Here is a 57671-nt window from a genome sequence, read left to right on the forward strand (position 1 = left end):
ACGACACGACCGAACAGTGGCTGGGACTACAAGACAAGGTTGTGCTCATCACCGGAGCGGGCCGCGGCCGAGGTGCCGCACACGCCCACCGATTCTCGATGCCCGGCGCCCGGGTCGTACCGGGCGACACCGGACAGGAGCAGCAGTAATGGCCCGCGCATCGGACAACGGCGGACTCGCGGCCTCGGACTACAAGGCGGTGCTGGGCCATTTCTGCAGCGGGGTCACCGTGATCACAGCGATCTCCGCCGGCGAACCCGTCGGATTTACTTGCCAGTCGTTTTCGTCACTGTCCCTGGATCCGCCGCTGATCTGTTTCTGCCCGGCCCGCACCTCCTCGACCTGGCCACATATTCGGGAATCCGGACAGTTCTGTGTGAACATCCTCGCTGCCGATCAGCAAGGGTTGTGCCGGCAGTTCGCGATGAGCGGCGCCGACAAATTCGCCGGAATCACCTGGCATCCCGCGGCGAACGGCGCCCCCAGGCTGGAGGGAGCGATCGCGTCACTGACCTGCGCGCTGGAGCGTGAGGTCGACGGGGGTGATCACACCATCGTGATCGGGCGGGTGATCGAAGCGGACGTGCAGCATGCGGGCCCTCCGCTGCTGTTTCATCGCTCCGCATTCAAACAGCTGGCCCCCGAACCCGATCCACGGTCCAGCACATGGATGCCACTGGACACCTGGCGGTGGGGGTGAGGCATCGGGTTCAGGTATCCATCACCTCGGATTCGCGGTCGACGACCTCCGCCGAACTGGACCGTCGCGGTGCGGTGCTCTGGATGGCCGGTTGGCACGACGGTTACGCCCCCGCCGGATGTGTATACCGCCGTGACCCGGTTGGGCAGATGATCGAACTATTGGATCGCGGTGTGGCACAACACCTGTCGGCCCGCCGCGCGGCTGGTGCGCACGGTGCCCAGGTCGAGGGGCGGCACTCGATGGATGAGGGTGAACCGTCAATGGACACGATGCCGATCGCGGTGAGCGGCACCCGAGGGGCAATCGTCGTGACCCGGAACCTGCGACGGCAGCATGGACAGCCGAGTCGTCGCCACTTGCGATCTGCCCTGCGGATGGTCGGGGCCCGCCGAGGGCCGGCTGATGACCGGAACGAATGCGGTGCTGGCCTAGGAATCCGGAGCGCTTCGCCTACTCGATGGCCCCGGACGAGGACAACAGCGTCGCGGGGATGGATACGCCCGCGCTGATACCGCCGTACTCGGATTCGGTCAGCCGCACCGACAGTCCGTGCTGTCCGGCGAGTGCGGCCACCACGAACAGGCCTAGGCGGAAATCGCCGGTCAGTGCGGCGATGCCGAAATCCGGTGCCGCCGAGAGAAGCTCGTTGCGCCGCCCCAATTCTGCGGGCTCCATGCCGAGCCCTTGGTCGCACACCACCAAGCGCACATCGCCGCCGATCACGCGGCCGTCGACGCGCACCCGTGACTGTGGCGGGGAGAACGCGGTGGCGTTGTCCATCAGTTCCGCCAGCAGGTGAACGACGTCGGCGACCACATGGCCGGCGATTCGCACATCGGGCAGTCGGGTGATGTCCACGCGCTGGTAGTCGGTGGTTTCGGCCGCAGCGCTGCGCACGATGTCGAACAGCGACACCGGATTGCGCCAGCGCCGGGCGGGGCGTTCCCCACCGAGGATGATCAGGTTTTCGGCATTGCGTCTGGCGCGGGTCGCCAGGTGGTCCAGTGCGAACAGGGTCTGCAGATAGTTCGGATCATCGGCGTCACGTTCTGCCTGGTCGAGCACCTCGAGTTGCCGGTGAACCACGAGCTGGCTCCGATGGGCGATGTTGACGAAGACAGCCCGGACGCCGTTACGGGTCGCAGCCTCCGAAGCGGCAGCCGATATCGCCGCGAACTGTGCCTGGTTGAAGGCGGCGGCCACATCCCCGATCTCGTCGGCGCCCGGATCGAGTCGGACGACTTCATTGTCGATCTGCACCTGCTCTCCACGGCGTAAACGGCTCATGATGGCGGGCAGGCGTCGCTCGGCCAGGTCGGTGGTGTCGGTGCGCAGGCGCACCAGCCGGCGAGCCAGCCGGTCCGCGGCGACGAGCGCGGCCGCGACCGCGATCACCGCGATGGCAACCGCCACGAAAGCGGCGAGCATCGAGCGGTGCGAGATCCGGTCACCGGCCGCTTGCGCCGACGCCCCGGCGGCGGCATTCTGCGCGCGCCAGAGTTCGAGTAGTCCGGATGTTGCGTGCGCGGCTGCTTCCGATGCGGCGTCGCCGACGATGCCGGCTCCGGGCGCGGCAGCGATCAGCGCATCTTCGGCGGCGATGGTCGCGCGCCAGTCGCTGCTGTCGGACAACGCGCGCAGCCGATCTCGCTGCGGACCGGAAAGCTGCGCTGCCAAGTGGTCCAGCGCGATCCGGTAGTAGCCGACCTCACGGGTGAAACGGGGCAGCTGTTCGGCGGTGAATCCGCGGGGGGTGGCCGCTGCGGCCAGCGCATGAGCCCGGGACATCGCCTCTACCGCGCGAAACATGGACAGCCCGGTACTCAATTCCCGCGCGGTGGCCGAATCGGGCGCGCGCTGCGCCGCGACGGCCGATCCGGTGGTGATGACCTCGACTGCTCGATTGTAGTAATCGTAGGCATCGTCGGCGTTCAGCGTGCCGGCATCGATGCCCGAGCGGGTGGCGGGCAGCTTCGCGAGTACCGTCACGGAGTTGCCGAGGACGTCGCGGAATCCGGTGGGATCGATAGCGGCCAGCGCCTCGCCCATAGGAGTGAGGTCGGCAAGCGCGTGGTCGACGTGCGCGCGTGCCGATGCAAGAGTCGGGACCGGCTGTGCCCGCTGGGCGGCCACCATGGTCAGCTGCCGTTCCTGTTGCATCGCTTCGACCATGGTGACCACCGGCTCGAGTGCGCGACGGTTCTGGGCCGCCCAATCACGGGCGTGCTGGCCGGTTTGCAGGAAGTGACCTGCGGCGCCTACGGCGACGAGCAACAACGACATGCAGGGAATGGCCGCCACCGCGACGACGCGGGTGCGGATGCCGATCCGGGGCCTGAACACGGCCGAACGCTAAGGTGGCCACGTCGGCTCCCGGAGCCGGAATCCCGTTGAGCGGAAGTATTTTCGAAATCGCTTCCGGAATTGGTTCCGACCGCCTGTCACATGTGTGAGCCGCCGTCGATGCGGAGTTCGGCGCCGGTGACGAAGTATGCGTCGGCGGAGGCGAGCATCGCGACCACCGCGGCCACCGCGTCCGGCTGGGCGAAAATGGCGCCGTCGGGAAGCGGCAGCATCGGCGCGGTCTTGCCGAACAGGGCGAAGTCGGCGTCGGCGGGTAGGCCAGGGCCCACGCTCTGCTTGGCTTCGCCGGTGCCATCGGTCATACCCGACGAGATCGAGCCCGGCTGAACGGAATTGAAGCGGATGCCCTGCTTGCTGAACTCCATGGCCAGTGCGTGGGTCATCGCCTGGACACCGCCCTTCGAGGCCGCGTAGGCCGACATATATGGATGAGCGAACTGCGCCGAGGTGGAGCTGAAGTTCACTACCGCCGGACCGGTACCCTCGCGCAGCGCCGGCAGAGTTTCCCGGATCACCAGGAAGGTGCCGATGAGATTGATTCGGATCACCTGTTCGAAGTCGGCCACGGTGGTCTGCTCGAAGTGTGCCGAGCGCAGAATCCCTGCCGCGTTCACCAGCGCGTCGAGGCCGCCGAGCTCCCGGACCGCTTCGGCTACACCGGTTTTCACCGATTCCTCGGCACCGATGTCCATGACGACGGTGGTCAGGCGCTCTGCGTCGTCGCCCGCTTTGGCGTGCGTATCCTTCAGGCCGTCGGCGCTGATGTCCGCGGCCGCGACCCGGCCGCCCTCGGACAGGATGCGCAGAACCGTCGCCTGTCCGATTCCCGATCCGGCCCCCGTCACCAGGACTCGGCGGTCGGCGTAGCGCTGCAGCGTAGTCATTGTGGTGGTACTCCTTTGTTCGTCACCGATGCGCTCAGCATGCTCAGGCGCAGCGATTGTTCAATAGGGTGATTTCACTGGCCGGGATACTGGTTGCGATGCGCCGCGATCCAGTCGGTGATTGTGCGTATCGTCGCAGCGAAGGCGGGATGGTCCGGCCGGTGTACTCGGTATTGCCGATGCTGTAAGCGATCGAAAGCGTTGAGCTGCGGAGAGGGTCGTCGTCCCGGTCGTAGGCGTATGACTTCCTGCCCCGGAGGACTTGCAGGTCGATAATGGTGACCACTCTTCCGCTGAGCGGGAAATTCGCTCAGCGCCTTCGTATCACGCCGGTAACGTCCGCCGGGCGAACAGATTCGGGAGGTCGCGAAACGCCGCACCCTGTCCGAGAGAAGCGCAGTGGAGCCGGCCGAAGGCCGCGCGGACACCTTGCGGGCCCGACATGTGATTCGCCCTGCCGCGCCGGGCGATGCGCAGCGACAGATGGAAGGAACTCCGATGGGCACGTCGACACAGCAGCACCCCATGGAGACCGTTTTCGACATGCTGTTTGCCGATCTGCGTACCCGTGGGATCGCCTGCAGCGAACCGACGGACCCGATCACCGACCCGGCATTCATCGCGCTGCTCACCGAAATCTATGCGATGTCGCCCCACGAGTATCCGGCCGAAGCGCCGCTCGACGTCCCCGCCTCCCAGCCGTGATCGCATAACCGCCGGATGCCGCCGAAACTGCGCTGCTGCCGACCTTCCGGATTGGCGTTGCCGAGAGTCCGCTCTTCTCGCCTGACACTCACACCGGACGGAGTCGGACTCCGCTCGCGCAACTGCTGCGCCAGCCGAGAGACTTGCGGGCTGGATCTCGCTGTGCCTGAACGTGTTATGAACGAAGGAGATTGCCGACGAGTATCGTTCAGAAGATTTCCGCCCCCGCAACGGCACCGGAAAATCCGGATGCGGGACCGTTGGTGGTCGACGGCCTGGAAGGTCTGCGTGGTGCAGTCGGCGCTGTGCTCGGGCCTACGAATTGGGTCCTGATCGACCAGCAACGGATCGACGGCTTCGCCGAAGTGACGGGCGATCACCAGTGGATTCATGTCGACGTCGAACGCGCGAAGAGCTCACCGTTCGGGTCGACGATCGCGCATGGATATCTCACGCTGGCGCTGTGCAATCTCTTTCTGCCGCAACTGATCAACGTTCGGAACGTCTCCATGGGGGTGAACTACGGTGCCGACCGCGTCCGGTTCCCGGCTCCGGTGCCGGCGGGGTCGCGCGTGCGTGGTAGCGGCGAAATCCTGGCGTGCACCGACGTGCCAGGAGGGGTGCAGGCCACTATCCGAGTGACTGTGGAAATCGAAGGATCAGCAAAGCCGGCATGTGTAGTCGACAAACTGAGCCGCTGGATCGAATGACGGCGCGTTGCACAACCGACGACCGCGGCAGCTGCGAGACCGGCGAAAAGGATTCGGCAAGAAGTGAGGATGTATGCGGCTAGGTGGAAAAGTCGTTGCGGTCACCGGGGCGGGCAACGGGATCGGGCGGCAGGTCGTACTGCGGCTGCTCGAACGCGGCGCCAGGGTCGCTCTGGTCGATCTGAACGGTGACTGGCTACAGCAGACCCGAGCGCTCGCCGCGGACTACGCCGATCGGATCTCAGTACACATCGTCGATGTCACCGACGTGGCGGCGGTGAACGCGCTGCCGGCGGCTGTCATCGCCGAGCACGGGCAGGTCGACGGGCTGATCAACGTCGCGGGTGTGATCCACCGGTTCGTTCCGGTCTCCGCCCTGGAACGCGGCGAGATCGAGCGCGTCGTACAGGTCAATTTCTGGGGCACGGTGAACATGTGCCTGGCGTTTCTCCCCGAGCTGCGGCAGCGGCCTCAGGCCGGACTCGTCAACGTGGCGAGTTTGGCAGGCCTGCTGCCCTTCGCGGGGCAGACGATTTACAGCGCAACGAAGGGTGCGGTCAAACAATTCAGCGAAGGGCTGTGCCAAGAGCTCGCCGACACGGACGTCGCTGTCACCACCGTCTTCCCGGGCAACATCAGCACCGACCTCAGCCGTAATTCGGGAGTCGCGATGATCGACCCGGGTAACCGTAAAGTGCCGGCCACGACTCCCGAGCACACCGCCCGGCGCATCGTCGGCGGCATGGAGAAGGGGAAGTTCCGCGTCGTGGTCGGCCGGGACGCCAACCTCCTGGACAGGCTGGTACGGCTTTCGCCGCGCTGGACGACGGATCTGATTTCCCGACAGATGAAGACCGTGCTCTGAGCCCAGTACCCGTGATCGACGATCTTCATCCATACGAATAGCGGTAACCCCCGCGGGCAGCCGACATTCCGACGGCGATTCCGGTGAGAGACGGGAGGAAGACGGGAGCGCCGCCGCATCCTGACTCCGTAAACCGCCTCTCACCAGGCAATCTACAAACTACGCCCGATAATCAGTTTCATGCTCGGCGAGTTTCGAAGAAAACCCTGGTGAGAGGCGGTTTTTGGGCGCAATCGACCAGAAATGCCGGGTGAAGCGATTCCCATCCTGACCTGTAGGTTCTCATCGCATCCCAATGAGCTACGGGAGAATGACGGGACGGCGCTAATACCCCTACGGGGTAAGTTGGTGGCGGGCCTGGCCGGTCGGCTTCAATTCCGCGCCAGTCGGGTACAACGCCGCCCCAGTGATACCAATAGGTCAGACCAGTTTTTTTGGGTTGCAAGATCTGTGTTGTGGTTGATCGAGAGTCGATCGAGTCGAGGATGAATCGTCGGCGTGTCGCGTGGCGACACGCCGACGAATTTTTCAGCCCTGCAAATAGGTGGCAATCCGAGCTCTCTCATTGACGGTGAGACCGTAATACCTAGTGGTGCAAGCGATTACGGCGGCTGGTTGCCGGGTCGGGTCGGGCACCGGGCTTGCTCGGTTCGGTCGAGCTGGCGGGAGATCATGCGCCATAGTCCGGATCCGTCAAGTAGCAGGCAGCGTAGATGGGGCGCCGCCCCGCCCCGTACCCCTCGAGTGCGGTGGCAGGGTGTTCTGCTGCCCGGAGGCGGATGGCTGGCCGACCAGCAGGGAGGCGGTGGCGTGCCGGAACTCCAGCGACCCTGCCCGGACATCACCTCCGAGAACACCCAGCGGCGCCGGAGTCTTCCGTGGTTGTAGCGCTGAAGGCCGGGTGTGGGATCGGGCAGGGCAACGAGTTTGTCGTTGCGGATCACACAGTCCGCGCAGACGTGCCCAGTGTGTGGTGTGGCCAGTGCTGTAGCGGCCGGGGCGGGCGTGGGCGTAGGAGCTGACGAAGAGAACCCATCTCGGGCAACTACAGGTGGCCGTGGCCGCGTGGGAGGTGACAGTTGCCGGGGCACACCGGCGGCGGCCTCCGAGGCGTTCACGATCGCGGCGCGACTGTCCAATTCACTGGACAGCCGGTGCCGTATACCGGTCATAGGCTGCGCACCATGACAACTGATTCAACGGTGACAGGTCATGAGGGGATGCGCGTGGTGGGTGCGAACACGGGAACCGTCAGGACCGGGCGTACCGGCTGGGGGATGGCGATCGCGGCCACCGTAGTTCTCGGCTTCGCCGCGGCGGCCCAGCCCGCGGTGGCGGCACCGGCGGCCTCGGATGCCGGTTACCACATCTACGCCCATGGCTTCATGAGCGACGGGATCGTCGGATTCAGCGCTTCCGACACCGGGCAGCCGATCCCGATCCCGGGGCGGGCCGCGACCGGCATGCCGAACTGGGCGCAGGCGCCGTCGCCCGACGGCCGGTTCTTCTACGCCGCGCCCACTACCGATCCGCGGCTTATCTCGTACACTATCGGCCCGGACGGGGGCCAGTCGCCGCTCGCGACGATGCCGCTGCCCGACACTCCGGTCGATATCGTGTTCGCGCCCAACGGTCGCGATGGATTCGTCACGGTGGGCGCGATGAACGCGGCGATCGTGCCGATCCGGATCGGCAAGGACGGCGTCGCGGTGCGCAACGGTTCCCCCGTCCCGGTGGGCGGCGCGATCGATGGTCTGGGCTCGGCCGCGGTCTCACCCGACGGTCGCAACCTGTATGTGGCCAGCGTCACCGGCCGCCAGCTGGTGGTCTTCGACATCCGCGCAGACGGCACCTTGTCCAAGGCGAAGCAGCGCCTGGCAGGCGGCATCAACCCGCTCTATCCGGCCATCACTGCCGACGGTCGGCATCTGTTCATCACCAACGAGCTCAGCGCCACCGTGCAGGCATTCAACCGCGCCGAGGACGGGACGCTGAGCGAGGTCGCCGGATCGCCGTACCCGGCGGGCCTGCTGCCGCACATCGCGAGCACCACTCCCGACGGCCGCTACCTGTACGTTCCCAACATGGGATCGTCGTTCATCAGCTCTTACGCGATCCAACCCGACGGGACCCTGCACCGACTGCCGGACGTCGACTTCGCGCCCGAACCCGGCGTCAATTCCGAATCATCGGTGATGTCGCCGAGCGGGAAAGCGCTGTGGGTACTGGGCACCGATCCCGTGCGAGCCGGTGAGGAGGTGCTGCGCCGCTTCGCCATCGGCGACGACGGGACTCTGGTTCGCGACGATTCCGCGGCCCGCTACACCGGTACCACGGTCGCGGACGGCCGGACGCTGACGCTGGTCCCCGCAGTCTGAGCGAGCAACTCGAGAAGCCCGGAACCACCCCGATGTGGGCCACCACCCACACCGTGGCCGACTGCGGGACATCAACTGTTGCAACGCGTTGCGGCACATCGCCAACCTGGTTCGCACGCAGTCGCCGACACCAGTCCACGGGCTGTGTTCGCCTCGACGCGCGAGCTCCGGTAGACGATCACGGAGCCGAGGGGGAAGAAATTCTCCCAGGCACGCGAGCGGACCCGCGCATACCGTGGATTGTGTACCCGCCCCGGCCGCCACGCTCACAGGTGTCGCCCGGCGAACACCTTGCCTTCGGCCTTCGACAGCAACTGCGACCCACGAAGGGAAATGCTCGATGTGGACACATGCTGCTGCCGAGGGTGAGACGGCCACACGGAACGGGGTGGGGGCGCTGGGCGACGATGTCCATCTGCGAATCTGGCTGGGGGGCACGGCATTCGACTACGCGGCGGCCGCCGAAGCGGCAAGCAATCTGATCCGGGATTGGCGGCGGAGGCCCTGGTACGCCATCGAACTGGTTCTGGACGTCCTCGAGGGTCGTCTGTCGTTGCCGCGCTTGCCGAACGAACGGCTGTTCCTCGGGGCGTGAATCCTCCACGCAGGTGCGCGACGACACCCTCACCTTCCCCTCCGACGTGCAGGCGATCCACGACAACCTCGGCGTCACCGACAAGAAACTGCACTGGATCGAGGGCATCGACCAGCGATTCCGCGGCTACAACTACTTCGGCGAACATCCCGACGTCATGCTCGACTGGTTCGACTCCCACCTGAAATAGGTCCGGCCACCGGCCCGCTCGCGCGGTTGTGCCGTTGCCGGCCCGCGACGAATCCTTCGGTTGGCTGTCACCGGCTCCAGTGCGTACTGAAGGCGTGGGGGTTGTGACGAAAGCGGCGGTGGCGAACTCGGGCCCGAGTTCGTGTTGGATGCGGTGACGGTCTCGGTCCATCACGGCCGACCACAGGGATCATGCCGACTGATCGGTTCAGGTTCACTGCCGGGTCTGCCGAGCGGTCCCAATCGTCGCCGCGAAAGTTCCTCGGCTGCAACGGATAGGACGAGGTGCTACGGGGTTGCGAAAGCGGGGCCGTCGGTGATGTGCCGTTGCGTCGTGAGCCAGGGGAGCAGGGCTACGAGTGCTACGCCGATCACGGCGGGGGCAGCGAAGGCATAGAAGCACCAGTGCGCTCCGAGGCCCGCGTCGAGGATCCAGCCTGCCAGTGCGGGTCCGGCCATCGCGCCGATGCGGCCGAGGCCCAGGACCACACCCACAGCGGAGCCGCGATTCTCCACGGGGAAGTAGTTGGCGACGAATCCGTAGATGATCGAGTTCGTTCCAGTGCCGCCGATTCCCGCGCCGAGGGTTGCCAGCAGAACCCATCCCGTGTCCATCTTGTTGTTGAGGAGCAGCAGGGATAGGGCGCCGACGCCGAACATGACCATAACGACGCGGGCGCATCCGACGCGATCGGCGAGGTAGGCGCCGATCACGGCACCGACAACGCCGCCGGATTGCAGTGCGAGCATGAACGTCAGCGACGAGCCGAGTGCGTAACCCTGCTCACGCATGAGTGCGGGGGCCCACGTGTTGAGGCCATAGACGACGACGTTCACGCATACGCAGATCATGATGAAGACGACGAGCGGTGCCAGTAGCGGGCGTTCGAGTAGACGGCGAATGCCCACCGCGCCGGCTCCGTGTTCGGCAGGACTGTCCGCCTGGGTGTCGAGCGCGTGGTAGTCGAGGCCGAACGCTTCCGCGAGCTCGCGGGCTTCGGCTTCGCGCCCCCGCATCGCGAGGAAACCGGCGGATTCAGGGAGGCGGAACCACATCACCGGGATAAGCACAACGAAGACGGTGCCCAGGCCGAAAAGGATGCGCCAGTCGTAATGGGGCAGTAGCCAGATCGCCGCTAGCGAGGCGAGGATGCCGCCGAACGAGAATCCGGTCAGCATCGCGCCGTTGTACAGTTGCCGGCGATGTTTCGGCGCGTACTCGAGCGTCAGTGCCACGGCAGACGGCACGATACTTCCGATTCCGATACCGGTGAGAAACCTTGCGGCCCCGAACATCCCGACATTGAGCGCGGTGGCGGAAACCAGCGATCCGGCCGCGATCCACACGACTCCGACGAGCATGATGCGGCGCCGACCGATCCGATCGGCGAGGGGGCCCGCGGTGAGGAAGCCGACCATCAGACCGCCGAGTGTCCAGGTTCCGATCAGGCCCGCCGCGCTGTGGGACAGGTGCCAGTCGGGTTCTTTCAGGATTTTCGGAAGTGCCGCTCCGTATACGACCATGTCGTAGCCGTCGGCCACGATCGTCAGAAAGCACAGTACGGCGACGGTCAGGCCGCTGCGCCGTCGGCGGTTCGGGGTTCGGTCCACGCTGGTTCTCCGATTCCATCGGTGTCGTCGGCGCGCCGGATCTCGACCACCGAGTGGGGTTCGCCGGATCGCAGAGCGGTGCACGGAGGTGGCGGCACGGTCGTGACGGAGTCCGGAGCACGGCGACTGCGATCGGCGTCACACGATATTATGTTTAATATTTTCTATAGACAAGAGTTCGTCAGAGCTCGGTACGGGACAGCCGCGCTCGCCGGAAGCGCACGGTGCACGATCGACAGTTCCGCGCAATCCATGCGGCGCGCACTCGTGGCCCTCCCCGAGGGCGACTCCTCCGGAACCGCAGGGACCTCTCACGTTGGCTGGGAAGGATCGTTCCTAGGCAGCGTCTCGGCCTGCCGCTGCTGCCGAAACGGCCATACCTTGGGCTTATAGCCGAAGAGTAGCCAGCGAACAGGACGGAACATCATGGCAGACAACATCGAGACCGTGGCGGTCAAGGGCTGGGCCTGGGACATCGCGACCGACATCTACTACCCGCCGAACTTCGACGAGTCGAAGGTATATCCCGCGATCGTCTCCGGCCACCCGACCGGCAGTTGCAAGGCGCAGACCTCCGGAAATGTCTACGGTAAAGCGCTGGCCGAGGCCGGCTTCGTGGTCGCGGCCTTCGACGCGAGTTTCCAGGGCGACAGCGGCGGTGATCCGCGCTCGGTCGAGGATCCCGGGTTCCGGACCAGCGACTTCAGTTTCGTGATCGACCATCTGGTGACCCTGCCCTACGTCGACGCCGATAAGATCGGTGTGCTCGGGATCTGTGGCGGCGCGGGCTACTCCGTGGCGGCCACCAAGATCGACCGCCGGATCAAGGCGCTCGGCACCGTCGTCGGCAGCAACGTCGGCCGGCTCATGCGCGAGGGCTTCTCCGAGTACAACCCGATGGGCATGCTCGAGGCCGTCGCCGCGCAGCGCACCGCGGAAGCTCGCGGCCAGGACCAGGTGATCAACGATCTGCTGCCTCCGTCGGTCGAGGCGGCGAAGCAGGCCGGTATCACCGATATCGACGTCGTCGAGGCCACCGAGTACTACAAGACCGACCGCGGCCAGGCCCCCGGCGGGAAGACCAGCTTCAACTTCGCTCGCCAAGCGGCGCTGGCGGATTGGGACGCCTACGACCGCGTGGAAATCTTCCTGACGCAGCCGCTGTGCGTCGTGATCGGCGACAAGGTCGGCGCCTTCGCCTCCAACCGCCTGAGCATGGAGCTCTACGGCCGTGCGGCGTCGAAGGACAAGCAGCTCGTCGTCGTCGAAGGCGCATCCCACTACGACCTGTACGACAAGCCCGGCCCGACCGGTGTCGCACTGGAGAACCTGGTGCCGTTCTACCGCAAGCACCTGAGCTGACCGCTCGACACCACGACGTGGGCCACCGGAAACACCGGTGGCCCACGCGCTTTCGTCGTCGACCGCCACGGTGAGCGTTCACGCCTCGTCCGGCGTTCCCTGCTGGGTGTCGTCGGTGACCCAGGCCGCGATCTGCGCGCGTGAGGTGAACGCGAGCTTGGTGAGGATATGTTCGACGTGGCCTTCGGCAGTGCGTTGGGAGATGACGAGCCGGGCGGCTATTTGCTTGTTGCTCAGTCCCTGTGCGACCAGATCGGCGACCTGCCGCTCACGCTTGGTCAACGTGGCGGGCGAGCGAGAGGCGGCGCCGGTGTGTGCCTGTCCGAGTGCGACGGCGACCGCGCCGTCCATACCTAATGATCGGCCGCGCCGGAATGCCGAATCGAATTTCCGTACCCCCAGAGCGCGGCGCGCCACCTGCTCGCATTCCTGGTGGAAGGGCGCGATCGTCGGATAGATCGTCGCGGCCCTGCTCACGACCTGCCAGATGTCATCGACCGCACCGAGCAGCACCGCGGCGCGTTCGGGATCGGCGTCGGCCACGATCCATGCCATCGACTCGAGGCAGAATGCGGCCGCTACGGGGCTGTTCAAGGTGCGGTTGAGTTGCAGCGCGGCGTGAATCAGTCGCTCCGCGCGCGATGCGTCGCCGTGCTGCCAGGCGGCCACCCCCAATCCGCGAAGCGCCCCGCAGCGATAGGACAACTCGCCGGATGTTTCGGTGACCGACAGCAGCTTCCGGCACCAGGCGGCGGTCTGCGCCATGTCCCCGCGCATTTCGTATGCCCATGCGAGGTAGGCCATGGCATTGACGTACATCACGGACGGCTTCGGTGAGGGAAGTACCTCGACCGCATTCGTGAGTGATGTGCACGCGCGAGTGAGGTCGCCGCGAATCAGGGCGAGTATGCCGACGGCGTGATCGATCTGTGCCCGGACGCTGGGGCGCGCGTCCTGTTCACCGAGAAGACGGGCCATCTGCAAAGAGGTCTGCGCGGCAGCAAAGTCGCCGTGTGCGGCAGCGAGCTGGATATCGGCCCGGAGTGCCTTGGCGCGATCAGGAATCGACCGGGCATCGGTGCGGGCGATGGCACGCTCGAGCCAGAGCCTTCCTTCGCCGTATTGTCCACGGAAGAACCAGAATTCGTACAATGCGGCCGTGGTGCGCAGTGCTGCGTCGGCCGCTTCGGAGGTCTCGTCGCCGAGCATGGCATCCAGTGCGTCACGAAGATTGGATTGCTCCCGGTCGATGCGGGCTATCCATTCGGGCTGCCGGTGGCTGAGCCAGCCGGCCTCGGCGTCCAGGACCAACTGCTGGTACCAGTCGCGGTGTCGCCGACGCAGTTCGTGATACTCACCCGACTCGTGCAACCGCTGCCGGCCGTACTCGCGCAGCGTTTCGAGCATCCGGAAGCGCACGACGGAATCGACTTCTTCTCGGATCAGAATCGACTTGTCCACCAGAGCGGAAAGCACATCGAGTGCGCTGTGCGGTGTCAGGTCCCGGCCCGCCACCTGTTCGGCGGCGTCGAGTTCGAAGGTGCCGGCGAAGACGGCGAGCCGGGCCCAGAGCCGCTGTTCGGTCGGAGTGCAGATGTCATAGCTCCAGTCGACGCACCATCGCAGCGTCTGTTGCCGCGTCGGTGCGGCGCGACTTCCGTGGGTGAGAAGTGCGTAGCGGTCGTCGAGGTGTTGCACGATCTGCTGGGCGGACATCGAACGCAGCCGGGCCGCGGCGAGTTCGATCGCGAGCGGCAAGCCGTCGAGCCGGGCACAGATCTGGGCGACGGCGGCCTGGTTCGTGTGGTCGAGCTGGAAGCCCGGCACGGCAGCGGCGGCGCGCTCGCTGAACAATGTCATCGCGTCGAAGCGGCGTCGCTGAGGGGCGGGTTCCTCGTCGCCGGGTGTGCTCAGCGGGGCCACCCGGACCACCGACTCGCCGGCGATGTTCAGGGGTTCCCGACTCGTCACCAGAATGCGCAGATCAGGACAGTTCCGCAGGACGTTATCGGACAGTTTTGCCGCAGCCTCCACCAGCTGTTCGCAGTTGTCCAGGATCAGCAGCGCTGTCGTGGTGCTGAGACGCTTGATCAGCACCTCGAGCAACGATGCGTCCGGTTCGTCCCGGATGCCGAGAGTAGCCGCGACCACGCTGGTCAGAAGCGAGAGGGTGGTGACGTCGGCGAGTTCCACGAACCACGTTCCGTCGGCGAAGTCCTGGCTTCGGGCCGCGGCGGCGCGCAGCGCCAGCCGCGTTTTTCCAACACCACCGATGCCGGTCAGCGTGACCAGCCGGGAGGACGTCAGAAGGTTCCGTATTTCCGACAGTTCGTTGCGACGGTTGATGAAACTCGTCAACTCCGCCGGCAGGTTCCCGCGTCCCCTGCCGCTGCCCGCATGCGGTGCCGGGGTCGGAACTCCGGTCTCCCGCACATCGGGGCCCGGCTCGCCCCGCAGTGCCATATCGTCGACCGGGAATCCGAGGCGCTGCTGGATCCGGCGGATGGACTCGCCGAAGGCGGCCGCCGAGGGACGGTCGCCGGGGTCGCGGCACATCGCCGTCGTCACGAGGACGGCCACGTCCTCGGGTATGCCGTCGCGCCGCAGCTCGGGTACCGGTTCGGTGGTGATGCGCAGGAACTGCGTCACCATGTTCTCTCCCCGCCGGCGTTCGAATGCCGCATGGCCGGTGAGCGCGCTGAACAGGGTGGCGCCCAATCCGTAGACATCCGAAGCGGGGCTCGGTGTCGCGCCTTCGAGCACCTCGGGTGCGGTGAAGGCCGGCGATCCGGTCAACGTACCCGCGGCGGTCCGGAAGCCGCCGGCGATGTGGGCGATCCCGAAGTCGGTCAACGCCGGCTCACCGTAGTCGGTGAGCAGGATGTTTCCGGGCTTCACATCGCGGTGCACGATGTCGAGGTGATGGGCGCTCTCCAGTGCCCCGGCGATCTTCACCCCGATCGAGAGCGCCTTCTGCAAGGAAATCGGGCCGTGCTCGCGGAGCAGGCGATCGAGTGAATCGGCCGGGTGGTACGGCATCACCAGGTAGGGGCGCCCGCTCGTGGTGCAACCGGCCTCGAGGATGGTCACGATGTTCGGATGCCCGGTCAGCCGGCCCATTGCCTGCTGCTCGCGAACGAACCGGGCCCGGTTGTCCGGGTCCAATTCCGTGGCCGAAACTTTCACCGCGACCGTTCGGTCCAGTGCTTCCTGCCGGCATCGATACACCACGCCGAAGCCGCCGCGCGCGATCTCGACGGCATCCTCGAAACCGGCGGCCGCCAGTTCCGCCGCGAGAGGCGCAACCACCTCACGACGCGTCTGCTGCGGGTCCTCGTCAGTCATTCGTCATGTGCATGCCCAGGCGTTTCCGGCGCTGGGCGGCACGCGCCTACCCGGCACCGAAGCCAGCGTATCGCCGAAGATCACCGTGTCGATGCGGTTACCGGCAATTGCTCTGCGGGGCGGGACACACGTGTCTGCGTCCCCGGACCGAATGAATCCGGCATGTTGGGGCGAGCTGGTGTTTCAGGGTTCGCGTTCGAAGACGGCGGCGAGGCCTTGGCCTCCACCGATGCACATGGTCTCGACGGCGTAGCGGGCGGCGCGGCGGTCGAGTTCGCGGAGCATGGTGGTGAGGATGCGGACGCCGGTCGCGCCGACGGGGTGGCCGAGCGAGATGCCGGAGCCGTTGACGTTGATCCGGTCGAAGTCCGAGGGCGCGAGTTTCCAGGCGGTGGTGCAGGCCAGGACCTGGGCGGCGAATGCCTCGTTGAGTTCGATGAGGTCGATGTCGGCGAGGGTGAGCCCGGCGCGCTGCAACGCGAGGTCGGTGGACGGCACGGGGCCGATACCCATCCGCGCGGGCTCGACGCCGACGACCGCCCAGGTGACCAGCCGCGCCAGCGGGCGCAGGCCGAGTGCGGCGGCCTTGTCGCGGGTGGTGACGATGCAGACGGCGGCGCCGTCGTTCTGGCCGCTGGCGTTGCCGGCGGTGACGGTCGACTGCGGATCCACCTTGTGCCGCACCGGTTTCAGCGCCGCGAGCGTCTCCGTCGAGATATCGCCGCGCGGATGCTCGTCGCGGGCGTGGGTGAGCTCGCCCTTGCGGGTGGTGACGGTGACCGGGACGATCTCGTCGGTGAATGTGCCGTTCTCGTGGGCCGCGACCGCGCGCCGATGAGAGTTCAGGGCCAGTTCGTCCTGGGCCTCCCGAGTGATCGAATACTCGGCGCGCAGATTCTCGGCGGTTTCGAGCATCCCGCCGGGGACGGGGTGGAAGCGGCCGCCCGCAGTGATGCGGCCGCGGTTGATGCGGTCGGCGAGCCGAGTGTCGTTGCCGCGCAGGCCGAAACGCAGCCCGAGGGCATAGTGCTCGGCCTGGCTCATGCTCTCGGCGCCACCGGCGAGGACCAGATCGCAGACACCGGTCTGAATTCGCATGGCGGCGTCGATCACGGCCTGCAGACCGGAACCGCAGCGGCGGTCCAGTTGCAGCCCCGGAACGCGCACGTCGAGTCGGGCATCGAGGGCGGCGACACGGCCGATCGCGGGCGCCTCGCCGTTGGGGTAGCACTGCCCGAACAGCACGTCATCGATATCGGATCCGGTGATCCCGGTGCGCTCGACGAGGGCCGTGACAACGGTCGCGGCGAGATCGGCAGCGGGAACGTCGGCGAACATGCCCCCGTACCGCCCGACCGGCGTGCGCAGCGGCTCACAGATGACGGCGTCACGCACAGCGACCGCCCGCCGTGGAAGCCACCGCGTGGTGACGGTGTGCGAACCGCGCGGAGACGCACAATGGTGGGCGATGCGGCCTCATGGTTCGGCCCTCCTTGTCGAGCATTCCTGGAAGTGTGTCCTCGAATAGTAGGAGATAATATATGATGCACAGAATTGCCACCCCGGTTCGAATGGCCGAAGTAGTGAATCGACGGCCCCGGAAGGATTCTCATGAGCCAGCTCTGCAACACCGCCGATCTCACCGATGTCCAACGCGACATCCTCCGGACCGTACGGGAGTTCGTCGACGAGCAGATACTGCCGGTGGCGACCGGGCTCGAACACGCCGACGAGTACCCGACGCTGATCGTCGATCGGATGAAGGAGATGGGCATCTTCGGGCTGACGATCCCGGAGGAGTTCGGTGGACTGGGGGAGTCGCTGCTGACCTACGCGCTGGTGGTGGAAGAGCTCTCGCGCGGCTGGATGAGCGTGTCCGGGATCATCAATACCCACTTCATCGTCGCCTATCTGCTGCTGCACCACGGCACCGAGGCGCAGAAGGCGAACTATCTGCCGCGGCTGGCCACGGGTGAGCTGACCGGCGCGTTCTCGATGTCGGAGCCGGGGCTGGGCTCCGACGTCAGCGCGATCACCACCACCGCTGTTCCCGACGGCGATACCTGTGTGATCAACGGCCAGAAGATGTGGCTGACCAACGGCGGTACCTCGAGCCTCGTCGCCGTCCTGGTCCGCACCCCGGAAGGCGCGGACAAGCCGCACCGGAATCTGACCGCGTTCCTGATCGAGAAGACCCCCGGCTTCGGCGAGGTCGCGCCCGGCCTGCAGATCCCGGGCAAGATCGAGAAGATGGGGTACAAGGGCGTCGACACCACCGAGTTGATCTTCGACGGCTTCCGCATCGGCGCCTCCGAAATCCTCGGTGGGACACCGGGACGCGGTTTCTATCAGATGATGGACGGCGTCGAGGTCGGGCGCGTCAACGTCGCCGCTCGTGCGGTCGGTGTCGCCAATCGCGCCTTCGAACTCGGCGTCTCGTATGCCCAGCAGCGGCACACCTTCGGCAAGCCGATCGCCCAGCATCAGGCCGTGCTGTTCCGTATCGCCGAGATGGGCACGAAGGTCGAGGCGGCGCATCAGATGGTGGTGCGCGCGGCGCGTGTCAAGGATGCGGGCAACCGCAACGATCTGGAAGCCGGGATGGCGAAATACCTTGCCTCCGAATACTGCCGAGACGTCGTGGAGGATGCCTTCCGTATTCACGGCGGATACGGCTTCGCCAAAGAATACGAGATCGAGCGCCTCTACCGAGAGGCCCCGATGCTGCTCATCGGCGAAGGTACCGCCGATATCCAGCGCATGATCATCGGGAGACGTCTATTGGAGAACTACGCCGAACGCTGACTGGGCGTCACCCTAGGCGGGGCCGACGCCCGGGCGCCGGAGCGCGACCGATGCGCCCCGGCGTCGCCGGGCGCCGTTGATGTCATTCGGCGCCTTGGTCTTTCGCTCGCGTTGTCACGCCACGGCGGCGGGCAGCAGTCCAAGCTGGGTCAGGAATGCGGCGTTGTCCCAATAGCCGCGGTGCTCGAAGACCTTGCCGCCCCGCATGGCGAAGGTGTCGATGAGCGGGAACCGGACTGCGCGGCCCGTCGGCGGTACTTCTCCCTGCGGCGTGGCCAGCGGCCCGGTGTGCGTTCCCGAGAAGTTCACCTCGGCGACAGCGCCGTCACCGTCGTGCCAGATGTTGCGCACCTCGATCTTCAGATCCGGGAACGCGGTGATGAAAGTCTGGATCATGCCACGCAGTTCGCCGATGCCCGACAGTGGGCCGGAAGGGAATTCGCACGCCACGTCGTCGGCGAACGGGCTCGCCGCGAGCTCCACGTCACCGGTGTTCAATCCCTGGTAGTGCGCTTCGATGAAGCCGCCCAGCAAGTCGCTCATATATGCCTCCGTATCGAAAGTGGTCGGCCCGAATCCGGGTACCGTCGACCATATTTCGAGCATTCGGCGGGAGGTGTCCGAGAAATTGGACACTCGCCCGCCGCGCAGTCCGGCGTCGCGATCGGTTACGTCGCGGGCTCGTCCCAGAATCCTTGGGCCTCCAGCGCGGCGATCGATGCCTTGGCACCCTCAAGAAAATGGCGTTCCATCGCTTTTCGCGCTGCCGCCGGCTTGCGGGATCGTAAGGCGGCGAGCACTTCTCGATGTTCGGCATCCGCGTCGGCGGCCAGGCGGGAGTGGGATTCGTAGAGTCCCAGGGGGAGTGGGGTGCCCAGCATGCGCAGGACGGTATTCATCCGTGGGGACTGCGCGGCGTGGTTGATCAGGCTGTGGAAGCGGAACGCCGCCTGGTCACGTTCGGATTCGGTGGCAGCGCGTTCCATCAGGTCCGCGAGCTTCTCGAGCTCGGTCAGTGCCGATTCGGACAGGGTTTCGGCAGCTCGTTCCGCCGCACGGCCGGATACGACCGCGAGCATCCAGTAGTGATCTTCGATGTCGCGCTTGGACATCGGAGCCACGAACGCTCCGCGACGGGGTATCAGTTCGATGATGCCTTCCCCGACGAGGGCGGACAGGGCTTCGCGGACCGGGATCTTGCTCATGCCGAGTTCCGAGCCGAGGGCTTCGGGATCGACCTTCGCGCCGGCCTTCAACTCGCGGGTGAAGATTCGACGCCGAATCTCATCCATGGCAACCTGTTTCAGGCTTGCGGGAAGAGTGACTGCCCGCGGTGAAGCGGCGTCGTTGTCTGTCATGTGACCGGAGTACCTCCGCGCTGCGTCTTCATCGTGTCGGCCGACCGGGTCGTAGTAACTCGGCCCGGATACGCCGAGTCAGAAGATCAAGTATATCGGCTACGGTATCCGATTCTGCTCGCGCTCGCTCCTCCACACAGCGGTGCCGAGGACGGCGTACCTACTGCCCTCAGAATTCTGTATACTAAATATTATTCTCGCCGAGAGGGGACCTGAGCGTGAACGACATCGTGCAGCCCGAGAGGGGCCCGACCGTCGCGTCGGTGCTGCGGCGCGGCTATCTCGATTACGCGGATCTGCCGGCGGTCGTCGAGCCATCGGGTGCGACTCTGACCTATCGCGAACTCGGCTCGCGGGCACGCCGGCTGATTTCCGGCCTGCGATCACTCGGCGCCGTCAAGGGGGACCGTGTTGTCGTCCTTACGGAGAATCGTCCGGAGTGTTTCGTCATCGATCATGCGCTGGCGATCGGCGGGTTCGTGCGGGTCGCGCTCAGTTATCGGCTGCATCCCGGTGAGGTGGCAGGGATCGTGCGCGACGCCGCCGCGCGGATCGTCATCGTCGACGCCGAGCGGGTAGCCGATGCGGCCACCGCGCTCGCGCCCTTCGAAGGCGTGATCGTGAGCCTGGACGACACGTCGGCCGACGATGTCGTGCCCCTCGACTCGCTGTACGCCGAGGTCGAAGCGGACGATGTCGAGATCCGGCCGGACGACCTGGTCTGGATGCCCTACACGTCGGGAACCAGCGGCAGGCCGAAGGGGGTCATGCACACCCACCGCAGCCTTCTGGCGATTCTGCGCAACATTTTGGTGGAGGTACCGGGCGCCGGGGCCTCGGATGTGCTCGTGCACGTCGCCCCGCTGACTCATCTGAGCGGGTACGCGATGATGGCCTACTTCCTACGGGGCGCACGGCAGATCGCGCTGAGCCACTTCGATCCGGCCGAGTTCGTCGACGTCGTCACCGCGCAGCGCGCGACGGTCCTGCCATTGGTTCCCACCATGATCAACATGCTGTTGCCGGTGCTGGAGGGCGGTTCCTACGACTTCTCGAGTGTGCACACCGTGCTCTACGGCGGGGCGCCGATGGCACCGGACCGGCTGGTGCGAGCCCTCGAGGCATTCGGCCCGGTATTCGTCCAATCGTACGGTCTCACCGAGATGCCCTATAACACGTGGCTTTCCAAGCAGGACCATGTGTTCGATCCGGCCGCGGGGGTTCCGGAGCGGCTGGCGGCGGCGGGGCGGGTGAGCCCGTTCGTGGACATGCGAGTGATGGCATCGGAGGATCGAGTCGCCGCCCCGGGCGAGGCGGGGGAAATCCAGGTACGTGGCGACGCCGCGATGGCGGGCTATTGGAATCTGCCCGAGGAAACGGCTGCGACGATTCTGGCGGACGGCTGGATCGCCACCGGCGATATCGGGCGCATGGACGACGGGTTCCTGTACGTCGTCGACCGCAAGAAGGACATGATCGTCTCCGGCGGATTCAATGTGTATCCGACGGAAGTCGAGAATGCGATCTACACACTCACCGGAGTGGCCGAGGTCGCTGTCGTCGGAATTCCGGATGAGCGATGGGGCGAAACGGTGCACGCGGTGATCGCCGTCCGGGAGGGATACCAGGTCAGCGCGGAACAGATCGAGGCCGCCTGTTTGGATTCCATCGCGGCCTATAAGCGGCCCCGTTCCGTCGAATTCGTGGACGAATTGCCCAAAACCGGTACGGGAAAGATCATGCGGCGCGAGGTGCGGAAGCGATTCTGGGTGGGGCGGGACCGGTTGGTGAACGGATAGCCGCCCGTCGAGCCGATATCGAATTCATCTCCACGGAAAGAGTTTTCATGACGTGTGACCTTGGCGCGACCACCCGAGGCTACGACTCGGTCGTCCGGGATGCGGTTCGCGATGCGAATATTCCGACCCTGCTCATGGTCTTGGTGCAACTGACCGGCGAGCGGCGCTGGTTGGCGGACCCCTACCGGCCCACCCGGGGCCGCGGCCTGGACGAGAACGACTCCGGTGGTCTTCCCGCGCCGATCCAGGATGAGATCCGCGCGGCGGCCGCGGCCGCCATCTCCCGATGGCACAACGGGCAGCCGGTGGCGATCCCGGAACCGGACGAGACATTGCTGACACACATGCTGTCGGTCTCGATCGGCGAGCAGGTGCCGGCGGAGTACGGACCCATGATCGCCGATGATCTGAATGCGGCTCGTGGCAGGGTGACCCGGGCTCGTGATGTGCCCGCGCCGCCGCCCGGCTTCTCGGCCGTCGTGATCGGCGCAGGCATCTCGGGCTTGCTCGCGGCGCATAACCTGCGCGAGATCGGCATCGACTGCACTGTCGTGGAACGCGGTGAGCGCGTGGGTGGTACATGGTGGAACAACCGCTACCCCGGGTGCGGCGTCGACGTGCCGAGCTATCTGTATTCGTTCTCCACCGTCGAGGCCGATTGGCCGCACTATTACGCCGACCGGGACGAGATCCACGACTACCTCGAGAATGTCGCCGCCGAGTGGGGAATCGAGGGCTCGATCAGATTCTCCACCGAAGTGACCGCGGCGCGATGGGACGAGGACGAAGGGCTCTGGACCGTCGAGACCGCCGGGCCCGACGGCGCGCGCGACGCACTTCGCGCGAACATCGTGGTCAGCGGAGTCGGCGCGTTCGGAAAGCCGAAACTCCCGGAAATCCTTGGGCTGGACCGCTTTCGAGGAATGTGGTGTCACACGGCGACGTGGCCGGAGGATGCTGATCTGGCGGGCAAGCGTGTCGGCGTGATCGGCAACGGCGCCAGCGCGATGCAGGTCGTGCCCGCCATCGCGGAATCCGTCGACGCGCTGACGGTGTTCCAACGCTCCGCGCACTGGGTAGCGCCGTTCGAGAAGTTCCGCACCGAGGTGCCCGAGTCGGTCCGATTCCTGTTGCGGGAGGTGCCGCTGTACCGGTCCTGGTATCGGCAGCGGCTGGCGTGGGTGCTCAACGACACTCTCTACGAGTCCTTCCACAAGGATCCGCGGTGGCCGCACCAGGAGCGCTCGATCAACGCGATCAACGACGGTCACCGCCGGTTCTTCACCCGATACCTCGAAGCCCAGCTCGAGGGACGGCCCCACCTGATCGAGAAGGCCACTCCGACCTACCCCCCGTTCGGGAAACGCATCCTGCTCGACAACGGCTGGTACCGGACGCTGCGGCGCGACGATGTCGAGCTGGTCACCGACTCGATCACCGAGATCACCGAGAAGGGAATCCGACTCGCGTCCGGACGAGAGGTCGAACTCGATGTCATCGTGTTCGCCACCGGATTCGACGTCGTGAACTTCCTGTCCTCGTTCGAAGTGACCGGCCGGTCAGGGCGCACACTTCGCGAGGTATGGGGTGACGACGACGCGCGCGCGTACCTCGGCACCACCGTCCCGGATTTCCCGAACCTGTTCGCACTGTACGGTCCCAATACCCAGGCCGGGCACGGGGGCAGCTTGATCTTCTATCTCGAATGCCAGATGCGCTATGTGACCAGCCTGCTGGCCAAAATGTTCGACGCCGGCGCGACGGTCGCCGAATGCCGCCCCGAGGTCAACGACAAGTACAACGACGATGTCGACGCCGCCCATGAGCGGATGATCTGGAGCCATCCCGGCTTCTCCACCTATTACCGCAACGCCCGCGGCCGCGTCGTGGTGGCCAATCCATGGCGGGTCGTGGACTGGTGGCATATGACCAAGGACGCCGACCTGTCGGACTACCGGCTCGGCGTGCGCACCGACCAATCCGCCGAGGCCCTACGGTGACGAACCGATTCGACCACAGCATCGCACTGGTGAACGCCGCCGCGGGCGCCGGAATCGGCTCCGCGGTCGCTCGTCGGCTACTGGCCGAGGGCGCCACGGTCGTCATCACCGATCGCAGTGCCAAACGTCTGGACAAGCTCGCCGCACAACTCGTCGAGGAATACCCTGGCGATCGCCTGACGTCGAGGGTTGTCGATGCCGCCGCCGAGGCCGAGGTCGAGGAAGTGTTCGCGAGCGTCGCCGACCGGCACGGGCGGCTCGATGTGTTGATCAACAACGTCGGACTGAACCAGCTTTCGCCGTTTCCCGAAACCACTCTCGAAAGCTGGGAGACGGTACTGCACACGTCGCTCACATCCCATTTCCTGCATGCCCGCGCCGCATGGCCGTTGCTTCGGAGATCGGCGGCGCCGGCGATAGTCAACGTCTCCTCGCTGGCGTCGGAATCTCCCGCGCCGTTCGGCGAGGTGGCCTACGCCTCCGCGAAGGCAGGCGTTCTCGGGCTTACCAAGGCCCTGGCCGTCGAGGGCGCGGCATTCGGTATTCGCGCGAATGCCGTTGTGCCCGGATTGATCTGGAACGAACGCCTGACGGCCGGAGTGGCTCCGGAATATGTCGACGCCTACCGTTCGAAGCGGCTGTTCGAGCGCGACGGGGAACCGGACGAGGTCGCTGACGTGATCATGTTCCTCGCGAGCACACAGAGCCGCAATGTGACCGGACAGACCGTGAAGGTCGGGGCCTGACATGGCCATCCCGGCGGATGAGGTGCGAGTATCGACCCCGTTTCCGCTCGACCCGCAGCTGGCGAATGCGGCGGCGCCACTATTGTCGGCGATGGCCCGTGCCACACCACCTCTGGTGGGCGACTGGGCGACTCGCAGGACGCTGGTCACCACACTGCTCCGGCGCCTTTCCCTTGCTCTCCCCGAGAACAAACAGATCACGCGCTCGTCGTGGGAGATCGTCACCGCCGACGGCGGGCGTATCCCGGCAACCTGGTACGAGCCGCCGGGGCGCGGAGCGGGGCCGGCGGCAGTGTTCCTGCACGGCGGCGGCATGATCCTCGGCAGTGTCGCGGTATTCGATCGGATGATCTCGAAATATGTTGCCGACAGCGGCGTTCCACTGCTGGCGGTCGACTATCGGCTGGCTCCCGAGCATCCGCATCCGGCACCCGTCGAGGACTGCTTCGCCGCTGTGGTGTGGTTGCACGAGAACGCCGCTGAACTCGGCGTGGATCCGGGCAGAATCGGCATCGTCGGAGAAAGTGCGGGTGGCGGACTCGCGGCCGCGGTGGCCTTGCTGGCCCGCGACCGCGGTGGCCCACCGATAGCGCGCCAGATGCTCGTCCAACCGATGCTGGACGACCGTACGATCGACCCGGACCCGCACATCGCGCCCCACGCGTTCTGGACCTACGACGACAACGAGACCGGATGGCGCGCGCTGCTCGGAGAGCACTTCCGAGACGGGAGTGTCGAGCCGTATGCCGCGCCCGGCCGATGCACCGAATTTCACTGTCTCCCACCGGCGTATCTCGAGGTGGGCGAGATCGACATCTTCCGGGACGAGACGATTCGATACGCGTCCGGCCTCGCGGCGGCCGGTGTAACCACCGAGCTCCACGTAATCCCCGGTGTCACGCACTCTTTCGAATGGGTCGCGCCCCGGACGGACGCGTCCGTTCGTTCGATGGCCGGACGAGTTCGATGGCTGCGCATGCTGTGACGCCGATAACCGTGCGACCGCCGGATACGCCGGCGCCGAACTGTCGCCGCCACAGAAGGAGGAACGCAATGGTCGATGACCGAAGGCTCGAGGAGATGTCGGCCAAGCAGGCCATCGCGGACCTGTTGTCGACATATTGCCGGGGCATCGACAGGTGCGATGCCGAACTGGTGAAGCAGGCGTTCTGGCCGGACGCCTTTGACAACCACGGCGCCGACGCCGGTCCGGCGTGGGAATTCGCCGACCGGATCGTCGCCGCCAAACTCGCCCGAACCGAATGGACGACCCACGCGGTCACCAACCACCTGGTCGAGGTCGACGGCGACCGAGCATTCTCGGAGGCGATTGTGCTCACCTTCCAAAAACAAAGCGGCAGCGAGGAAGTCAGCATCTTCTGTGGCCGCTACGTCGATCGGGTCGAGTGCCGCGAGGGTGTCTGGCGGATCGCCTATCGGCAGATGATCCACGACTGGAGCGGCTCGACCGTGCTGGCCCCGTGGGCGTTGTCGAGTGTCGCGAGTGGTGCGTTCGTGCAGGGCGCACGGCGCGGCGACGACATCGTGACCGGCCCGGGCCGGCAGCGGTTGATGAACGACGAGTTCGCGAGGGATTGATCAGGGCTGCCCTATCGCTGGGTCACCAGCGTGGCGTCCGGTCCGTCGGAGAACAGCAGTCCGGTATCGATCGGTGGGTTTCCGGTGGGGGCGAGGCTCCCGTTGGGGGCGATGGAGTATGAGTGGACCTGTGTGGTGCCGTGCGCTGTCAGTGCGTCGATGAGGAAGACACGGTGGGCCGCTTCGTCGAGGACGACCCGGCCGGGCAGGGTGGCCGCGGGGGCGGGGTAAGGAGAGCCGGGGAGCGGGGTCAGTACGCCGTTGTCGCCGATGCTGAGGCCGCCGATCGAGTCGCTCATCGCGGTGGCGATGTACAGTCGCTTGCTGTCGGCGGTGATCGCCGGGCCGTGCGGAAGGACTCCGGCGCGGTAGGGCGAGCCCGGTGTGGGGGTCAGCTGACCGTCGGGGCCGATGGCGAAGCCGGCGATACCGTCGCTGGCCTCATTGCTGACATAGAGGAAGCGGCCGTCGGGCGTAACACTCTGCAGGGTGGGCTGCAAGCCTGCGAATATCGGCCCGGCGACCGGGCGCAGACTGGCGTCGGGTTGAACGGCGTAGCTGGACACGGTCAGGTTGATCCAGCTGGCGGTGAACAGGAATCGGCCGTCGGGAGACAGTGTGGGCATGGTCAGTGCGCTCAGGCCCGGCAGCTGTGTGGGGGGCGCTCCGGTGGGCGTGAGCGCCCCGGAGGGGGCGATGTCGTACGAACGGACTTCGTTGACGGCGCCGCCGATCGTGGCAAAGAGGCGAGATCCGTCGGGGCTGACGACGAAGCCGACCGCCGGAGCGCCGAGGTCGAGCTGCGCGCCGGGTACAGGAGTCAGCTTGCCGTCGGCGCCGAGGTGGAATCCGCTGATCGTGCCCGAAACCGTATGTGCGACATAGACGGTGTTTCCGTCGGGCGTTGCGGTCAGTGACAGGGCGCCGGTCCCGGTGGGGAAGGGAGAGCCGGGAACCGTGGACAGGGCGCCGGCGTCCTCGACGCGCAGAACCTCGATATTCGACGACGCCGCGCCGGCGATGACCAGGAAGTGGTCCGGCGTGGCCGCCGTCGCGATCGGCGACCCGGCCCAGCCGCCACACGTGAGGGCTACCGCCGCCGCCAACCCCAGTGCGGCGCCTTTCGCCGTGCGAGCCGTATTCTCGAACACATCAACCTCCGTATTTCCGGTGAGCGGCATCGCTCACGCGAAGCAGCGGATCGCACATCCTGGACGAGGAAATAGGGCTCAGGAAATCCGGCCCTCGACCGGGTGGCCGTAAGCTCCGCGACCCCGCGGCCCGAGGTCGATGCCCCAGGGCGGAATCCATGCGGATGACGATGGCGATCTCTGCTTCCGGGGAGACGCTACGCAGCTCGGCGGGTGGTGGAGTCCAGGAAATTGGACAGTCCGGCCCGACAGCATCCGCTGAATCTGCACGGCCACACCGGATTTCGCATTCGGTGCAACGGCGCGATAGTTCAGTGTCAGTCTTCCCGGCCGGTCATCCGGGTCATAGGGACCGGCGCGTGCCATCCGCACGGCAGTCCGCAGGTCGCGATGATCTCGTGGTCGGAACTCCCGTCGGCGTAGTGACGGCTGATCAGGGACGCCGAGGCCGGATAACCGCAGTCGGCGCATCGGCCGAAATAGTCCAGGAGTTCATGAACGTGGGTTCGAGTGGGGAAAGACATGTTGGGCCCGGTCAGCAGTTCCGGTCGGCCTGCGCTATATCGGACACCGGTGCGTTCCATGAGGTGAGAATGCGTAGCTTCTCGTGAGAGGTGGTTCCGGGCTGGGCCGACCACAGCACCAGTTGCTGCTCCGGATCGCCCGCATACCGGAAGGTGTCCCAGTCCAGGGTCAGCTCACCGACCTCCGGGTGATTCAGGGTTTTGGTGCCGAATTCCTGCCGCGCGACATGGCGGGCCGCCCACCATTGCCGGAACTGGGGGTCGGCGATGGAAAGCTCACCCACCAGAGTCGACAGCTGGGGATCGGCGGGGTTGGTCGCGGCATCCATGCGCAGGATGGCGACGCACGTCTTCGCGACCCCCTCCCAGTCCGCGTAGAGGGCCCGCATGGCGGGGTCGGTGAATACCATGCGCACGTAATTACGTTGCCGCACCGGCATTTCGGAGAAGTCGGTAAGCAGCGCCGCGGCCAGATGATTCCACGCGAGGATGTCGAGATAGCGGCCGAAGACCAGGGCGGGGGTATCGGTGAGCTGGTCGAGCAGTCGCTGGATTTGCGGCCGCACGATCGGCTGGCGGCGCTTGGGTGCGCTACGACGGTCGGCCTGGTGAACAAGGCTCTCCACGTAGGCGCGCTGATCGTCGTCCAGTCGCAGTGCGTGCACGAGGGCTTCCAGGACCTGTTCCGACGGAGCCAGGCGCCCTTGCTCGACGCGGGTGTAATAGTCCTGGCTGATGGCGACCAGATCGGCGACCTCTTCACGGCGCAGGCCACTGACGCGTCGGGTGGAACTGCCACGCAGAGGCAGCCCGACATCGGCGGGTGTGAGCTCGCCGCGCCGGGCCTTGAGAAATTCGCCCAGTTCGCGCAGGTGGGGCGCCCTGTCGGTCATACCTCCACGGTATGCGCTGACAAGGGGCGCATGCCTGGGAGAATTTACTCCCACCCTCCGGTTCCGGATTTCGCCGCGACCGACCGATACACCAGGCACGATGTATGAAATATGGTGCTTCAGCCGCTCGGATCGTCGACCGCCACCGATGTCGTGGGCGGAAAAGGTGGTGTTCTCGTGCACACAGCCGTGCCGCAGGGTCAACTCAGTTCGTCTCGTGCCGAGATCGCCTTGTCCTGGACGCGATCGCGGATGAACGGCTTACGCGAGGATGTCGAACCCTGCCTCATGCCCGAGGAGGTCGACGCCGAGGGCGGTCTGGTGCGCGCGGCCGGCCGCGCTCTCCGGCAAGCGGCGGCCGAACTCGACGGCAGCCCCGTCGCCCTGGTACTCACCGACCATGCCGCGCATATCGTCGATTTCCAGTGCGCGGCCGGGACGATTCGTGGCGCACTGCGCGATCTGGGGATCGCGCGGGGAGTGTGTCTCGGTGAGGATGTCATCGGGACCAATGCGCTGGGTACGCCCGCGGAGATTCGTCAGGGAGTGCTCGTCCGTGGCCGAGAGCACTACGCGACGGCCTTCCGGGACTTCACCTGTTACGGCCATCCGATCTTTCATCCGGTGACCCGGAGATTGGAAGGAGTGCTCGCCATCGGCGGTCTCATCGGCGAGGACGATCGGCTGCCCGTCCCGCTGGCCCGGCGCATGGTCCGCGATATCGAAGATCGCCTGCAGGCCGGCTCGCCCCGTGCCCAGACCAGGCTGATGAGCGTATTCCAGGCTGCCGCCTCGCGGCGCGGCCGCTGTGTGGTCGTCATCGGTGAAGGCGTGGTGCTGGCCTCACCCGCCGCGCTCGACCTGCTCGAGGCCGCCGATCATGCGGTCATCCGCGCCTGCGCCGACGGGGCGCGCGCCGGGGGAGAGCGCAGTGTGTCGATCACGCTGGCATCGGGGCGCCCGGTTCGGCTGGTCTGCACACCGGTCGATCGCGCCGATGGTGTCCTCGTCGACATCGCGCCCGAGAAATCCACGGGGACAACATTTTCCGGTTGCGCACCCGATCAGCGGCAGTGGCCGCTGATCGTCGTCGGCGAAGCGGGAACCGGTCGCACGAGCGAGGCCCGGCGCGCGGCGGGGCCCCGATCGGTGACGTTCGACGCCACCGATGTCGTCCTGCGGGGCGACGCCGCGTGGGCCAACGACGTGCGGGCGGCGTTGAGCGGCGAGGGGCTGGCGGTGATCGTCGAGAACATCGACTTGCTGTCCGAGCAGATGACGGCGCTGCTCGCGCGTCTGGTCCGCGCGACACCGCGTCGAGTCGTGATGACGTCGACGCCTGGAGACCATCTCGACGGGGTCCGCGCGCCGCTGCTCTCGCTGTGCAACGACCGCGCGGATCTGGTCCCGCTGCGGCGTCGCCGCCATGAGATTCCGCAGTTGGCGCAGCGGATCATGGACGAGATGTCGGCTCCCGGGCGCATCAGGCTGACCGCCGAAACGGTGCGCGTGCTGGTGGCTCAGCCCTGGCGGGGCAATATCGCCGAGCTGCGGCGCGTCGTCGAAGCGGTGGCGGCCGTTCGCAGCGCCGGTGACGTGATTCCGTCGGACCTGCCGGTCTCCCATCGCGGTGGCCACCGTCTCGGCTCGCCGCTCCGGGAAGCCGAACGAGAGATCATCGTCGCCGCACTCGAGGCCGCGAACGGCAACAAACTGCAGGCGGCGCGCGCCCTCGGGGTCAGCAGGTCCACGCTCTACAACCGCATTCGCGCCCTGCGCATCGCCTGAACTCGCGACTGTCCGATTGTTGGACATTCATCCTCGCGCGTCCGCCCTACGGTCGAGACGTGGCCGAATGATCGGCATCACAGATCGGGCCGACGTGGTCGGCGTCGTGAGCTGGAAGGTGATGATGACTGCGACACTGAGCGAGCAAGCCGCCGTGGATCGGGACGGAGTTCCGCACTACCGCATGTTCATCGGTGGGGAGTGGGTGGAGTCCGCCGAGACGATCCCGGTGATCGATCCGGCGACCGAAGAGGTGGTGTGCACGGTCGCGCGGGCCGATACCTCGCACGTGGATGCGGCGGTGGCGGCGGCGAAGCGGACGCACGAGTCCGGGGTGTGGCGCAACACGCCGCCGAACGAACGGGCCGCCGTGATCGATCGGGTGGTGGCCGCCCTGGGGCCGCGCATGGAGGAACTGACCGTCCTCAGCAGCCGGGAAACCGGCATGCCCGTGCGGTTGGCGGGGGCGATCGGCGTGGGCTTCCCGCTGGTGCACCTCCAGCACTACGCGGAGTTGACCCGGACCTACGAATGGGAGCGGCCGGCGCCGGTCAACGGCCAGGTTCTGCATGCGGGGCTGCTGCGCAAAGAGCCGCTCGGGGTGTGCGCCGGAATAGTGCCGTGGAACTTTCCCGCAGTCATCGCGGTGTGGAAGTCCATTCCGGCCTTGGCCGCGGGCAACACGGTCGTGCTGAAGACCGATGAGAAGACCCCGATCTTCGCCCTGGAACTGGCCGGATTGCTGCGCGAGGCCGGATTGCCGGACGGCGCGTACAACGTGGTCGTCGGTGACGGGCCCACCGTGGGTGGACACCTCGTCGCGCACCCGGATGTGCGACTGGTGTCGTTCACCGGGTCGACCGCTACCGGCCGTCAGGTGATGGCGTCGGCGGCGGCCACGGTGAAGAGGGTCCTGCTGGAACTGGGCGGCAAGGGCCCGAACATCGTGCTCGACGACGCCGATCTGGACGCGGCCGTCGACGGCTCGATCTACGCGTTCTTGTTGCATGCCGGTCAGGCGTGTGAGTCGGGCACTCGGCTGCTGCTGCCGGCATCGCTGCACGATGAATTCGTCGCGCGATTGATCGCGCGGCTGCGGACGCTGAAGATCGGCAGCCCGCTGGATCCGGCCACCGATATCGGCGCCGTGATGAACAAGACCCAGCACGACCGGATTCTGGGTTACATCGAGAAGGGCAAGGCCGAGGGCGCCACCTTGGCCTACGGCGGTTCGGTGCCGGCCGGCCCCGGATTCGAGAAGGGTTTCTGGGTGGAGCCGACGGTCTTCACCGGAGTCTCCAACGACATGTGCATCGCCCGCGAGGAAATCTTCGGCCCGGTGCTGTCGGTGCTGAAATACGACTCGATCGAAGAAGCGATCAAGATCGCCAACGACACCGAATACGGACTGGCCGCCGCGGTGTGGAGCAGCGACAACCAACGCGCACTAGAGGTCGCTCAGCAGATCGAAGCGGGTTCGGTGTGGATCAACGACTACCACAACATCGACCACTTCCTGCCGTTCGGTGGCTACAAGCAGAGCGGAACCGGACGGGAACTCGGCCCGGACGCACTCGATGAATTCACCCAGGCCAAGTCGATCACCTTCGACCTGTCCGGTGACGTCAGCCGCCGCGCCTACGGCCTGGTCCTGGGCACACCACCCGCGGCGAAGTAACCGCGTCCCGCCGCGGCGCGGCCACGAATCGGCACAGAGAAGTCCACCACCCGGCACCCGAGATTCCGCATCCGATTCCCAGATCCACAGCTACCACGAAAGTGCCCGTCCCACATGGCATTCCATGCGGGGCGGGCAGGTGCGGCCCTGGTCCCCGCGAAATAGCACATGAGTACGTCGCCGGCGCAGTCGCAGCGGTTACCCATCTCGGTGACGATTATCCTGGGCGGAATCTCTCCCTGGCTACCGGCTGGCATCCCTGCGAAGCTGATCGGGCAGCGCCTGACCGCCCCCGGTCGGGTCAACTGCTGACATCGACGTCGAATCGCGACAGCAAGACGAGGGAGAGCAGCAGATGGAATCGGTGACATTCAAGAACAAGGATCTGGACGTGGCGGCGGACATCCGCTTCCCGGCCGATTTCGACAAGAGCAAGAAGTATCCCGCCATTATCTGTGGCCATCCGATCAGCAGCTGCAAGGAGCAGACCTCCGGCAGTATCTACGGCACGCGACTGGCCGAAATGGGTTATGTGACCTTGGCTTTCGACGCGACCTACCAGGGTGAGAGTGGCGGTGAGCCGCGTTATCTCGAAGATCCCGCGGCTCGCGTGGAAGATTTCCGCTGCGCGATCGATTACCTGGTGACTCTGGACTACATCGACGAGGACCGCATCGGTGTGCTGGGTATTTGCGGTGGCGGTGGATATGCCGCGAACGCGACGATGACCGACCACCGCGTCAAGGCCCTCGGTACCGTCGTTGCGGCCAACTACGGCCGGCTCATGCGCGAGGGCGATCTCACCGCCGGTGCGACCATCGGAACTCTGGAAGCCATCGGCAAACAGCGCACCGCCGAGGCGCGCGGTGCCGATCCGGCGATCACCACCTACATTCCGAACAGCGTCGAGGAGTTGGAGAAGTCCGGCAATACCGATATCGACATCGTCAACGCGGTCGAGTACTACCGCACCCCACGTGGCCAGGATCCCCACTCGCCCAATAAACTCCGCTTCTCCGGCTTGGAGGCGGCCTTCGGTTTCGACGCCTTCCACCTGGCCGAAGTCTTGCTGACTCAACCACTGCAGGTCATCATCGGCGACGTCCCGGGTGGATTCGGTTCCTACCGTGATGGTTTCGAACTGTTCGACCGGGCGCGCTCGGAAAAGAAGAGCCTTCTCGTCGTGAAGGGCGCCAGCCATTACGACCTGTACGACCAGAAGGAATACGTCGACCAGGCGTTGGAACGGTTGCAGGAGTTCTACGCGGAGAACCTGTAGTCGGGCGAACGGCCTCGGGACGACACCGAGCAACGCATGTCCCCAGGATCGGAACGAGAACTCTCCTGGTATTCCAGCGCCCCGATGCGAGCGCTGGAGTACCGGGCGATCAACTCTTGACGGGAGCCGGATTGAATCCGGTCAGCAGACCGTGACCGGCATCGACCGGAATCACGGCGCCGGTGACCACCGAAGCGAGGCCGGAATTGAGGTACAGAGCCGTGTCGGCGATGACCTGAGGATCGAGTGCCGCGGTCTTCCCGAGTGCGTTGAAGTGATAGGCGCCTTCGTCGAGATGGGCCCGGTTGCCACCGGGGCCACCGGCGAAGAGGTCGTAGGCCGATTGGTTGTCGATCATCGGCGTATCGATGACGCCGGGGCAGATGGCATTGCACCGAATGCCGTGCGGTGCCAGCTCGAGGGCGATGTTCTTCATCAGCCCGATCACCCCGTGCTTGGCGGCGACGTAGTGAGCGTAGTTCAGTCCCGGTTCGAGTCCGTTGGCCGAGGATATGATCACGATCGAACCGGTCCCGCGCTCGATCATGTGCGGTGTGACCGCTTTCGCCGATCGCCAGACCCCGCTGAGGTTCACGCCGATCATCTGTTCCCAGTCGTCGTCGGTGAGCTCCCAGAACGGCTTACGCGTCCAGATCCCGGCGTTCGCGATGAGGATGTCGATCTTGCCGAATGTGTTGACGCCCTGGGCAACCGCCCGGTCCAGCGCCGCCTGGTCTCGAACGTCGGCTTCGACGGTGAGGGCTCGACGGCCGCATTTCTCGACGAGTTCGGCTGTTTCGGCGAGTTCGTCGGCGGTGCCCATCGGGTAGGGCACGGTGGACAGCTGACCGGCGAGATCGACCGCGATCACGTCCGCGCCTTCGCGCGCACAGGTCACGGCGTGGGCGCGCCCTTGTCCTCGGGCCGCGCCGGTGACGAGCGCGACTTTGCCGTCGAGAAGTCCCATGGTGGATGTCCTTCGATGAGAAGAGAGTGGTGAGCGATCGAATTGCGGTGCGTGGCAGGCTAATTCCCGTGCAGAATCACGCCGCGGATGATCTTTCCGGCCTTCAGGTCGGCGTAACCCTGGTTGATCTGATCCAGCCGGTAGTGGCGGGTGGCCAATTCATCGAGCTTCAGATGCCCGCTGTCGTAGAGGCGCAGAAGTTTGATGATGTCGTGGTGCGGGTTGAGAGTTCCGAACATGGAGCCCTTGATCGTCTTCTCCCACTTGGTCATCACCGCGCCGGAGACGTGGACGGTGCGGTCTTCGGGAGCGCCGAGTCCGGTGATCACGACGGTCCCGCCCTTGCCGACGATGTCGAAGGCATCGCCGACAACCTTCTCGTCGACCACCCCGACGGTGACGAGTGCTTGGTCGGCGCCCTGTCCCCAGGTCAATTCGTGGACACGTGCCGCGGCCTCCTCGGCGCTCGCGAAAGCGTGTGTGGCACCGAGCTTCAGCGCGGTCTCGCGCTTGAATTCCACGGGGTCGACGGCGACCACGAACTTCGCTCCGGCGAAGGCGGCGCCCTGGATGGCGTTGATGCCGATCCCGCCGATTCCGTAGACGACGACCGTGTCGCCGACATGCACGGCGCCGGCCTCGGTCGCCGTGCCCCAGCCGGTCGGCACTCCGCAGCCCACCAGGACGGCGACCTCCAGCGGAATCCACGGATCGATCTTGATCATCGAGCGTTCCATGACCGTGGCCCGTTCGGAGAAGGTCCCCAGCATGCAGAGGCTGCCGTAGTCACGGCCCTGCGCGTCGTGATAGCGGAAGCGGCCGTCGGGGAAGGTGCCGTTCATCGTGTCCGCGGCCATATCGCACAGGCTCGACCGGCCTGTCGCACAATAGCGGCAGGCGCCGCAGGTCGGTACGAAGCTGCCGACGACGTGGTCGCCCGGCTGTAGTCGGGTCACGCCCGGTCCGACGGATTCGACGATGCCCGCCCCTTCGTGACCGAGGACGATCGGGGTACGACCGCCGAGCACGCCGTCGATGAAGTGGTAGTCGGAATGGCAGAGGCCCGAGGCGACGAACTTGACGTGAACCTCGCCGAAACCGGGTTCGTCGACCTCCAATTCGCGCAACTCGAGTTCGGTGCTGCCCTCGTCGATGACGGCTGCCAGTGTTTTCACGCCGGCACCGTCTCGGTAGTGCCGCGAAGCGTTGCGGCGCTGGTGATTTCCGAGCCCGCGGCACGCAGTTCGGACCAATCCGAAGGATCGTGGCTGATCCAGACCGTGGTTCCGGGTTGCGTGGCAAGCAGTTTGATTTTCTGCAGCGAATTGTTCTTGTTCGGCCGGTCCACGTCGAACGGCATGCCGATGATCAGGTCGACGCTGTCGCGTTTGTGTGCCGCGTCGCTGGTGAGCACGAGTGTGCTCTCGTCGGGCATGCGCAATTTCAAGCCCAGCGTGCCGGGCGTATGCCCGTGCAGCGACAGCAGAGTGACGCTACCGTCGCCGAAGAGGTCGTGGTCGTATCCTGCCGGCACCTCGTTCCACGCGATCTTCTGCGCCGCCGCGATGTCCTCCTCCCGGAAGAAGGCCGCATCGAGGTTCGACGGCGTCTTCGCGTAGCGCAGCTCACCCGCGCCGATGAAACCCTGCGCGTGCGGGAAGAGATCCAGTCCTCCGGTGTGGTCGAAGTGCATGTGCGACAGCACAACCCGACGAACATCGCGGGTCGTGTAGCCGATGGCTTCGATCTGCCGATCGAGCCGATACTGCTCGGGGAAATCGATCCGGAACGCCGAGGCCATCTCGCCGTACGCGGCGGCGGGGTCTCCGGCGCCGGCAGTGGCCAGGCCGGAGTCGAAGATCATCAATCCCTCGTCGTGTTCGATGAGGAATGTCGGCGACGGGATGGTCTCCTGCACGCCGCCCGTGCCGAGCAGCAAGATGCCGCAGTCCACGGTGAGTTCCGGTGCGTCCAGCGCCCACACCCGGCGGACGGTTTTTGTTGCTGCCATGGAGACTCCAATGTCGTGCCTGGTCGAGATGCCGATGTGCTGCGGCTGAGCAGATTCAGCATTAAATATGATTTGTAAGCATGAGTCGCGTGGGTCGGGTCGATGAGGTTGTGGTCGTGCCCTGGCGATCCCATCGATCGGGAGGTCGGATCACCCGAGCGAGCCAGGCCGCGAGAGTCGCGGGCTTCTGTCGTTGTGAACGCCTGGGCGAGTTGTGCCGCGGATCACATGCTGCGCGAAATATTATCGTCTGTCGAATTGAGATTCAAGAGATGAGTAGATATTGGCCTTCACCTGCGCTGATGCCGCCTCTGCGGCGCTGGTCGTACGATCCTGGGCGCTGCCGCAGTCCTGCATGGAGGAGTGGTACATCGCTGAGAGCGAGCCGGAGTAGGAATCGCCGCGATGTACCACCCGTCGCGCTGACCGCCGGATCAGACCATCGCGGAGACGCGGTCCGCGTCGGTGATCGCTACCGTACGAGAATCGGGGCGAGCGGCCGGCCGGACCGGCAGGCTGGTCAAGCCGTGAATCAGCAGGCTCTTTCGCCAGGACAGGTCACTGAATTTCCCGTCGAGCGACATATCCGGGAACGTGGCCAGCAGCCTCGAGATCGCGGTCGTGGCCTCCATGCGGGCCAGGGCGGCACCGAGACAGTGATGGATGCCGTGTCCGAAGGCGATGTGCCGGTTCCCGGGTCGTTCGAGGTCGATGCGGTCCGGCTCGGCGAACCGGGCGGGGTCGCGGTTGGCGGCGGCGAGCGAGATGAGGATGAATTCGTCCGCGTCGATGTGCTGATCGCCCAACGTGATCGGGGTGGTGGTGTAGCGGGCCGTGGCCAAGTGCAGCGACCCCTGGCAGCGCAGGATCTCCTCGACGTAGGCGGGTATCGCCTCGGGGTTCGCGCGCAACCGCTCGGCGATCGCGGGCTCGCGCAGTAGCTCGAGTACCGAGTTGCCGATCAGATTGACCGTGGTCTCGTGCCCAGCTATCAGCAGCAGGAGCAGCATGGCGATGAGTTCGTGCTGGTCCAGCCGGTCCTCGTGGTCTTTCGCGATGATCAGTTGGGAGAGCAGGTCGTCACGGGGGTCGTCGGTGCGTTCGGCGATCAACTTCGTCAGGTAGGTGAAGTATGTGACCCCGGCGGCGGCGCGTTCCTCGTTCGTGGCCGTGTCGCTGACGACCACGGCGGTCCACGAGCGGAAGTCTGCCTTGTCGTCGTCGGGCACCCCGAGCAGCTCGCAGATTACCGCGATCGGCAGCCGGAACGCGTAGCTGTCGATGAGGTCGACAGTCGTTCGCGCGCTGATGTCGTCGAGCAGGGTGTCGGCGATCGAGGTGATTCTCGGTTGCAGATCGCGGATGGCGGGACCCGCGAACGCCTTCGCCACGAGGCGGCGCAAACGCGTGTGCTGTGGTGGATCGGCGAACAACATGTTGTCGCTGATGGCGGTGTTGAACATCTCGGCCGCACCGTTTTTGGCCAGCACGGCCTGCCCTTCGGGCGACCCGATGCGCTTGCTGATGGTCGGCTCCGCCAAGGCTTGCTTGGCCACGTCGTGATCGACGATCAACCAGCCGACCACACCGTCCAATCGAATGCGATGGAGGGGACCGCGCTCGCGCAGCGCCCGATAGGTCGCATGCGGATCCTGATAGAACTCGTCTGTCAGTTCGAGGATTTCCATCTCGGTTGTCACCGGCCACCGCCGACCGACGAATCGATAGCCGAGCTCGAACATAGGTAATGCACTGTCTCTCAGTCCTTTCGGCGAACGTTCCAACTTGCGCCCGATGCGGTCCGGAACGAGTAAGTCGGCCAGGCTTGCATCGGTGAGAGGTCGAGCAGTGTCGATCGGGTGAAACAGGGATTGGTGAAACAGGGAGACCCCACGGCAGATTAGCCATGGCTACCATCCAGTAAACCCATGCGTGCCGAGTGGCTGTGTGTGAATGTCGCACGGGCGCTGGGAATTATCGGCGAACGCTTCCTTGCCGCAAGCTTCGATGAACGCGATGTCGCGCTTTCGTCACAACCGGAGCGGCCCGAAGACCGGCCCAGCGAGTCGCGCTAGTCGGGATCGGCGACGAACATCCTGATCAGAGTCCGGGACACCTGATCTGCGAACTCGTCGACACCGAGATCGCTGCCGGGATCGAACCATTCGTCGATGAGGGCCAGGCCGCCCAGTGCCAGATTCAACGTGACGTGCAAACGATCGGCAGGAATGGCCTGCGGGGCGGTGACGAGTTCGTCGACCACCCCCCGGAAGATCGCTGTCTGCTCGCGCCGCAGCTCGTCGCGCCGCTGCTCGAGTGCCTCGATCGGCAGTTGGACCTTGAGAAACAGGGGAATGAACTCAGGGTATTCGCGAAGAGTGATCACGGCCTCCTCGCGGAACATCAGGCGCAGCCGATGCAACGGTGTCCCCTCGGACTCGGCGAGGACGCGCAATCGGGGAAACACCTCGGCGGCCGCGTGCTCCATGCAACGCAGGAAGAGCTCTTCCTTCGAGGCGAAGTAGTAGTAGAGGCTGGAGCCGCGCATATCGAGTTCGGCGCCGATGGCTTCGAAATTGGTGGCCTCGTAGCCGAATTCGGCGAACAGGCGTGCCGCGGTGTGTTCGATCAGCCGGACGCGACCGGCGCGTTTGCGCATGGCGCGGGTCTCGGGCCGACCGTTGCCCCCAGCGCCGGCGTGGGGCGAATCGGTCCCGGCGTGCGGCGCGCTCATCATCAACCTCCCTGCCGACAGTGCTGCGGAGCTCGAGGAAGTCCCGACACGTCGGTGATTCTAACGAACCGCCGCGTCCGCTCTCCGTGACCGGTTCGCGGGCCGAAGGGCGATCGCCGCTCGATGGTCCCCGGTGGCGCGATCCGCAATCACCTCTTGTCCATGATTTGATACTATATATAATCTAGTCATCTGTAGAAGTTCTGGGCATGGAGAGATTTCGTAGCCCGGGTTCGGATCGCCGGCCATCGCCGTCGGCAGAAGGTGGATCAGTGGACATCTCCGGAGTGGACATCCCGCATGCCGACCAGGTGCTGATAGGTGGCGCGTTGCGACCGGCCACGGGTGACAGCCACACCGTGGTCGCCCCGGCGACGGCCGAGCCGGTCGCGGAGGTCCGCCACTCGTCGATGGCGGACGCGATCGCGGCGGTCGATGCCGCGGACTCCGCGCGCGAGGTATGGGGGCGTACTCCGCTCGCCGAACGGATCGCGACGACGGCGCGCTGGTTCGAACTCGTGGACGCACGTGCCGCCGAACTGGACGTGGTATGGGCGGTCGAGGCGGGGATGCCGCTACGACACGGCCGGGCGCTGCACCGTTTCGGCACCACCGCGGCATGGCGTTCGGCGCTCGACGGCGCGGAAGCCGTGTTGCGCGAACGACGCGCCCGGTCCGACCTCGGCGAGGTGCTGCTGTGCCGCGAACCCGTCGGCGTGGTGGTGGCGATCCTGCCCTATAACGGGCCGCTCGTCACGATCGCCTCCAAAGTCGTTCCCGCCCTGCTCGCGGGGTGTCCCGTGGTCATCAAGGCCGCGCCCGAGTCGCAACTGACCATGGCGCTGGTCGCCGATTGCGCACTGCGTGCCGGATTTCCGGCTGGCGTGGTCGATATCGTCTGCGGCACAGCCGAAGTCGGCAAGGCACTGACCCGCGACCCGCGGGTGGATCTGGTGTCACTCACCGGCGGGCACACCGCCGCCCAGGACGTGCTGGCCGCGACTCACGGCCGCTACGCCAGAACTCAGCTCGAACTCGGTGGCAAATCACCCGCGGTGATCCTCGACGATGCGCCGTTGGACCGGGCCTTGCGTGCCCTTATCCCCGGCGCCACGAACGGCGCGGGCCAGGTCTGCGCGCTGCTGTCGCGAATACTCGTCTCCGAACGCAGGCACGACGAAGTGGTCGAACGGCTCCGAGCCGGATGGGACCGGCTGGCCATCGGTGATCCGCTCGACCCGAAGACCCACATCGGCCCGCTGATCAACGAAGCCGCGCTGCGCCGCACCGAGGACTTCGTCGCCAAGGCCGCGGCCGAGGGCGCACAGCTGGTGACCGGCGGCACGCGGCCCGCGCACCTGGACGCCGGATGGTTCCACGAGCCGACCCTGTTCACCGGTGTGGCAGAGGACTCCGACCTGGTTCAGCGCGAAGTCTTCGGACCGGTCACCGCGGTGCAGGTCTATCGCGACCTCGACGACGCCGTACGCCTGGCCAATGCCACCGCATTCGGTCTGTCCGGCGCGGTATTCACCGCCGACACCGCGCTCGGAATCGAGGTGGCGCACCGGATCCGCTCGGGTGCAGTGGCGGTCAACTCCTTCGGTCCCGCCATGAACGCACCGTTCGGAGGTGTCGGGGCCTCGGGCTGGGGCCGCGAATCGGGGCCGGAGGGGATTCTCGGGTTCACCGAACTCAAGCAGATTCTCGTCGGGGCGTGACCCCTTGGACGGAAACAACAGTGCCGCCACCGCAAGCCCCGCGAAAGGACCGTTGACCGGTCTCAAGATCATCGAACTCGCCGGGCTCGGACCGGGGCCCTGGTGCGCAATGCTGCTCAGCGACCTCGGCGCCGAGGTCCTGCGCATCGACCGGCCCAGCGCCGTGGGCTCGCTGCGCACCGATCTGGGTGCGCGCAACGGCCGTCAGCCCGCATTCGTCAACGACCGCGGGCGACGCTCGATCGCCATCGATCTGAAACACCCCGACGGCGTGGAAACCGTTCTGCGGCTGGTCGAACAGGCCGACGCACTCCTGGAAGGACACCGCCCCGGCGTCATGGAACGCCTCGGCGTGGGGCCCGACGCGTGCTTCGCTCGCAACCCGCGGCTGGTTTACGGCCGGGCGACCGGGTGGGGGCAGGACGGACCACTCAGCCAGACCGCCGGGCACGACCTGAACTACTTGTCGCTGTCCGGGTTGCTCGCCGCGATGGGACCGGCCTCCGGCGCCCCCGCGATCCCGTTGAATCTGCTCGGCGACTACGCCGGCGGCGGACTGATGCTCGCGATGGGCATGCTCTCCGCACTGTGGGAAGCGCGCGGCAGTGGCCGCGGCCAAGTGGTCGACGCTGCGATGGTCGACGGTATCGCGCTGCTCGGCGGCGTGTTCTACGGCCAGCGCCAGGCGGGCATGCACAGTCTCGAACGCGGGACGAACATGCTCGACGGCGGCGCACCGTTCTACAGCGTGTACGAAACCGCCGACGGTGGCTGGATGGCGGTGGGCGCGATCGAGCCCGCCTTCTTCACCGAGCTGCTCGACGTCCTCGGGCTGGAACCGGAACTCGTCGACGCCCAATGGGATCGCGCGCGGTGGCCGCGGTTGCGTGCCCGGCTCGCCGCGGTGTTCCGGACCCGGTCCCGTGCGGAGTGGGAAGCATCCTTCGCCGGGCGAGACGCCTGCACGACACCGGTTCTCGACCTGGACGAGGCCCTGAAGCACGACCACGCGCTGGCACGGCACAGTTTCATCCCGGTCGACGGTGTCCTGCAGCCGGCCCCCGCGCCTCGTTTCAGCCGCACACCCGGTGCCGTGCAGGGGCCTGCGGTGCCCGCGGGAACGAACACCACGCGCGCACTGATCGATTGGGGGTTCGACCCGCGTGAGGTCGATGCCCTGCGAGCCGCCGGAGCGGTCGTCTAGCAGACAAGGAATACCACGAATGAGTCACTGCCGCCTCACTCACCGGAGCATCTCATGGGTTTGAGCCTGAACTACATCACCGATGCGATCGCCTCGCAGATGCCGGCCGTTGATCCGAGCCGGCCCGCTGTCGCGCTCGGCGGCGAGCCCGCCCTGAGCTGGCTCGAGCTCCGCGCCGCCGAACTGCGCTACGCACGGGCACTGCAACGGGCCGGAGTGCGCAAAGGAGACCGCGTCGGCCTGCTCCTGCGCAACTGCACCGACTATGTCGCGCTGTATTTGGCCATCGGACGGGTCGGCGCCATCGCGGTGCGCCTCAATTGGCGGCTCACCGCACCGGAATTGCAGTTCGCGCTCAACGATTCCGACCCGGGCGTCCTCGTGCTCGATGCCGAATTCTCACCCGTGGTGGCCGCGATCCGCGACGCCATCGCGGTGGGTACGTATGTCGTGCGCGGCGATGCCGGCGCGATGGACGGCGCCACTGCGCTGTCCGTGTTCGCCGCCGAGGAGTCGGATGGGACGGGTTTTCCGGTGGTTCATGCCGAAGATCCTGTGTCACTTATGTATTCGTCGGGAACCACCGGCCGGCCCAAAGGCGCGTTGTTCTCGCACGGCAATGCCCTGTGGATCGGATCGATCCAGGCGCAACGCTGGCGGATCGACAGCAGTTCCGTGTGCCAGACCAGCGGCCCGCTGTTTCATGCGGGCGGTTTCGAGGTCCTGCTGCTGCCGGCCCTCACCTCCCACGGCACCGCGATCACCTTCCCCTCGGGTAACTTCGCCCTGGAGAATTTCCTCGATGTCGCGGCCCGGCACGGCACCACCGACGCACTGCTCTATCCGTTCATGTTGTTCGACCTGCTGCGCAGCGACGACGACATCATCGACCGGGTGCCGAAGACGTTACGGCGCATCGTCACCGGCGGCGACATCGTGATGCCGTGGGTCTACGACGAGCTTGACAACCGTCTGCCCGGCGTCGAGCTGGTGCAGTCCTACAGCCTCACCGAAGGCGGCGCGGTCAGCACCAGCCTGGAATTCGACCGGGCCCGCGGCCACGAGAGCAGCATCGGCACCCCTCAGGCCATGACCGAGATCAAGGTGATCCGCCCGGACGGCTCCTACACCGACGTCGATGAGGTCGGCGAGATCTGTGTGCGCAGCGGCGGGGTGAGCGTCGGCTACTGGAACCGTCCCGACGCCGACCGCATCACCTTCGTCGATGGTTGGTGCCACTCCGGTGATCTCGGGAGCGTCGACGCCGAAGGGTTTCTCACCATCGCCGGGCGCGCCAAGGACATGTACCGCAGTGGCGGCGAGAACGTCTATCCAGCCGAGGTCGAGATGGTGCTGACCGGACACGACGATGTCGCCGACGCCGCCGTCATCGGTGTGCCGGACGAGCGATATGTGGAGGTCGGCGCCGCGTTGATCGTGGCTACCGAAGGCCGCACGGTCGACATCGAGGCGCTACGGGTCTGGCTGTGCGAACGGCTCGCCAAATACAAAGTGCCCAAACACTTTCACCTCGTCTGCGAACTGCCTCGCAACGCCAACGGCAAGGTCCTCAAGAACGTTCTGCGCGCCGAGTACGAGCAGATCACGACAACAACGGAGACGAAGATATGACACGAGCAGCCCTGTTCGAACAGCCCGGCGCGCCCCTGCGGCTCGCCGAGATCGACATCGCGCCACCGGGGCCGGGGGAAGTCGTCGTCGATGTCAAGGCGACCGGCGTCTGCCATTCCGACGTCGGTGTCTTCTCCGGAAAACTGCCCGCCCCACTGCCTTTGGTTCTGGGTCACGAGGGTGCCGGTGTCGTCACCGAACTCGGGCAGGGCGTCGACGATCTCGCGGTCGGTGACCACGTGGTGCTGTCCTGGCTGGCCAGCTGCGGCACCTGCTACTACTGCCAACGGGCCGAACAGCACCTGTGCGGACGCCCGCGCACCATGCTCGGTGCCCACACCCTGCCCGACGGCAGCACCCGGATGAGCCTGGACGGCGCACCGGTGCGGCAGTTCTGCGGGCTCGGAACGTTCTCGCAGCGCACGGTCGTACCCGCGGGAGCAGCGATCCGGATCCCCGACCAGGTGCCGATCTCCTCGGCCGCTCTGCTCGGGTGCGGCGTGCTCACCGGATTCGGCGCGGCGGTCGCGACCGGCGGGGTCCGGGTCGGTGACGCGGTCGCCGTGATCGGTTGCGGCGGAGTGGGTCTCAACGCTGTGCAGGGCGCGCGGATCGCCGGCGCCACCACCATCATCGCCATCGATCTGCACGCCGACCGACTCACACTGGCCACCGAGCTCGGTGCGACACATACCTTGACGGCGGGCCCCGACGTCGTCAAGAAGGTACAGCAGCTCACCGGCCGACGCGGCGCCGATGTCGTCATCGAGGTGGCCGGTCGGCAGGAGACCGTCAACCAGGCCGTCGCGATGGCCCGGCGCGGTGGCACCGCGGTCCTCGTCGGTGCGGGGCCGGGCGTCGGCGTGGACGAGGTCTTCAACAACGTCGTCATGTCAGGCAAGACCGTCAAGGGCTGCCTGTACGGCTCGGCGTACGTCAAGCGCGATATTCCGCAATTGGTCGAGCTCTACCAGCGCGGCGCGCTGCTGCTCGACCAATTGGTCACCGAGACTTTCGATTTCGGTGATATCGGCAAGGCCGTTGACTATTGTGCGGGCGAGAACGGCGCTCGGGCGGTGGTCATCTCCTGAATCGATGGGGTCGAGGCTTCGACGCGCGAAGCCTCGACGCCGCTTTTCACCGATCCAGATAGGTGATGACCGACTTCGTTTCGAGGTACTCCTCGACCGCGTCCGGCCCGTTCTCCCGGCCCCAGCCCGACTGCTTGAATCCGCCGACCGGCATCTGCACACCGCCCGCGCGGTGCACATTGACCCCGATGCGGCCGGCGCGCAGTCTGCGGGCGATTCGATGTGCATGGGCGACGTCGCGGGTCCAGACGCTGCCGGCAAGGCCGTATTCGGTGTCGTTGGCGGCGGCGACGGCCTCATCGGGATCTGTGAACGGCATGGCGCCGATGACGGGTCCGAAGATCTCCTCGCGGACCATTGTCATCTGCGGGGTGACGTCGGCGACGACCGTCGGCTCGAAGTAGAATCCCTTGTTGCCCAATCGTTTACCGCCGCTGACGACCCGTGCGCCTTCGGAGATCCCGCTGTCGACATAGCCGGTGACCCGTTCGAGCTGGCGCCGGGAGATGAGCGGTCCGAGGTCGGCGTCGGGATCGGTGCCGTACCCGATCTTCAGCGCTCGCCCGGCCTCCGCGACACCCTGTACGACATCCTCGTACACAGCCTCGTGCACGAACAGCCGGGTACCGGAACTGCAGATCTGCCCGGAATTCCAGAACACGCCCAGCGCGATCCCCTGAACGGCCGTGTCCAAGTCGGCATCCGGGAGCACGATCACCGGGGACTTACCCCCCAGTTCGAGTGAGACCTTCTTGAGGTTGCCGATCGAGGCTTGAACGATTTTGTGTCCCACCAGCGTCGAACCGGTGAAACTGATCTTGTCGACCAGCGGGTGCTCGGCCAGCGCCGCTCCTGCCTCGCCGAAGCCGGTCACGATGTTGACCACGCCGTCGGGCACACCGGCCTCGAGTAGAATGCGCCCGAGCGCCAGTGCGGTCAGCGGCGCCAGCTCCGACGGTTTGAGCACACACGTACATCCGGCCGCGAGCGCGGGCGCGATCTTCATCGCCGTCGCGATCAATGGCCCGTTCCATGGGACGATCATGCCGACGACGCCGATGGGCTCCTTGTACGTCGACCCCTGGAAACGGCGATCGGCGGGACCGATATCGACTGTGCGGCCGTGGATCTTGTCCGCCCAGCCCGCCTGGTACCGGAACTGCGCGATGGCCTCGATGACCATCAGCCGGGCCTGCGTCACCGGCAGCCCGACATCCAGGCTCTCCAACCGCGCCAGCTCGTCGATCCGCGCCTCCATCAGCTCGGCCACCCGCCACAACACGATTCCGCGCTGCGTGGACGACAGTCTCAGCCAGCGGTCGGTGTCGAAGGCGTGGCGCGCCGCGCGGACCGCCGAGTCCACATCGGCAGCGCCTGCCTCGGCCACCTTAGTGATGATCTCTTCCGTACCCGGATCGACCACGTCGAACGTCCTGCCCGATGCCGCGGGCACCCACGCGCCGTCGATCAGCAGCTCTCCCCGCCTGCTCGCTGTGCTGAGCGCGACCGCCGTCGCCTCCGCCGTCGTGGTGGTCATAGAACAACTCCAACTTCGATTGTGATGGCGGCAATCAGCCGCGGATGTTCTCTTTGAAGATCGGGCTGAGGGAGACGAAACCGGAGAACTCCATACGTCGGATCCGCCATCCGTCACCCGTGCGGGCGAACTCGAAATCGTAACCACCGGAAAGTAATTGGTGAATGCCGTCGGAGGTCAGCCGGTAGTAGGTGACGTCGGTCTCGGCCGTCGCTGTGTCACCGTCGATCTCGATCACCGGATTGGTGATGTGATGATGGCACTGCGGCACCTGCTCCCACACGGTGCGCACCAGTTCCCGCACCCCTTCGATACCCTTGCCTTCACCGCGCGGAAGACTGTAGACCGCGTCGTCGGCCCAGATATTCATGAAGGTTTCTTCATCGTGTCCGTCGATGCCGTGACAGTACTTCGACATCAACATCTTGATCTCTTCGATGTCGATGACCCACTGGATCTTGTCTTCGAGGCTGCGCTCGCTCATTTCACTCCTGGGAGTGGGACCGATGACGTCGGGCGTCGCATCGACCTGGGGTGTGTGCGACGCCGGACTCCCGAGACTAATGTCGTCGGCCTGTGGCGGATGTCTGAATTTTGGACACAATGGTGCCGACTCCCGCGGTTACGGGGCGTCGGCACGCCTGGGCAGGCCGGCGGCGATTGCCTGCGCCGCCGGTCTGCCCCGCGACTCAGTTGATCGGCTCCGGGAGCTCCGCACCTCCCCGGATCTGCTCTGGGCTCGCAGAACCCGATACGGGCTTCGTTCGGCCGATCAGCGAGACTACGGTGGCGGCGACGAAGGCGGGTAGGGCGAAGGCATAGAAGTTCCACTCGACGCCGAGAGCGGAGCCGGCGATCCACCCGCCGATCAACGGGCCGAGAATCGCGCCGGCCCGGGCCAAGCCCATCGCCGCTCCCACCGCCGAACCGCGGCACGACGCCGGAAAGTGCACGGCTACATAGCCATACGTGAGCGTTGACGTCCCGACCGTTCCCAATCCCGCGCCCGCCACCGCGAGCATCAGGTAACCGACGTCGAGCGGTCGGCTGAGCGCGAGCAACGAGACCCCGCCGACCAGGAAAGACGCGACGATCACGCGTTTGGAGCCGAAACGATCGGCGAGCAGCGAGCCGCCGAGGGTTCCGACCACTGCGCCGAGCTGCAGGACGAGTAGGAACTGCAGCGATGAGCCGAGGGGATATCCGGCTTTGCGCATGAGCTGCGGCAGCCAGGTATTCAGGCCGTACACGATCAGTTGCGAACAGAAGCAGGTGATCACGAACAGTGCTGCCGCGATGACATACGGCCTCGTCAGCAGTAGTCGATAGCCACGCCCGCCCGCGCCGTCGGCCGCCGCCTCGGCAGGCTCGACGGTGTGCTCTCGGCAGGCCGAATCGAAGTCCAGACCGTATCGGGATGCGACGCGGCGAGCGTCATCCGCTCGGCCTCGCAGGATGAGGTAGTTCACCGACTCCGGTAGGTAGAAGTACATGACCGGAAGGATCAGCAGATACAGCGCGGCCAGCCCGTAGAGCAATCGCCAGCTGTGGTCGGGGAGCAGGGCGAGTGCGGCAAGTGCTGCGATGATGCCGCCCAGCGAATAGCCGGTCAAAGTGAGCCCATTGTAGAGCTGACGCCGAGTTTTCGGCGCGTACTCCACAGTCAGGGCGACTGCGGACGGCACCACACCGCCGAGACCGATGCCCGTGACGAACCGGGCGGCCCCGAGAAATTCGGGGGACTGGGCGAGGGCGCAGATCGCGGAGCCGATCGAGAACCACAGGATCCCTGTCATCATGACCTTGCGGCGGCCGATCCGGTCCGTCATCGGGCCCGCCAGCAGGAAACCCACCATCAGACCGGCCAGCGTCCAGCTGCCGATCGCTCCGGCTGTCGCGGCGGTCATATGCCACTGCGGTTCGGCGAGCAAATTCGGCACCGTGGCGCCGTAGACGATCAGATCGTAACCATCGGCGACGATCGTCAAGAAACACAACGCGACCACGAACAATCCGCTGCGTGTGCGCGGAGCGGTAAGCCCCATATTCTCTCCTGGGTAATTCGGTACTGCACCACGTAATATGGTGTCGAGCATTGCGGCCCGTGGTCTGTTATTTCGCGGGGCGGAAAGGCTGGTTGATCGTGGTGAAGTACTGAACGGCGGCCATGATCGCCACCGGTGCGGTCACCAGCAATTGGCCGGCGAGCGTGCCGAGTGCGCCTACGGCGATGATGCCGCCGAGGCATCCGACGGCGGCTGCGGGTACGAATGCGCCGAAGAGTCCGACGATGGTCGCGGCGGCGACCGTGGCTCCGGCGATTCCGCCGAGAACGCAACCGACCGCTCCGCCGGCCAGCCCGCCGACCAGGGTTCCGACGGTCGCGCCGGTGGTGAGGGTCTGGAACATGCGATTCCACGCTGCTTGTTCGCGGTCGTACGGCGTCTTCCACGGGGCCGAGTCTTCGTATGGCAGCGCGACCGGCCGGTAAACCGCGTGCTGCATATCGAATCGCGGAGTCAATGTCGCGGTGTGGTCGCGTATTTCGGCGGCGATGGGAAAGACGAAATCATCCACCCGGAACGACAGTTCGGTACCCGCCAGAACTTTTCCGTCGGAGGCCTTGATTCGGAACACTCCGTTGTCGGCATCCATCGTCCCGGCGTCCGTGGTGATCACGGTGGATTGGTCGGTCGTTGTTGCTTTGTAATTCACCACGTCGGCCCGTGCGGCCGGCGTAGCACCGGAGGAGCCGGCGCAAACGGCGAGAGTGGCCGCGGCTGCCGTGGACACGGTGACGAAACTCCTGAACATATTTTCTCCTCGAGACGCCGACAAATACGAAGTCGGGCGTGCGGAAATGTGAACGCCGAATGCGTCACTCCCGATTCTCAGGTGATGCGGCGGGCTGCCGTGCTGTGTCGGGGACCACAGCGTATCACGCATAGTATACAAAATCTAGTATTTTTAGACCCACGGGGAGTGGGCCAGAAGGGTAGCTGACGGTCCCCGATACTGTTTTAGCCGTGCCTATTCGGAATCGACTCCGGTCCGTGTACGACTGCGCCGTCCACCTCATCGGGTGAACGGCGCAGTCGCAGTTATTGGACGGACGATCAGAAATCGTCGGGGATCGAGCGGGCGGCCGGTCTCGGCATCAGTGAATCGCAGAGGTCGAATGTGCCGATTCGACGGCATATGGCCGGCGGTGACGACCCTCGAAATCGATGACGCCGCGGATATTGAGGCCCGCGTGCATATCCTCGTATGCCTCGTTGACCTGTTCGAGTCGGTATGTGCGAGTGATCATTTCGTCGAGCCGCAGCGCTCCCCGCCGGTAGAGTTCGAGCAGCATCGGCACCTCGTTCTGCGGTCCCGCCATACCGTACAACGCGCCTTGAATGCGCTTTTCGCTCATCGTCAAATCCAGCACGGGCACCGACATCTCGGTCAGGGTATGTGGTGCCGCGCTGGTCACCACCAGGGTCCCCCGTTTACCCAGCGCGTCGTAGGACTGCTTCAACTGCTCCTGCGTGGGAACCCCGATACAGACGACGACCGAGTCGGCGCCCTGACCGTTGGTGGCCGAGCGAGCCACATCGGCTGCCTCGTCGATCGTTTCGACCGCATCGGTCGCGCCGAGGGTGAGCGCCAGTGTGCGCTTCATCCGCACCGGGTCGACGGCGATCACGCGCCCGGCGCCACGGAAGGCCGCACCCTGCACGGCACTCATTCCGATTCCGCCGGTGCCGACGACGGCCACCACATCGCCGACATCGATATCGGCCGCGCGCGTCGATGATCCCCATCCGGTGGGCACCGCACAGCCCACGATGGCCGCGGTCCGGAACGGGATGTCGTCGGGAACCTTCACCACACATTCCTGCGGCACCGTCGTCCACTCCGAGAACGTCGACAGGCATGCGTTCTGTGCGATACCCCGGCCGTCGGTGTGCATGCGAAAAGTGCCGTCGGGGCGCGTGCCGACAGTGATGAGATGTCCGGCGTCGCACAGGTTCTGATGCCCCGTCACGCACATGCGACAGTGGCCGCATGCGGCGATGAACGATGTCACCACATGGTCGCCGGGCTCGACGCGGGTGACGCCGGGACCCACGGCTTCGACCACGCCGGCGCCCTCATGCCCACCGCACGCGGGGTAGGAGTGGAATTGCATGTCGCCCTTGGCGAAATGGTCGTCGGAATGGCACAGGCCGGAGGCCATCACCTTGACGAGAACCTCGCCTTCGCGGGGCTCGTCGAGATCCACCTCCCGCACGTCCCAGGTGCCTGGTGCCTGCCACAGAATGGCCGCGGTCGTTTTCACTTCGGGTATCCTTCTCACTCTCACTGCTAGGTCGCGGGATTCGGCAGATCCGCGAATATCTTTGCCGCGCTGCGCAATACGGTGCTTCCTGGCTACATGGTCGGTTCGATGGGCTTTCCGTCGACGACCAACCGGCGGCTGGCGACGAGAACGAAGACGGTTCTGCTCCACTCGTCGGTCGGATGGCGCCAGGCGTGCAGGGTGCCCCGTTGCACGATGCTGTCGCCCGCCCCGAGGCGCACGATCTGGCCACTGTCCAGCACTGCCTCCAGCTCACCGCTGAGCACGACGCCGTAGTCGATGCTTCCGGTCCGGTGGGCTGGAAACTCGCTGTTGGGCGGGTGATTCGCTGAAAGGCGCAGCCGACCCCGAGGCAGAGTTCGTCACGCCCGGCGGGTGCGACGACTTGCAGGCCGATCGGCAGACCGTTGCGGTCCGCGCCCATGGGGATCGACGTGGCGGGAAATCCCACGGCATTCCAGGTCCGCGTGAAAGTCGGGGACAGAGCCCCGGTGCCCGCGCGCGCCGCATTGATCGAGATGGCGCTGGTCGGTGCCGTGGGGGTCACGAGAACGCCGTCGCCGAGTTCGGCGGACAGCGCCGCGCGGATCTCGTTCACCATGCGAAGCGCGCGCAGTCTGTCGTCGTTGGTCAGTTGCGGAGCGTACGCCAAGGTGGCAACGGTTCGTGGCCGATCCGAGGCCGCCGAAGAACAGTCCGGCACTGATTCCGCCGGCCGTCCCCGCACTCGATCCGCCCGTCCAATGATCCAGCGACCACGGGTTACGCGGAAAGGGGAACGGAGCGCGGACTGCGCGGTCGTCGGCCTCTCGATCGAGGTCAGCAGTCCTTCAAGGCCAGAGGAATGCCGTGCATGGGGCCCAGATCTATTCCGCGAGAGCGGATCATCGGATCTCCGGGCGGCGGCGCGGGCCTGGTCGTCGAACCTGGCGAGGTAGACACCGAGGACAGGATCCAGGCGGTCAGCGGCCTTCAGACTGCGTTCCACCAGTTCGACGGACATCGCGCGCCCCGCCCGCAGGGCCGCCCCGGCCTCGGCGATATCGGCTGGAAAAGCTGTCATGCGATGTGCTTGCGAGCCCACGCGGCGGCCTCGGCGATCGTCCGATCCGCCTCCGGGTCGTTGCCCGCCGCGAAGGGATAGACGTGCTGGCGGGCGGGGGCGACGTCGAGCGTCACCTCGACGCCGGCGGCCTCGGCGGCCTTCACGAATTCCCTTACGCCGCCGAGCAGATTCTCGTGACCGCCGGCCGAGATGAACACCGGCGGAAAGCCCGTGAGATCGGCGTACAGCGGATTGCACAGTGGGTCGGTCGTGCTCCGGCCGCCGAAGGCGATCGAACCCATCGTCACGATCACGGCCTTACTCGCGAGCATGTCGTTGTCCTCGTTGACCATCCACGTGCCGTCCCAGTCGAGCCCGGGGGACAGTGTCAGCACCGTGCCGGGCAGCGGCTCTCCCAGCTCCCGCAGCTGCACCACGAGAGCGAGAGCCAGTGTGCCGCCGGCGGAATCGCCCGCGCTGACGATTCGGCCGGCGTCGAATCCCTCGGTGATCAGCCATCGATATGCCTTCAGACCATCGTCGACCTGTGCCGGATACAGCACTTCGGGCGCACGCCGATATTCGACGAGCAGCACCCGAGCACCGACGGCCTTGGCGAGGTGGCCGGCCATCTTGCGGTGCGAGTTGGTCGACCCGACGATGAATCCGCCGCCGTGGAAGTACAGAACCGCCGAGTTCGGATCGGCGTCGGCCGGAATGCACCAGATCGCGTGCAGACCGTCGATCTCGACCGACTCGTAGCTCACCGAAGTGGGTTCCGTGGCGACCGTATGCCACGCCTCCTGCATATCGCGCATGGTCTCCACCGACATCTGCGGATCGGCTTGCATCCGTCCGCTCCATTCGACGTACAGGGCTCGGAGGGGATCGTTGAACTCGGTCGACATGGTCGGCTCCTCGTTGCGCGCTCGGCGCCGTAGGCCGTAGTTCGACGATCCGATTGTCTGGATGCAGAGAGGGCGAACCACGGTGTGCGCCAGGGGGTTGGTCATATGTGGGCCGGTGCGACCCGAGTGAGATGCATCACTGATGATTGGGTGAAATGCGGAATAAGGCAATTGACGATTTTCGAATCGGAACTTCGAATTACTTCACATCGATTGTGGCGGTCATCGCGTAGGCTGGGACGCAGCGCGCCCTCGAAACCGGTGTAATTTCCTGACCCGCGCTTCTCGGGCTACAACTATTTCGGCCGGGAGCCGGAACGACTTATCGGCTGGTTCGACCGCTATCTGCGGTGATCGTCCGGGTCAGCCGACGCGATCGAGGCGTTCGCTGATCCGCCGTGCTTCGGCGGTGACGGCCGCGGTGATCGCTTCGAGCCGGGCATCGATCCTGGCCGCCGGGCCGGCGAAAGTAAGTACCGCGACGTGGATGCTCGCGCGGAATATCGGCGCGTGGACTCCGCCCAGATCCGGGGTTGTGTGCCGGTCCGCGAAGGACACGCCCTCTCGTGTCGTGCGCGCGAATTCCTCGCGCAGGCGGGCACGAACATCGGAGTCTTCGATGTGACGGGCCAGGTAGTCGTCACGGAACCTCTGGTCGCTGTAGGCGAGGAAACAGCGTCCCGCCGAGGAGGGGTAGAGGGCGCGGCGTTCGCCGATGCGGGCCGAAAACCGTACGGGGCGAGTGGATTCGATGGCATCGGCGTAGACGATCTGTTCACCGATGCGCATACACAACAGCACTGTCTCGTCGAATTCACGATGCAGCGATTCCAGGCTGGGGCGCGCCAGATGTTCGACCGAGGACGAGCGGGCGCCGAGCAGCGTCTCCACGGCCGGGCCGAGGGTGTAGACGCCGACGTCGGTGAGATAGCCGGTGGCGACGAGACCTTTCGCGATGTAGTGCACCGAGGAGCGGGGGGCCTCCAATGCCGTCGCGAGTTCGGCCAGCGTCATGCCCTGGGGGTTGCGGGCGACGAGTTCGAGGATCGTGACCACACGCGAGACCGTCCGGTGTTCCTGCGGCGCGCTCGTCTGGTTCCTGGTCGGCATCGGTTCATCCCATCACGGTGATCAGCGCTCCAGAGAGCATTCATATATACGAACGCCATGTTCGTACATATGATGTAGAGTACGGCCTCGTAGTGATGCGCGCCATATTCGCCGTGGCGGTGTGATCGAGATCCAGCGGGATCGGCGCAGATCCCGGAGTTGAATCGCGAGGTCCAGATGGGAACGTTCAACAGGCTTCACCTGATCCGGCAAGTCGACCTGTTCACGCTGCGGTTGTTTCTCTCGGCGATCGAGGAACGGCAGATCGGCCTCGCGGCCATCCGGGAGAACATCGCCCCCTCCACCGCCACCAAGCGGATCCAGGTCCTCGAGGACATCGCCGGGGTCGAACTGCTCGAACGCGGACCCAAGGGAGTGCTGCCCAGTCCGGCGGGTGCGGTTCTGGAACGCTACGCGCGGTCGATCTTCGGCAGCCTGGATGCGATGCGTTCGGAAATCGCGGCGCTCACCGAGGGGGTGCAGGGGGAGTTGTCCGTTGTCTCCGCGCGCACCATCGTCGTGCCGTTCCTCGCACGCGCGATCGGCGAATTCGGACGTGAGTATCCGCTGGTCGAGGTGGGGTTGCACGAGACGGAGAATGCCGACATCGTGCGGCACGTCGCGCGCGGCGAAGCGGATGTGGGCGTTTTCGCCGCTGCCTACGATCTGGATCTCGACGGCGTCGACGTCATTCCCTACCGGCGGGATCGGCTCGTGGCCGTGGTGCCCCCCGGACATCCGTTGGGCGCGAACACCGCGGTGACATTCCAGGACCTCGCCTCGGAGCGGTTGATCGCACCGCGGGCAATGGTCGGCGCCTTTCGCGCCGCGGCCAAGCGGCTCGGGGACGAATTCCGGTCACCGCATCGCGTGCGTAGTTGTGAAGTCGCCATCGAACTCGTGCACGCCGGTCTGGGTGTCACGGTCGTTCCGGAATGCCTGCTCGACCACGCGCTGTTGTCGCGGGTCGCGGTGCTGGAATTCGATGAGCCGTGGGCCGTGCGCCGAATCCATATCGCGACTCCCAGTGGCCGCCCGACGAGCCCGGCCGCGCAGGCGTTCGTTCATCAGTTGTCGACCCGGCCGGCCGAGGACGACGCAGCCGTCGAGGAGTCGTTGCGTGCGGCCTTCGCCGTCCATGACGCCCCCGTTGGGTGAGCGGGCCCACCGCAGAATCCGTGGCACCGGTGCGACGCGGTGCCACGGACAGCCCGGTCTCAGGAACCGACCCGCTCTACCAGCGCGACCTTCACGTGATCGGGGCGCTTCAGCGTGCCCTCGGGCACCAACTCGACGATCGTCTTCACATTCAGCGCCGACCGCACCCGATCTTCGATCGCGGCCTTCAGCGCGATTTGCCGATCCTGGCTCAGCCCGGCCGCGTGCTCGACCACGAGCGGAAGCGGTCGCTGCGTCGAATGCCCCTCGAAGTCGGCGCGGATACGCATCTCGCCGGTCGTTTCCGGCGCCATCTCGACGACCAGTTGCTTCACCGCGGACGGGAACAGGTTGATGCCCCGCACGATGAGCATGTCATCGGTGCGGCCGACGCATCGGACCTTGTATCCGGTTCGGCCGCAGGAACATTCGGTTCCCGTGACGACGACGTGATCGCGGGTGCGGAACCGCAGCAGTGGCGAGGCCTGGCGCCGCAGCGCGGTATAGACCAACTCGCCCTGGGCGCCCTCGACCGGGTCGACGATATCCCCGGTGACGGGGTCGATCAGCTCGGCGACCATGAGGTCGGGAGACAGGAAATGCATCCCCTCACCGGCCTCGCATTCACCCCAATACGTGCAGGCTATGTCGGTGCCGCCCAGCATCTCTCGCGCGGTGGCGCCCCACAAGGATTCCAGCCGCTGCCGCACGGCGGGCAGTCCGCCGCCGGGCTCACCGCCCACGCTGATCGCGCGCACGCCGAGATCGCGAGCCTTCTGCCCGACGATCTCGGGAGCCTGCTCGGCCAGATAGGTGAGGAAATACGGCGTGCCGATCAGAGCGTCGGGACGCTGATCGGCCTGCACGCGCAACAGGCGCTCGGCACCGGCCTCCGCGCCGATCGGAATATCGACGATCCCCATGTACTGCAGGATCTGCACGACCGGCAGGCCGCCGACGAACCCCTTGCTCATCCCGAATGCGTGCAGCACCCGGTCGCCAGGACGAAAACCGTTGGCGTACAACGCCCGCGCGCCCAATTCGGACCACGTCTCGATGTCACTCGGGGTCAGCCCCACATAGCTGGGGCTACCCGTCGTGCCGGAGGACGCCTGAATCTGCACGATCTCCTCCGGGGCGGCCGCGACGTGTGCGCCCAGCGGTGGTGTCTGCGCGAGGCTGTCGCGCAACTCCTGCTTCTCGGTGAACGGCAGTCCCGCCAGATCGGCGACGGTCCGGACCTTCTCCGGGTCGACTCCGTGTTCGGCGAACTTCGCGCGATAGAAGTCGCTGCGCGCCGCGAGATACCGGATCTGCTCGCACAGGCGCTCATTCTGAATTGCCGCCGCATCGGCGGGGGACGCGCTTTCGATTTCACTCCACCAGGACTCCGAGAACGGAGCTCTACTCATCTTTCCTCCAATATTGTGCCCGACGTCCGCGGCGCGCGAGCATCCGTGGGCTTGCGGGCGTTTACCACTGACGGTCCGGCGAGAATGCCTGCGGACCAGGCAAAATGGGTGCTACTGCGGTCATTGCGCACCGACGGCCGGGCGCGTGTGGCCCACATCGAACCAGCCTTCATAATATCCACGATTCGACGGTTTCCGGAAGGTGAAAGCGGTTCGAATAATTCGAATCGCGAATTCAATTTTCGCCAATTGGAATATCTATGTACACGGAATAGCCTCGCTGTGATCGGGCCTGCCCGGCTCATCACACCTGCACATTTTCGATCATCCCGGGAGCTGACACCATGGAGTGGCAAGGCAAATACGACAGCTTGTTCATCGGTGGGCAGTGGGTGGCTCCGTCGACCGACGAGCTCATCGGTGTGGTGTCGCCGTATACCGAGCAGTCGATCGCCCGGGTTCCCGCCGGCGCGAACCCGGATATCGACAACGCGGTGGCAGCCGCACGGCGTGCGTTCGATCAGGGGAGCTGGCCACGGATGCCGCTTGCCGATCGCATCGAGGCGATGCGCCGGCTGAGCGCGGAGATGCAGGCGGCCGAAGCATTGATGGCAGAGGTCGTCACCGCCGAAATGGGCTGCCCCATTACGCAATCTCGTCTCATCCAGTCGCGGCGCCCGCGATTGATCCTGGACGCGATGATCGACCTGGCGCAGAAGTACCCGTTCGACGAAATCCGTGAGGCCCCGTCCGGCCGGGCACGGGTGACCCGCGAACCGGTCGGTGTGCTCGCCGCGATCGTGCCGTGGAACGCCCCGCATCTGGTGACGATGATGAAACTGGCGCCCGCGCTGCTCACGGGATGCACGGTGGTACTCAAACCCTCGCCCGAGACGCCGCTGGACGCCTATCTGCTCGCCGAACTGATCTCGCGAGCCGGACTTCCGGATGGTGTCGTGAATATCGTTCCCGCACACCGCGATCCGAGCGAGTACCTGGTGACCCATCCCGGGGTGGATATGGTCTCCTTCACCGGCTCCACCGGTGCGGGGCGGCGGATCGGTGCGTTGTGCGGTGGCCTTCTGCGGCGGGCCGCGCTGGAACTCGGTGGCAAATCGGCCGCCATCGTTCTCGACGATGCCGATCTGGAATCCACGGTCGACGCTCTGCGTGCCGGAGCCTTCCGCAATACCGGGCAGGTGTGCAGTTCCAAGACCCGCGTCGTGGTCTCACACAGGCGCGCAACGGAATTCATCGACGCCCTGCGTGCCGCGACCGAGGCCATGCCGGTCGGAGATCCGTCCGATCCGGCGACGGAATTCGGGCCGCTGGTCTCCGCGCGGCAGCGTGAGGGCGTCGAAGGGTATATCCGGGCTGGTCGTGCGGAAGGCGCGACGGTTGTGCTGGGCGGCGGCCGGCCCACGGGGGTGGACACCGGGTGGTTCGTCGAGCCGACCATCTT

46 protein-coding genes and 2 pseudogenes (1 of these 48 running past the window's edge) are annotated in these 57671 nt (G+C 65.9%); 23 read left to right on the plus strand and 25 right to left on the minus strand.

Annotated features, from left to right (window positions below; translation table 11 throughout):
* Positions 1-148: 148 nt before the first annotated feature.
* On the plus strand, positions 149-700 hold the full coding sequence (locus ACPCUW_RS32825; RefSeq protein WP_195075982.1) for a flavin reductase family protein: 552 nt from the start codon (positions 149-151) through the stop codon (positions 698-700).
* Between the two features lie 453 nt (positions 701-1153).
* On the opposite strand, the gene ACPCUW_RS32830 is transcribed toward ACPCUW_RS32825, so the two are convergent.
* Positions 1154-3046, minus strand: coding sequence for a nitrate- and nitrite sensing domain-containing protein (locus ACPCUW_RS32830; RefSeq protein WP_423429174.1), 1893 nt, complete (start codon positions 3044-3046; stop codon positions 1154-1156).
* Between the two features lie 98 nt (positions 3047-3144).
* Complete coding sequence (locus ACPCUW_RS32835) at positions 3145-3951, minus strand: SDR family NAD(P)-dependent oxidoreductase (RefSeq protein WP_423429176.1); 807 nt, start codon at positions 3949-3951, stop codon at positions 3145-3147.
* A 498-nt stretch (positions 3952-4449) separates the two neighbouring features.
* Between ACPCUW_RS32835 and ACPCUW_RS32840 the strand changes: the two genes are divergently transcribed.
* The 3 genes from ACPCUW_RS32840 (at position 4450) to ACPCUW_RS32850 (ending at position 6231) form a co-directional block, all read left to right on the plus strand.
* On the plus strand, positions 4450-4656 hold the full coding sequence (locus ACPCUW_RS32840; RefSeq protein WP_423429178.1) for a hypothetical protein: 207 nt from the start codon (positions 4450-4452) through the stop codon (positions 4654-4656).
* Positions 4657-4916: 260 nt separating this feature from the next.
* The gene (locus ACPCUW_RS32845; RefSeq protein ID WP_064907982.1) at positions 4917-5366 is read left to right on the plus strand and encodes a MaoC family dehydratase; all 450 of its coding nucleotides are present in this window, start codon (positions 4917-4919) and stop codon (positions 5364-5366) included.
* 73 nt (positions 5367-5439) lie between these two features.
* Positions 5440-6231, plus strand: a complete 792-nt coding sequence (locus ACPCUW_RS32850) for an SDR family NAD(P)-dependent oxidoreductase (protein ID WP_423429180.1) — start codon at positions 5440-5442, stop codon at positions 6229-6231.
* A 552-nt stretch (positions 6232-6783) separates the two neighbouring features.
* Here ACPCUW_RS32850 and ACPCUW_RS32855 read toward each other — a convergent pair.
* Positions 6784-7065, minus strand: a pseudogene (locus ACPCUW_RS32855) (Tn3 family transposase); the annotation flags it as partial.
* Positions 7066-7415: 350 nt separating this feature from the next.
* Here ACPCUW_RS32855 and ACPCUW_RS32860 point away from each other — a divergent pair.
* From ACPCUW_RS32860 to ACPCUW_RS32870, 3 genes are all read left to right on the plus strand, one after another.
* Positions 7416-8609, plus strand: a complete 1194-nt coding sequence (locus ACPCUW_RS32860) for a lactonase family protein (RefSeq protein WP_423429182.1) — start codon at positions 7416-7418, stop codon at positions 8607-8609.
* Between the two features lie 340 nt (positions 8610-8949).
* A complete protein-coding gene (locus tag ACPCUW_RS32865; protein WP_423429183.1) occupies positions 8950-9204 on the plus strand; it encodes a hypothetical protein in 255 nt (84 codons plus the stop codon).
* Positions 9205-9217: 13 nt separating this feature from the next.
* Positions 9218-9394 carry a hypothetical protein gene (locus ACPCUW_RS32870; RefSeq protein ID WP_423429185.1) on the plus strand — a complete coding sequence of 59 codons (177 nt, stop codon included), beginning with the start codon at positions 9218-9220 and terminating at the stop codon, positions 9392-9394.
* A 287-nt stretch (positions 9395-9681) separates the two neighbouring features.
* Here ACPCUW_RS32870 and ACPCUW_RS32875 read toward each other — a convergent pair whose 3' ends face one another.
* The gene (locus tag ACPCUW_RS32875; protein WP_423429186.1) at positions 9682-11004 is read right to left on the minus strand and encodes an MFS transporter; all 1323 of its coding nucleotides are present in this window, start codon (positions 11002-11004) and stop codon (positions 9682-9684) included.
* A 426-nt stretch (positions 11005-11430) separates the two neighbouring features.
* On the opposite strand from ACPCUW_RS32875, the gene ACPCUW_RS32880 reads away from it, so the two are divergent.
* Positions 11431-12366, plus strand: coding sequence for an alpha/beta hydrolase (locus ACPCUW_RS32880; RefSeq protein WP_423429188.1), 936 nt, complete (start codon positions 11431-11433; stop codon positions 12364-12366).
* A gap of 78 nt (positions 12367-12444) precedes the next feature.
* Here ACPCUW_RS32880 and ACPCUW_RS32885 read toward each other — a convergent pair whose 3' ends face one another.
* Positions 12445-15711 (minus strand): protein kinase domain-containing protein, encoded by a 3267-nt coding sequence (locus tag ACPCUW_RS32885; RefSeq protein WP_423429190.1) that lies wholly within the window; start codon positions 15709-15711, stop codon positions 12445-12447.
* 183 nt (positions 15712-15894) lie between these two features.
* Positions 15895-17106 (minus strand): acetyl-CoA C-acetyltransferase, encoded by a 1212-nt coding sequence (locus ACPCUW_RS32890; protein ID WP_423429191.1) that lies wholly within the window; start codon positions 17104-17106, stop codon positions 15895-15897.
* 216 nt (positions 17107-17322) lie between these two features.
* On the opposite strand from ACPCUW_RS32890, the gene ACPCUW_RS32895 reads away from it, so the two are divergent.
* Positions 17323-18516 carry an acyl-CoA dehydrogenase family protein gene (locus ACPCUW_RS32895; RefSeq protein WP_423429192.1) on the plus strand — a complete coding sequence of 398 codons (1194 nt, stop codon included), beginning with the start codon at positions 17323-17325 and terminating at the stop codon, positions 18514-18516.
* A gap of 114 nt (positions 18517-18630) precedes the next feature.
* Here the strand turns inward: ACPCUW_RS32895 and ACPCUW_RS32900 are convergent, their stop codons facing one another.
* A complete protein-coding gene (locus tag ACPCUW_RS32900; protein ID WP_423429194.1) occupies positions 18631-19059 on the minus strand; it encodes an ester cyclase in 429 nt (142 codons plus the stop codon).
* A gap of 125 nt (positions 19060-19184) precedes the next feature.
* Positions 19185-19874 (minus strand): GntR family transcriptional regulator, encoded by a 690-nt coding sequence (locus ACPCUW_RS32905; protein WP_195050168.1) that lies wholly within the window; start codon positions 19872-19874, stop codon positions 19185-19187.
* 218 nt (positions 19875-20092) lie between these two features.
* On the opposite strand from ACPCUW_RS32905, the gene ACPCUW_RS32910 reads away from it, so the two are divergent.
* The 5 genes from ACPCUW_RS32910 to ACPCUW_RS32930 all read left to right on the plus strand — a co-directional run bounded on the left by ACPCUW_RS32910 (position 20093) and on the right by ACPCUW_RS32930 (position 26018).
* Entirely contained in the window at positions 20093-21673 is a 1581-nt protein-coding gene (locus ACPCUW_RS32910; RefSeq protein WP_423429195.1) for an AMP-binding protein, read from the plus strand.
* Between the two features lie 47 nt (positions 21674-21720).
* Complete coding sequence (locus ACPCUW_RS32915) at positions 21721-23673, plus strand: flavin-containing monooxygenase (protein ID WP_423429197.1); 1953 nt, start codon at positions 21721-21723, stop codon at positions 23671-23673.
* Entirely contained in the window at positions 23670-24419 is a 750-nt protein-coding gene (locus ACPCUW_RS32920) for an SDR family NAD(P)-dependent oxidoreductase (RefSeq protein ID WP_423429199.1), read from the plus strand. The genes ACPCUW_RS32915 and ACPCUW_RS32920 overlap by 4 nt, the downstream gene beginning before the upstream one ends.
* A gap of 1 nt (position 24420) precedes the next feature.
* Positions 24421-25404, plus strand: a complete 984-nt coding sequence (locus ACPCUW_RS32925; protein WP_423429200.1) for an alpha/beta hydrolase — start codon at positions 24421-24423, stop codon at positions 25402-25404.
* Positions 25405-25472: 68 nt separating this feature from the next.
* On the plus strand, positions 25473-26018 hold the full coding sequence (locus ACPCUW_RS32930) for a nuclear transport factor 2 family protein (protein WP_387251668.1): 546 nt from the start codon (positions 25473-25475) through the stop codon (positions 26016-26018).
* Positions 26019-26029: 11 nt separating this feature from the next.
* Here ACPCUW_RS32930 and ACPCUW_RS32935 read toward each other — a convergent pair whose 3' ends face one another.
* Together ACPCUW_RS32935 and ACPCUW_RS32940 are read right to left on the minus strand one after the other, a co-directional pair.
* Entirely contained in the window at positions 26030-27169 is a 1140-nt protein-coding gene (locus ACPCUW_RS32935) for a lactonase family protein (protein ID WP_198163752.1), read from the minus strand.
* A 535-nt stretch (positions 27170-27704) separates the two neighbouring features.
* Entirely contained in the window at positions 27705-28586 is an 882-nt protein-coding gene (locus ACPCUW_RS32940; RefSeq protein ID WP_423429202.1) for a helix-turn-helix transcriptional regulator, read from the minus strand.
* A 177-nt stretch (positions 28587-28763) separates the two neighbouring features.
* On the opposite strand from ACPCUW_RS32940, the gene ACPCUW_RS32945 reads away from it, so the two are divergent.
* The 3 genes from ACPCUW_RS32945 to ACPCUW_RS32955 all read left to right on the plus strand — a co-directional run bounded on the left by ACPCUW_RS32945 (position 28764) and on the right by ACPCUW_RS32955 (position 33331).
* Complete coding sequence (locus tag ACPCUW_RS32945) at positions 28764-30374, plus strand: sigma-54-dependent Fis family transcriptional regulator (protein WP_423429204.1); 1611 nt, start codon at positions 28764-28766, stop codon at positions 30372-30374.
* A gap of 124 nt (positions 30375-30498) precedes the next feature.
* On the plus strand, positions 30499-32052 hold the full coding sequence (locus ACPCUW_RS32950; RefSeq protein WP_423429243.1) for an aldehyde dehydrogenase family protein: 1554 nt from the start codon (positions 30499-30501) through the stop codon (positions 32050-32052).
* Positions 32053-32407: 355 nt separating this feature from the next.
* Positions 32408-33331, plus strand: coding sequence for an alpha/beta hydrolase (locus ACPCUW_RS32955; RefSeq protein ID WP_195050177.1), 924 nt, complete (start codon positions 32408-32410; stop codon positions 33329-33331).
* A 109-nt stretch (positions 33332-33440) separates the two neighbouring features.
* Here the strand turns inward: ACPCUW_RS32955 and ACPCUW_RS32960 are convergent, their stop codons facing one another.
* From ACPCUW_RS32960 to ACPCUW_RS32980, 5 genes are all read right to left on the minus strand, one after another.
* Positions 33441-34298: a mycofactocin-coupled SDR family oxidoreductase gene (locus ACPCUW_RS32960; protein ID WP_195050178.1), complete on the minus strand. Its 858-nt coding sequence runs from the start codon at positions 34296-34298 to the stop codon at positions 33441-33443.
* Positions 34299-34357: 59 nt separating this feature from the next.
* Positions 34358-35473 carry an NDMA-dependent alcohol dehydrogenase gene (locus ACPCUW_RS32965; protein WP_387251661.1) on the minus strand — a complete coding sequence of 372 codons (1116 nt, stop codon included), beginning with the start codon at positions 35471-35473 and terminating at the stop codon, positions 34358-34360.
* Positions 35470-36309 (minus strand): N-acyl homoserine lactonase family protein, encoded by an 840-nt coding sequence (locus ACPCUW_RS32970; RefSeq protein WP_423429207.1) that lies wholly within the window; start codon positions 36307-36309, stop codon positions 35470-35472. Before ACPCUW_RS32970 ends, ACPCUW_RS32965 begins: the two co-directional genes overlap by 4 nt.
* 434 nt (positions 36310-36743) lie before the next feature.
* Positions 36744-38009, minus strand: coding sequence for a cytochrome P450 family protein (locus tag ACPCUW_RS32975; protein WP_423429209.1), 1266 nt, complete (start codon positions 38007-38009; stop codon positions 36744-36746).
* Positions 38010-38380: 371 nt separating this feature from the next.
* Positions 38381-39043 (minus strand): TetR/AcrR family transcriptional regulator, encoded by a 663-nt coding sequence (locus tag ACPCUW_RS32980; protein ID WP_195050181.1) that lies wholly within the window; start codon positions 39041-39043, stop codon positions 38381-38383.
* A 272-nt stretch (positions 39044-39315) separates the two neighbouring features.
* Here ACPCUW_RS32980 and ACPCUW_RS32985 point away from each other — a divergent pair, with 272 nt between their 5' ends.
* From ACPCUW_RS32985 to ACPCUW_RS33000, 4 genes are read left to right on the plus strand one after another with little or no spacing between them, the layout of a single operon-like run.
* A complete protein-coding gene (locus ACPCUW_RS32985; RefSeq protein WP_423429210.1) occupies positions 39316-40764 on the plus strand; it encodes an aldehyde dehydrogenase family protein in 1449 nt (482 codons plus the stop codon).
* Positions 40765-40816: 52 nt separating this feature from the next.
* Positions 40817-41968, plus strand: a complete 1152-nt coding sequence (locus tag ACPCUW_RS32990) for a CaiB/BaiF CoA transferase family protein (RefSeq protein ID WP_228831397.1) — start codon at positions 40817-40819, stop codon at positions 41966-41968.
* Positions 41969-42022: 54 nt separating this feature from the next.
* Positions 42023-43600 (plus strand): class I adenylate-forming enzyme family protein, encoded by a 1578-nt coding sequence (locus tag ACPCUW_RS32995; RefSeq protein WP_423429211.1) that lies wholly within the window; start codon positions 42023-42025, stop codon positions 43598-43600.
* A complete protein-coding gene (locus ACPCUW_RS33000) occupies positions 43597-44691 on the plus strand; it encodes a Zn-dependent alcohol dehydrogenase (RefSeq protein ID WP_423429212.1) in 1095 nt (364 codons plus the stop codon). The genes ACPCUW_RS32995 and ACPCUW_RS33000 overlap by 4 nt, the downstream gene beginning before the upstream one ends.
* 46 nt (positions 44692-44737) lie before the next feature.
* On the opposite strand, the gene ACPCUW_RS33005 is transcribed toward ACPCUW_RS33000, so the two are convergent.
* From ACPCUW_RS33005 to ACPCUW_RS33045, 9 genes and pseudogenes are all read right to left on the minus strand, one after another.
* Complete coding sequence (locus ACPCUW_RS33005; RefSeq protein WP_423429214.1) at positions 44738-46228, minus strand: aldehyde dehydrogenase family protein; 1491 nt, start codon at positions 46226-46228, stop codon at positions 44738-44740.
* Between the two features lie 34 nt (positions 46229-46262).
* Positions 46263-46712: a nuclear transport factor 2 family protein gene (locus ACPCUW_RS33010; RefSeq protein ID WP_423429215.1), complete on the minus strand. Its 450-nt coding sequence runs from the start codon at positions 46710-46712 to the stop codon at positions 46263-46265.
* A 205-nt stretch (positions 46713-46917) separates the two neighbouring features.
* Positions 46918-48273 (minus strand): MFS transporter, encoded by a 1356-nt coding sequence (locus tag ACPCUW_RS33015; protein WP_423429216.1) that lies wholly within the window; start codon positions 48271-48273, stop codon positions 46918-46920.
* A 67-nt stretch (positions 48274-48340) separates the two neighbouring features.
* On the minus strand, positions 48341-49042 hold the full coding sequence (locus ACPCUW_RS33020; RefSeq protein ID WP_423429218.1) for a hypothetical protein: 702 nt from the start codon (positions 49040-49042) through the stop codon (positions 48341-48343).
* A gap of 343 nt (positions 49043-49385) precedes the next feature.
* Positions 49386-50555 carry an NDMA-dependent alcohol dehydrogenase gene (locus tag ACPCUW_RS33025; protein ID WP_423429219.1) on the minus strand — a complete coding sequence of 390 codons (1170 nt, stop codon included), beginning with the start codon at positions 50553-50555 and terminating at the stop codon, positions 49386-49388.
* Between the two features lie 92 nt (positions 50556-50647).
* Entirely contained in the window at positions 50648-50932 is a 285-nt protein-coding gene (locus ACPCUW_RS33030; protein ID WP_195050302.1) for a cupin domain-containing protein, read from the minus strand.
* Between the two features lie 5 nt (positions 50933-50937).
* A pseudogene (locus ACPCUW_RS33035) lies at positions 50938-51639 on the minus strand (amidase family protein); the annotation flags it as partial.
* The gene (locus ACPCUW_RS33040; protein ID WP_423429221.1) at positions 51636-52529 is read right to left on the minus strand and encodes an alpha/beta hydrolase; all 894 of its coding nucleotides are present in this window, start codon (positions 52527-52529) and stop codon (positions 51636-51638) included. The pseudogene ACPCUW_RS33035 and the gene ACPCUW_RS33040, both read right to left, overlap by 4 nt.
* 363 nt (positions 52530-52892) lie before the next feature.
* On the minus strand, positions 52893-53639 hold the full coding sequence (locus tag ACPCUW_RS33045; protein ID WP_423429223.1) for an IclR family transcriptional regulator: 747 nt from the start codon (positions 53637-53639) through the stop codon (positions 52893-52895).
* Positions 53640-53816: 177 nt separating this feature from the next.
* Here ACPCUW_RS33045 and ACPCUW_RS33050 point away from each other — a divergent pair, with 177 nt between their 5' ends.
* Positions 53817-54797, plus strand: coding sequence for a LysR family transcriptional regulator (locus ACPCUW_RS33050; RefSeq protein WP_423429224.1), 981 nt, complete (start codon positions 53817-53819; stop codon positions 54795-54797).
* Positions 54798-54856: 59 nt separating this feature from the next.
* Here ACPCUW_RS33050 and ACPCUW_RS33055 read toward each other — a convergent pair whose 3' ends face one another.
* Positions 54857-56209 (minus strand): phenylacetate--CoA ligase family protein, encoded by a 1353-nt coding sequence (locus tag ACPCUW_RS33055; protein ID WP_423429226.1) that lies wholly within the window; start codon positions 56207-56209, stop codon positions 54857-54859.
* Positions 56210-56553: 344 nt separating this feature from the next.
* On the opposite strand from ACPCUW_RS33055, the gene ACPCUW_RS33060 reads away from it, so the two are divergent.
* Positions 56554-57671 carry the 5' portion of an aldehyde dehydrogenase gene (locus tag ACPCUW_RS33060; RefSeq protein WP_423429228.1) on the plus strand. 343 nt of this gene lie beyond the right edge of the window, so only the first 1118 of its 1461 coding nucleotides appear in the window; it begins with the start codon at positions 56554-56556; its stop codon lies beyond the right edge, outside the window.

Origin of the sequence: Nocardia sp. AB354, from assembly GCF_049538315.1 — a bacterium.
GTDB lineage: Bacteria > Actinomycetota > Actinomycetes > Mycobacteriales > Mycobacteriaceae > Nocardia > Nocardia nova.

Excerpts from the sequence above, each read along its gene's own strand:
- ACPCUW_RS32915 (WP_423429197.1), top strand. The coding sequence starts at position 21,721 with ATGACGTGTGACCTTGGCGCGACCACCCGAGGCTACGACTCGGTCGTC.
- ACPCUW_RS32960 (WP_195050178.1), bottom strand. The coding sequence starts at position 34,298 with ATGGGACTTCTCGACGGCAAAGTCGCGCTCGTCACCGGCGCGGCCCGA.
- ACPCUW_RS32930 (WP_387251668.1), top strand. The coding sequence starts at position 25,473 with ATGGTCGATGACCGAAGGCTCGAGGAGATGTCGGCCAAGCAGGCCATC.
- ACPCUW_RS32895 (WP_423429192.1), top strand. The coding sequence starts at position 17,323 with ATGAGCCAGCTCTGCAACACCGCCGATCTCACCGATGTCCAACGCGAC.
- ACPCUW_RS32900 (WP_423429194.1), bottom strand. The coding sequence starts at position 19,059 with ATGAGCGACTTGCTGGGCGGCTTCATCGAAGCGCACTACCAGGGATTG.
- ACPCUW_RS33040 (WP_423429221.1), bottom strand. The coding sequence starts at position 52,529 with ATGTCGACCGAGTTCAACGATCCCCTCCGAGCCCTGTACGTCGAATGG.
- ACPCUW_RS33020 (WP_423429218.1), bottom strand. The coding sequence starts at position 49,042 with ATGTTCAGGAGTTTCGTCACCGTGTCCACGGCAGCCGCGGCCACTCTC.
- ACPCUW_RS32825 (WP_195075982.1), top strand. The coding sequence starts at position 149 with ATGGCCCGCGCATCGGACAACGGCGGACTCGCGGCCTCGGACTACAAG.
- ACPCUW_RS32950 (WP_423429243.1), top strand. The coding sequence starts at position 30,499 with ATGACTGCGACACTGAGCGAGCAAGCCGCCGTGGATCGGGACGGAGTT.
- ACPCUW_RS33005 (WP_423429214.1), bottom strand. The coding sequence starts at position 46,228 with ATGACCACCACGACGGCGGAGGCGACGGCGGTCGCGCTCAGCACAGCG.
- ACPCUW_RS33055 (WP_423429226.1), bottom strand. The coding sequence starts at position 56,209 with ATGAGTAGAGCTCCGTTCTCGGAGTCCTGGTGGAGTGAAATCGAAAGC.
- ACPCUW_RS32880 (WP_423429188.1), top strand. The coding sequence starts at position 11,431 with ATGGCAGACAACATCGAGACCGTGGCGGTCAAGGGCTGGGCCTGGGAC.
- ACPCUW_RS33000 (WP_423429212.1), top strand. The coding sequence starts at position 43,597 with ATGACACGAGCAGCCCTGTTCGAACAGCCCGGCGCGCCCCTGCGGCTC.
- ACPCUW_RS32970 (WP_423429207.1), bottom strand. The coding sequence starts at position 36,309 with ATGGCAGCAACAAAAACCGTCCGCCGGGTGTGGGCGCTGGACGCACCG.
- ACPCUW_RS33050 (WP_423429224.1), top strand. The coding sequence starts at position 53,817 with ATGGGAACGTTCAACAGGCTTCACCTGATCCGGCAAGTCGACCTGTTC.
- ACPCUW_RS32980 (WP_195050181.1), bottom strand. The coding sequence starts at position 39,043 with ATGAGCGCGCCGCACGCCGGGACCGATTCGCCCCACGCCGGCGCTGGG.
- ACPCUW_RS33015 (WP_423429216.1), bottom strand. The coding sequence starts at position 48,273 with ATGGGGCTTACCGCTCCGCGCACACGCAGCGGATTGTTCGTGGTCGCG.
- ACPCUW_RS32860 (WP_423429182.1), top strand. The coding sequence starts at position 7,416 with ATGACAACTGATTCAACGGTGACAGGTCATGAGGGGATGCGCGTGGTG.
- ACPCUW_RS32885 (WP_423429190.1), bottom strand. The coding sequence starts at position 15,711 with ATGACTGACGAGGACCCGCAGCAGACGCGTCGTGAGGTGGTTGCGCCT.
- ACPCUW_RS32835 (WP_423429176.1), bottom strand. The coding sequence starts at position 3,951 with ATGACTACGCTGCAGCGCTACGCCGACCGCCGAGTCCTGGTGACGGGG.
- ACPCUW_RS32865 (WP_423429183.1), top strand. The coding sequence starts at position 8,950 with ATGTGGACACATGCTGCTGCCGAGGGTGAGACGGCCACACGGAACGGG.
- ACPCUW_RS32840 (WP_423429178.1), top strand. The coding sequence starts at position 4,450 with ATGGGCACGTCGACACAGCAGCACCCCATGGAGACCGTTTTCGACATG.
- ACPCUW_RS32905 (WP_195050168.1), bottom strand. The coding sequence starts at position 19,874 with ATGACAGACAACGACGCCGCTTCACCGCGGGCAGTCACTCTTCCCGCA.
- ACPCUW_RS32995 (WP_423429211.1), top strand. The coding sequence starts at position 42,023 with ATGGGTTTGAGCCTGAACTACATCACCGATGCGATCGCCTCGCAGATG.
- ACPCUW_RS33010 (WP_423429215.1), bottom strand. The coding sequence starts at position 46,712 with ATGAGCGAGCGCAGCCTCGAAGACAAGATCCAGTGGGTCATCGACATC.
- ACPCUW_RS32850 (WP_423429180.1), top strand. The coding sequence starts at position 5,440 with ATGCGGCTAGGTGGAAAAGTCGTTGCGGTCACCGGGGCGGGCAACGGG.
- ACPCUW_RS33045 (WP_423429223.1), bottom strand. The coding sequence starts at position 53,639 with ATGCCGACCAGGAACCAGACGAGCGCGCCGCAGGAACACCGGACGGTC.
- ACPCUW_RS32955 (WP_195050177.1), top strand. The coding sequence starts at position 32,408 with ATGGAATCGGTGACATTCAAGAACAAGGATCTGGACGTGGCGGCGGAC.
- ACPCUW_RS32940 (WP_423429202.1), bottom strand. The coding sequence starts at position 28,586 with ATGACCGACAGGGCGCCCCACCTGCGCGAACTGGGCGAATTTCTCAAG.
- ACPCUW_RS32925 (WP_423429200.1), top strand. The coding sequence starts at position 24,421 with ATGGCCATCCCGGCGGATGAGGTGCGAGTATCGACCCCGTTTCCGCTC.